The sequence below is a fragment of the Oceanimonas sp. CAM02 genome, from assembly GCF_032842915.1.
GTDB lineage: Bacteria > Pseudomonadota > Gammaproteobacteria > Enterobacterales > Aeromonadaceae > Oceanimonas > Oceanimonas smirnovii.
The window spans coordinates 1-57,671 of sequence record NZ_JAWJBK010000012.1; the positions used below are offsets into that span (position 1 = coordinate 1).

General features: G+C 55.5%; 52 protein-coding genes (1 of these 52 running past the window's edge). 44 read left to right on the plus strand and 8 right to left on the minus strand.

Going from position 1 to position 57,671, the window contains the following annotated elements; genetic code table 11:
• Positions 1-249: 249 nt before the first annotated feature.
• Positions 250-2,946, minus strand: coding sequence for a two-component sensor histidine kinase BarA (barA, locus tag R0I78_RS02970; protein ID WP_317074261.1), 2,697 nt, complete (start codon positions 2,944-2,946; stop codon positions 250-252).
• An 80-nt stretch (positions 2,947-3,026) separates the two neighbouring features.
• Between barA and rlmD the strand changes: the two genes are divergently transcribed.
• From rlmD to R0I78_RS02995, 5 genes are all read left to right on the plus strand, one after another.
• Positions 3,027-4,340, plus strand: coding sequence for a 23S rRNA (uracil(1939)-C(5))-methyltransferase RlmD (rlmD, locus tag R0I78_RS02975; RefSeq protein WP_317074262.1), 1,314 nt, complete (start codon positions 3,027-3,029; stop codon positions 4,338-4,340).
• Positions 4,341-4,348: 8 nt separating this feature from the next.
• A complete protein-coding gene (gene relA / locus R0I78_RS02980) occupies positions 4,349-6,562 on the plus strand; it encodes a GTP diphosphokinase (RefSeq protein ID WP_019936072.1) in 2,214 nt (737 codons plus the stop codon).
• A 20-nt stretch (positions 6,563-6,582) separates the two neighbouring features.
• Positions 6,583-7,386 carry a nucleoside triphosphate pyrophosphohydrolase gene (gene mazG / locus R0I78_RS02985; protein WP_019936071.1) on the plus strand — a complete coding sequence of 268 codons (804 nt, stop codon included), beginning with the start codon at positions 6,583-6,585 and terminating at the stop codon, positions 7,384-7,386.
• A gap of 53 nt (positions 7,387-7,439) precedes the next feature.
• Positions 7,440-8,102: a tetratricopeptide repeat protein gene (locus tag R0I78_RS02990; RefSeq protein WP_019936070.1), complete on the plus strand. Its 663-nt coding sequence runs from the start codon at positions 7,440-7,442 to the stop codon at positions 8,100-8,102.
• An 83-nt stretch (positions 8,103-8,185) separates the two neighbouring features.
• Entirely contained in the window at positions 8,186-8,644 is a 459-nt protein-coding gene (locus R0I78_RS02995) for an Rrf2 family transcriptional regulator (protein WP_019936069.1), read from the plus strand.
• Between the two features lie 7 nt (positions 8,645-8,651).
• Here R0I78_RS02995 and R0I78_RS03000 read toward each other — a convergent pair whose 3' ends face one another.
• Entirely contained in the window at positions 8,652-9,926 is a 1,275-nt protein-coding gene (locus R0I78_RS03000; protein ID WP_317074263.1) for an HlyC/CorC family transporter, read from the minus strand.
• A 56-nt stretch (positions 9,927-9,982) separates the two neighbouring features.
• A complete protein-coding gene (locus R0I78_RS03005) occupies positions 9,983-10,774 on the minus strand; it encodes an inner membrane protein YpjD (protein ID WP_317074264.1) in 792 nt (263 codons plus the stop codon).
• A 145-nt stretch (positions 10,775-10,919) separates the two neighbouring features.
• On the opposite strand from R0I78_RS03005, the gene ffh reads away from it, so the two are divergent.
• The 6 genes from ffh (at position 10,920) to R0I78_RS03035 (ending at position 15,730) form a co-directional block, all read left to right on the plus strand.
• Positions 10,920-12,305 carry a signal recognition particle protein gene (ffh, locus tag R0I78_RS03010; RefSeq protein WP_317074265.1) on the plus strand — a complete coding sequence of 462 codons (1,386 nt, stop codon included), beginning with the start codon at positions 10,920-10,922 and terminating at the stop codon, positions 12,303-12,305.
• Between the two features lie 165 nt (positions 12,306-12,470).
• Positions 12,471-12,722, plus strand: a complete 252-nt coding sequence (rpsP, locus tag R0I78_RS03015) for a 30S ribosomal protein S16 (protein ID WP_019936065.1) — start codon at positions 12,471-12,473, stop codon at positions 12,720-12,722.
• Between the two features lie 23 nt (positions 12,723-12,745).
• Complete coding sequence (gene rimM, locus R0I78_RS03020; protein WP_019936064.1) at positions 12,746-13,267, plus strand: ribosome maturation factor RimM; 522 nt, start codon at positions 12,746-12,748, stop codon at positions 13,265-13,267.
• Positions 13,268-13,294: 27 nt separating this feature from the next.
• Positions 13,295-14,041, plus strand: coding sequence for a tRNA (guanosine(37)-N1)-methyltransferase TrmD (gene trmD / locus R0I78_RS03025; protein WP_026344954.1), 747 nt, complete (start codon positions 13,295-13,297; stop codon positions 14,039-14,041).
• A gap of 32 nt (positions 14,042-14,073) precedes the next feature.
• Positions 14,074-14,427 (plus strand): 50S ribosomal protein L19, encoded by a 354-nt coding sequence (rplS, locus tag R0I78_RS03030; RefSeq protein ID WP_019936062.1) that lies wholly within the window; start codon positions 14,074-14,076, stop codon positions 14,425-14,427.
• A gap of 136 nt (positions 14,428-14,563) precedes the next feature.
• Positions 14,564-15,730, plus strand: coding sequence for an MFS transporter (locus R0I78_RS03035; protein WP_317074266.1), 1,167 nt, complete (start codon positions 14,564-14,566; stop codon positions 15,728-15,730).
• Positions 15,731-16,039: 309 nt separating this feature from the next.
• Here the strand turns inward: R0I78_RS03035 and mutH are convergent, their stop codons facing one another.
• A complete protein-coding gene (gene mutH, locus R0I78_RS03040) occupies positions 16,040-16,717 on the minus strand; it encodes a DNA mismatch repair endonuclease MutH (protein ID WP_317074267.1) in 678 nt (225 codons plus the stop codon).
• 613 nt (positions 16,718-17,330) lie between these two features.
• Here mutH and rppH point away from each other — a divergent pair.
• The 7 genes from rppH to R0I78_RS03075 all read left to right on the plus strand — a co-directional run bounded on the left by rppH (position 17,331) and on the right by R0I78_RS03075 (position 24,742).
• Positions 17,331-17,888 carry an RNA pyrophosphohydrolase gene (gene rppH, locus R0I78_RS03045; RefSeq protein ID WP_026344952.1) on the plus strand — a complete coding sequence of 186 codons (558 nt, stop codon included), beginning with the start codon at positions 17,331-17,333 and terminating at the stop codon, positions 17,886-17,888.
• Positions 17,889-17,903: 15 nt separating this feature from the next.
• The gene (ptsP, locus tag R0I78_RS03050) at positions 17,904-20,162 is read left to right on the plus strand and encodes a phosphoenolpyruvate--protein phosphotransferase (protein WP_317074269.1); all 2,259 of its coding nucleotides are present in this window, start codon (positions 17,904-17,906) and stop codon (positions 20,160-20,162) included.
• Between the two features lie 239 nt (positions 20,163-20,401).
• Entirely contained in the window at positions 20,402-21,220 is an 819-nt protein-coding gene (gene lgt, locus R0I78_RS03055; protein ID WP_019936057.1) for a prolipoprotein diacylglyceryl transferase, read from the plus strand.
• On the plus strand, positions 21,217-22,011 hold the full coding sequence (thyA, locus tag R0I78_RS03060; RefSeq protein ID WP_317074270.1) for a thymidylate synthase: 795 nt from the start codon (positions 21,217-21,219) through the stop codon (positions 22,009-22,011). The genes lgt and thyA overlap by 4 nt, the downstream gene beginning before the upstream one ends.
• A gap of 176 nt (positions 22,012-22,187) precedes the next feature.
• The gene (nhaA, locus tag R0I78_RS03065; RefSeq protein WP_019936055.1) at positions 22,188-23,387 is read left to right on the plus strand and encodes a Na+/H+ antiporter NhaA; all 1,200 of its coding nucleotides are present in this window, start codon (positions 22,188-22,190) and stop codon (positions 23,385-23,387) included.
• Positions 23,388-23,475: 88 nt separating this feature from the next.
• Positions 23,476-24,420 (plus strand): transcriptional activator NhaR, encoded by a 945-nt coding sequence (gene nhaR, locus R0I78_RS03070; protein WP_317074271.1) that lies wholly within the window; start codon positions 23,476-23,478, stop codon positions 24,418-24,420.
• 28 nt (positions 24,421-24,448) lie between these two features.
• Entirely contained in the window at positions 24,449-24,742 is a 294-nt protein-coding gene (locus R0I78_RS03075) for an ArsR/SmtB family transcription factor (RefSeq protein ID WP_019936053.1), read from the plus strand.
• A gap of 64 nt (positions 24,743-24,806) precedes the next feature.
• Here R0I78_RS03075 and rpsT read toward each other — a convergent pair whose 3' ends face one another.
• Positions 24,807-25,067: a 30S ribosomal protein S20 gene (rpsT, locus tag R0I78_RS03080; RefSeq protein WP_014291441.1), complete on the minus strand. Its 261-nt coding sequence runs from the start codon at positions 25,065-25,067 to the stop codon at positions 24,807-24,809.
• A 196-nt stretch (positions 25,068-25,263) separates the two neighbouring features.
• On the opposite strand from rpsT, the gene murJ reads away from it, so the two are divergent.
• The 7 genes from murJ (at position 25,264) to ltrA (ending at position 34,609) form a co-directional block, all read left to right on the plus strand.
• Positions 25,264-26,826 carry a murein biosynthesis integral membrane protein MurJ gene (gene murJ / locus R0I78_RS03085; protein ID WP_317074272.1) on the plus strand — a complete coding sequence of 521 codons (1,563 nt, stop codon included), beginning with the start codon at positions 25,264-25,266 and terminating at the stop codon, positions 26,824-26,826.
• Between the two features lie 92 nt (positions 26,827-26,918).
• Positions 26,919-27,866 carry a bifunctional riboflavin kinase/FAD synthetase gene (gene ribF, locus R0I78_RS03090; RefSeq protein ID WP_019936051.1) on the plus strand — a complete coding sequence of 316 codons (948 nt, stop codon included), beginning with the start codon at positions 26,919-26,921 and terminating at the stop codon, positions 27,864-27,866.
• A 5-nt stretch (positions 27,867-27,871) separates the two neighbouring features.
• A complete protein-coding gene (gene ileS, locus R0I78_RS03095; protein ID WP_317074273.1) occupies positions 27,872-30,697 on the plus strand; it encodes an isoleucine--tRNA ligase in 2,826 nt (941 codons plus the stop codon).
• The gene (lspA, locus tag R0I78_RS03100; RefSeq protein ID WP_317074274.1) at positions 30,697-31,188 is read left to right on the plus strand and encodes a signal peptidase II; all 492 of its coding nucleotides are present in this window, start codon (positions 30,697-30,699) and stop codon (positions 31,186-31,188) included. Before ileS ends, lspA begins: the two co-directional genes overlap by 1 nt.
• Positions 31,181-31,627 (plus strand): FKBP-type peptidyl-prolyl cis-trans isomerase, encoded by a 447-nt coding sequence (gene fkpB, locus R0I78_RS03105; protein WP_019936048.1) that lies wholly within the window; start codon positions 31,181-31,183, stop codon positions 31,625-31,627. The genes lspA and fkpB overlap by 8 nt, the downstream gene beginning before the upstream one ends.
• 2 nt (positions 31,628-31,629) lie before the next feature.
• Positions 31,630-32,571: a 4-hydroxy-3-methylbut-2-enyl diphosphate reductase gene (ispH, locus tag R0I78_RS03110; RefSeq protein ID WP_317074276.1), complete on the plus strand. Its 942-nt coding sequence runs from the start codon at positions 31,630-31,632 to the stop codon at positions 32,569-32,571.
• A gap of 772 nt (positions 32,572-33,343) precedes the next feature.
• A complete protein-coding gene (gene ltrA / locus R0I78_RS03115; protein WP_317074277.1) occupies positions 33,344-34,609 on the plus strand; it encodes a group II intron reverse transcriptase/maturase in 1,266 nt (421 codons plus the stop codon).
• An 82-nt stretch (positions 34,610-34,691) separates the two neighbouring features.
• Here the strand turns inward: ltrA and R0I78_RS03120 are convergent, their stop codons facing one another.
• Positions 34,692-35,075, minus strand: a complete 384-nt coding sequence (locus R0I78_RS03120) for a type IV pilin protein (protein ID WP_317074278.1) — start codon at positions 35,073-35,075, stop codon at positions 34,692-34,694.
• An 81-nt stretch (positions 35,076-35,156) separates the two neighbouring features.
• Between R0I78_RS03120 and R0I78_RS03125 the strand changes: the two genes are divergently transcribed.
• The 14 genes from R0I78_RS03125 to R0I78_RS03190 all read left to right on the plus strand — a co-directional run bounded on the left by R0I78_RS03125 (position 35,157) and on the right by R0I78_RS03190 (position 48,225).
• Positions 35,157-35,651: a GspH/FimT family pseudopilin gene (locus R0I78_RS03125; RefSeq protein WP_317074279.1), complete on the plus strand. Its 495-nt coding sequence runs from the start codon at positions 35,157-35,159 to the stop codon at positions 35,649-35,651.
• A complete protein-coding gene (locus R0I78_RS03130; protein WP_317074280.1) occupies positions 35,639-36,310 on the plus strand; it encodes a prepilin-type N-terminal cleavage/methylation domain-containing protein in 672 nt (223 codons plus the stop codon). Before R0I78_RS03125 ends, R0I78_RS03130 begins: the two co-directional genes overlap by 13 nt.
• A complete protein-coding gene (locus R0I78_RS03135) occupies positions 36,297-37,421 on the plus strand; it encodes a pilus assembly PilX N-terminal domain-containing protein (protein ID WP_317074281.1) in 1,125 nt (374 codons plus the stop codon). Before R0I78_RS03130 ends, R0I78_RS03135 begins: the two co-directional genes overlap by 14 nt.
• 11 nt (positions 37,422-37,432) lie before the next feature.
• Complete coding sequence (locus R0I78_RS03140) at positions 37,433-39,010, plus strand: type II secretion system protein (RefSeq protein WP_317074282.1); 1,578 nt, start codon at positions 37,433-37,435, stop codon at positions 39,008-39,010.
• A 75-nt stretch (positions 39,011-39,085) separates the two neighbouring features.
• Positions 39,086-40,705: an NAD+ synthase gene (locus R0I78_RS03145; protein WP_317074283.1), complete on the plus strand. Its 1,620-nt coding sequence runs from the start codon at positions 39,086-39,088 to the stop codon at positions 40,703-40,705.
• Between the two features lie 10 nt (positions 40,706-40,715).
• A complete protein-coding gene (gene glnB, locus R0I78_RS03150) occupies positions 40,716-41,054 on the plus strand; it encodes a nitrogen regulatory protein P-II (RefSeq protein ID WP_019936040.1) in 339 nt (112 codons plus the stop codon).
• Positions 41,055-41,192: 138 nt separating this feature from the next.
• Complete coding sequence (gene luxS, locus R0I78_RS03155) at positions 41,193-41,702, plus strand: S-ribosylhomocysteine lyase (protein WP_019936039.1); 510 nt, start codon at positions 41,193-41,195, stop codon at positions 41,700-41,702.
• Positions 41,703-41,832: 130 nt separating this feature from the next.
• Positions 41,833-44,169, plus strand: a complete 2,337-nt coding sequence (gene rnr, locus R0I78_RS03160; RefSeq protein ID WP_317074284.1) for a ribonuclease R — start codon at positions 41,833-41,835, stop codon at positions 44,167-44,169.
• Positions 44,170-44,273: 104 nt separating this feature from the next.
• Positions 44,274-45,008: a 23S rRNA (guanosine(2251)-2'-O)-methyltransferase RlmB gene (gene rlmB, locus R0I78_RS03165; protein WP_317074285.1), complete on the plus strand. Its 735-nt coding sequence runs from the start codon at positions 44,274-44,276 to the stop codon at positions 45,006-45,008.
• Between the two features lie 10 nt (positions 45,009-45,018).
• On the plus strand, positions 45,019-45,882 hold the full coding sequence (locus R0I78_RS03170) for a DMT family transporter (protein ID WP_019936036.1): 864 nt from the start codon (positions 45,019-45,021) through the stop codon (positions 45,880-45,882).
• A 392-nt stretch (positions 45,883-46,274) separates the two neighbouring features.
• Positions 46,275-46,646 carry a 30S ribosomal protein S6 gene (gene rpsF, locus R0I78_RS03175; protein ID WP_019936035.1) on the plus strand — a complete coding sequence of 124 codons (372 nt, stop codon included), beginning with the start codon at positions 46,275-46,277 and terminating at the stop codon, positions 46,644-46,646.
• Positions 46,647-46,673: 27 nt separating this feature from the next.
• Entirely contained in the window at positions 46,674-46,901 is a 228-nt protein-coding gene (gene rpsR / locus R0I78_RS03180; protein ID WP_014291460.1) for a 30S ribosomal protein S18, read from the plus strand.
• Between the two features lie 40 nt (positions 46,902-46,941).
• Entirely contained in the window at positions 46,942-47,391 is a 450-nt protein-coding gene (gene rplI / locus R0I78_RS03185) for a 50S ribosomal protein L9 (RefSeq protein ID WP_107850821.1), read from the plus strand.
• 96 nt (positions 47,392-47,487) lie between these two features.
• Positions 47,488-48,225: a ferredoxin--NADP reductase gene (locus tag R0I78_RS03190; protein ID WP_317074286.1), complete on the plus strand. Its 738-nt coding sequence runs from the start codon at positions 47,488-47,490 to the stop codon at positions 48,223-48,225.
• A gap of 15 nt (positions 48,226-48,240) precedes the next feature.
• Here R0I78_RS03190 and R0I78_RS03195 read toward each other — a convergent pair whose 3' ends face one another.
• Entirely contained in the window at positions 48,241-48,408 is a 168-nt protein-coding gene (locus tag R0I78_RS03195) for a hypothetical protein (protein WP_156816528.1), read from the minus strand.
• 139 nt (positions 48,409-48,547) lie between these two features.
• On the opposite strand from R0I78_RS03195, the gene R0I78_RS03200 reads away from it, so the two are divergent.
• From R0I78_RS03200 to R0I78_RS03220, 5 genes are read left to right on the plus strand one after another with little or no spacing between them, the layout of a single operon-like run.
• Complete coding sequence (locus R0I78_RS03200) at positions 48,548-49,480, plus strand: NADP-dependent oxidoreductase (protein WP_317074287.1); 933 nt, start codon at positions 48,548-48,550, stop codon at positions 49,478-49,480.
• A gap of 30 nt (positions 49,481-49,510) precedes the next feature.
• On the plus strand, positions 49,511-52,315 hold the full coding sequence (locus tag R0I78_RS03205; protein ID WP_317074288.1) for a pitrilysin family protein: 2,805 nt from the start codon (positions 49,511-49,513) through the stop codon (positions 52,313-52,315).
• Positions 52,316-52,369: 54 nt separating this feature from the next.
• Positions 52,370-53,953: a glutamate--cysteine ligase gene (gene gshA, locus R0I78_RS03210; protein WP_317074289.1), complete on the plus strand. Its 1,584-nt coding sequence runs from the start codon at positions 52,370-52,372 to the stop codon at positions 53,951-53,953.
• A complete protein-coding gene (locus R0I78_RS03215; RefSeq protein ID WP_317074290.1) occupies positions 53,950-54,714 on the plus strand; it encodes a helical backbone metal receptor in 765 nt (254 codons plus the stop codon). Before gshA ends, R0I78_RS03215 begins: the two co-directional genes overlap by 4 nt.
• Positions 54,711-55,529: a hypothetical protein gene (locus R0I78_RS03220; protein WP_317074291.1), complete on the plus strand. Its 819-nt coding sequence runs from the start codon at positions 54,711-54,713 to the stop codon at positions 55,527-55,529. The genes R0I78_RS03215 and R0I78_RS03220 overlap by 4 nt, the downstream gene beginning before the upstream one ends.
• A 51-nt stretch (positions 55,530-55,580) precedes the next feature.
• Here the strand turns inward: R0I78_RS03220 and R0I78_RS03225 are convergent, their stop codons facing one another.
• Positions 55,581-57,671, minus strand: partial view of an autotransporter domain-containing protein gene (locus R0I78_RS03225; RefSeq protein WP_317074292.1) — the 3' portion only. The gene runs 882 nt beyond the window's last position; 2,091 of the gene's 2,973 nt are visible here — the last part of the coding sequence; its start codon lies off the right edge, out of view; its stop codon occupies positions 55,581-55,583.

Consider the following 57,671-nt stretch of genomic DNA (forward strand, 5'->3'; position numbering starts at 1 on the left):
GAAATGGCAGATGAAGTCCGGTATTATACGGACGAGTATTACCCGAAAGTGCGGCGCCACATGGCGCTGGGAGGAATAACTCCCAATGCCTACGCAGCTGCCGCTTAATTTAAGTGTCTACTTTATCGGGGCCACTCCACCGGACCATCAGGTATCCGGGTTTTTTGTAGGCGCCTTGTTCAGGAACACTCGGTACCCGCCAGGCAACACCTCTTACGGCTTATAGCTGACAGCTTACGGCTGCTGCTTTTATAAGAAAGCTTTCGCTTCTTCCCGCACCTGCTCAATCCGCTCTTCCAGCTCCAGTAATTCCGGCTCCAGATGATCGAGCGGTTGCTTGTCGAGCAGAGCCTGTTCCAGCCCGGCCAGCAATGACTGCAGCTGAGGCACACCGCAATAAAGGGTACCGCCGTGCAGCTTGTGCAGCGGTCCGTAGAGTGTTTCACTACTTAACTCACCGGCCAGAGCCGCACTCAGCACAGGTGAAAACTCATCCAGACTCTGCAGCAGCAAGCTCAGCATTTCTTTAGCCAGTGTTTCCCGCTCACCTGCTCTTTGCAGGGCCTGAGTCCAGTCGATAAGCCCGGTCGTTTTGGGCTGGCGGGCACAATGGCTGATAATGCGTGCAAGAATAGCTTCGTCAATCGGCTTGGCCAGATAATCATCCATGCCCTGACCCATAAGCCGGTCACGCTCGCCGGCAATGGCATGAGCAGTGACCGCCACTATGGGGGTGGTGGCATTGAGTCCGCCCTGACGGCGAATTTCCTGCGTGGCCTGAATACCGTCAAGCACCGGCATCTGAATATCCATAAAAATAATATCGTAGTGATTGGCCGTGGCCAGATTGAGTGCATCCTGGCCATTGCGGCCGGTATCCACCTGGCTGACCAGCTCACCCAGCATGGCACTGATAAGTTTGAGGTTGGCCGGGTTGTCGTCTACTGCCAGCACTCGCAGTGGTTGCTTGCTGGCGGGCGGAGGCAGGGCAATGGGGACCGACGGCTCCTCATTCTGGCTGCGTGGTCCGGCAAGAGCATGGGCCAGTTTCTGATAGTGCGCCGGTTTGCTCAGGCAGTGGCTGGCACCGGCGGCCAGCAAGGAGTCGCTCAAGGTTGGATCGGTAGAACTCAGCAAAATAACGGTCTGATTTTCAAAAGCCAGCTGGCGCTTCAGCTCCTGCTCCATCTGGCTGGGCAGAGCATGAGGTCCAAAGCCCAGCAGGGCGATATCAATGGGCTGATCAGCATCAGGCTCATACAATACCTGCATATCCCATTCCCGCAGCAGGGCACTGGTGGCCCGGCGACTGAAGCCGTCTTCTTCCTGATATAGCACCGTCTTGCCGGCCAGCTCCGCCAGCGGCAAAGGCTCTGCCAGAGGCAGGGCAGCTTTATTCAGCTCCAGGGTAAAGCTGAATACCGAGCCGGTGCCGGGCTCGGAATACAGCTCGATGTCACCGGCCATTTGATGTACCAGCTTTTGGGTAATTACCAGTCCAAGGCCGGTCCCGCCATAGCGGCGGGAAATACTGGAGTCGGCCTGATTAAACGCCTGAAACAGCTGGCGGCGCTGGTTGTCGGAAATGCCGATGCCGGTATCCTGTACATGAATGCACAGGCCGGTGCGCTCGGGCTGGCCAGCGGGGCGGGCGTCTACGCGAATATCCACGTTACCCTGCTCGGTAAATTTAATGGCGTTGCCCACCAGGTTGTTGAGCACCTGCTGCAGCCTGAGCGGATCACCCACCAGGCTGTCGTGCACAGCGGCATCAATGCGCAAAGACAACTCTAGCCCCTTGTCATGAGCACTGGGTGCCAGCAGCACCATGACTTCCTGCAGCGTGTCACGCAGAGAAAACGGAATTTGCTCCATTTTCAGTTTGCCTGCTTCCAGCTTGGAAAAATCAAGAATGTCATTAATGATGCCAAGCAGGTTTTGCGCGGAGCGCTCTATGGTCTTGAGGTAATCGAGCTGACTGGCGGTGAGTTTGGTTTTTTGCAGCTGGCGGGCAAAGCCGATCACGCCGTTCAGCGGTGTGCGCAGCTCGTGGGACATGTTGGCCAGAAACTCGGTTTTAACCCGGGCCGCTTCCTGAGCCCGCTTTTTGGCCATATCCAGCTCTATGTTCTGTATTTCTATCTGCTCCAGGGTTTCGCGCAGATCTGACGTGGCCTGATCAATGTTTTGCTGCATTTCATCATGATATTCCGACAGCGACTTGGCCATGGCGTTGATGCCGTTTTTGAGCATTTCCAGCTCACCGGTAAACTCGCCGCTGACCCGGGTATCGAGCCGGCCTTCCCGAATTTTGTATACCGCACTTACCATGTCGGTAATAGGCTGAGACACCCCCTTGATCAACCGTACGCCGAACAGGGCGCTGACACACACACCCAGCAGTACGATCAGGCCGGCAAAAAAGGTATCGCGATAATGCAGCAGCATGGCTGAATCATCGGTCAGCTGCATGGCTACATAGCCCAGAGGGTGAGTGGCTGATTCGTCCCACAGAGCATCGGCGCGGGTGGCGTCGGTCAGCACCGGAGTGCGTAAAATAATACCGTCTTCACGGCTGTCCACATTGGTGGTGGAGGGAATCACCATGCCGTCCGGCAGCCGCAATAATTTATAGTCTTTATGGTAATTGGAGGTAACCAGCAATTTGCCGTCGGCATCAAACAGCGCGATGGACGTCACCAGGGGCGTATTATTACGGTGAATATTGCTGAGCAGCCGGTTGAGTGCCTCGCGGTTGCGAGCCGTCAGGGCCAGTTCACTGGCCAGCGCCAGCGGCTCAATCACGTTGACCCCTTCCTGGATCAGGGCATCTTCCAGCTGCTGATAGCGGTTTACGGAAAAGTACCCCGCCAGCAAAATGCCGATAATCAGGGTGGGAATAATGGTAAAGGCCAGTACCCGGGCTCGCAGGCCATATTTGGTCATAATCGGCTTATGTGGGAGAATATGCGTTTAAAAGACAGTAGTCTCATGATGACATAGCCGGTTCGAGGGCTCCACGTTTTATGGTTCAGTTCTTCAAAGTCAAAAAGCCTTCAGCACCGGCCAAAGCGCCTCTGGATATTCATATTCTTGAGCTTAACGGCCATGGTATGGGCGTGGCCCGTCATCAGGGCAAACCCCTGTTTGTGGCCGGCGTTCTGCCCGGGGAACAGGTGCGGGTACAACTGACCACGCAAACCAGTCGTTATGCCACTGCCACGCTGCAAAAGGTACTTAGCGCCTCACCGGATCGGGTAAAACCTTTCTGTGCACATATTAACGACTGCGGTGGCTGTAATTTGCAGCAGCTGCCTTCCAAAGGACAGCGCCGGTTAAAGCAAAAAGCAGTATTAAGCCTGTTCAGTCGTCACGGCATTGATGATCTGCCCGCTATCGAGTGGTTATATGGTGCAGAACAGGGTTATCGCCGGGCAGCCCGGCTGGCCATTCGCCGCCAGGGTAAGGGCGTGGCACTGGGGTTTCGTCAGCCTCAGTCTCATGATCTGGCAGAAATCGCTCATTGTGGTGTACTCACTCCCTTGCTGTCGGAGCTGATTGCGCCGCTGCGGCAGTTACTTAACCGTCTGCGCGCGGTAAAACAACTGGGGCACCTGGAGCTTTACCATGCGGCCGAGGGGGTGGCGCTGCTGCTGCGGCACAAGGGCGCATTGCCGGCGGCAGATCTGGATATACTGCTGACCTTTGCCCAGCAGCGTAACCTGGCGCTGTTTTTACAGGACGATGCTGGCCGGCGGCCTTTACATGTGCCGTTTCCGCTTTATTATCAGTTGGATAATCTGAAACTTGCATTCACACCCGGTGATTTTATTCAGATCCATGATGAGCTGAACAGTCGCATGGTGCAGCAGGCGATAAACTGGCTGGCTCCCGAGCCCGGCACGCCGGTGTTGGATTTATTTTGCGGTATTGGTAATTTCAGTCTGCCCCTGGCTGCTGCCGGTCATCCGGTGACGGGCGTGGAAGGCGTAATGGAAATGGTGGAACAAGCCAGAGGCAATGCTGAAGATAATCAGCTGGCGCAGGCGCGCTTTTACCGCGCCGATCTGGCTGCCGACTTTACGCAGGAGCCCTGGGCCAGGGAAGGGTTTTCCCAGGTGCTGCTTGATCCCGGGCGGGCGGGGGCAGAACAGGTGATGCCCTACCTGGTGGCGCTGGCCCCTGAGCGGTTACTGTATGTATCGTGCAACCCCGTTACCCTGGCCCGGGACAGTGAAGTCTTACTGGCCGGAGGCTATCGCCTGAGCCGGCTGGGGCTTATCGACATGTTTCCCCACACGCCCCATTGTGAAGCAATGGCGCTGTTTGAACTGACTTAAGGACGCTTATGGTTGCCGTGCGCGAAACTCATCTCAAGTCGAGCTTCTGCCTGCAGGAGTGGGCCGATGGCCTTCCGGTAGACGTTAATGAGCGGGCACGGCTGAAAGCCATTTATGAGTATTGCCGGCAGTTGGACATCAGCCCTGACGGCAGTGCTCGTCTGCTGGCACAGGGTGTGGAAATGGTCGGTATTCTGCTGACCTTGAGTATGGATGCCGACACCCTCAAATCGGCTTTGCTATACCCGTTTCTCGAATATAAGGCGCTGACCCCCGAACAAGTTCAGGAAGATTTCGGCGATAACATCTGCCGCCTGCTGCAGGGGGTGGCCGATATGGAAGCCATTCGTTCGCTGCAGCACGTGCACGGCGACAAGGGTAATGAGGCTCAGGCCGACAAGGTGCGGCGCATGCTGCTGGCCATGGTGGAAGATGTGCGCGCCGTGGTGATCAAGCTGGCGGAGCGCATCACCTGCCTGCGTGAGGTGAAGCGCGCCGATGAGGAAACCCGGGTGCTGGTAGCCAAGGAAATTGCCAACATCTACGCGCCGCTGGCCAATCGGCTGGGTATTGGTCAGCTTAAGTGGGAGCTGGAAGATCTGTCATTTCGCTATCTGCACCCGGATACCTACAAGCGCATTGCTAAGTTGCTGGATGAGAAGCGGCTGGCCCGGGAAGCCTATATCAGTGACTTTGTCGCCGGCCTCAAGACAGCACTGAATGACGCCGGGGTTGAAGCCGAGGTGTATGGCCGGCCCAAGCATATCTACAGTATCTGGCGCAAAATGCAGAAGAAGAGCCTCGACTTTGACGAGCTGTTTGATGTGCGCGCGGTGCGGGTGGTCACTCACAGATTACAGGACTGCTACGCCGCCCTGGGCATAGTGCATACCCAGTGGCGGCATATTCCCCGGGAATTTGACGACTATGTTGCCAATCCCAAGCCCAATGGTTATCAGTCCATTCATACCGTGGTGATTGGGCCTGAAGGCAAAACCGTGGAAATTCAGATCCGCACCGAGCAGATGCATCAGGATGCCGAGCTGGGGGTGGCCGCACACTGGAAATATAAAGAAGGTCCGGGCAGCGGCAAGCAGGGCGGCTATGAAGAAAAAATTGCCTGGCTGAGAAAACTGCTGGCCTGGCAGGAAGACATGGCGGAAAGCGGCTCTCTGGTGGATGAGCTGCGCAGTCAGGTGTTTGAAGACAGAGTCTATGTGTTTACGCCCAAAGGAGATGTGGTGGATATGCCCGCCGGGGCCACGCCGCTGGACTTTGCCTACTATGTGCACAGTCAGGTCGGGCACCGTTGTATCGGAGCCAAAATCGACGGACGCATAGTGCCCTTTACCTATCAGCTGCAAACCGGCGATCAGGTGGAGATCATCACTCAGAAGCAGCCGAACCCCAGCCGGGACTGGATGAATCCCAATCAGGGCTTTTTGCGTACCTCCCGTGCCCGTTCCAAGGTCGCCACCTGGTTCAAGAAGCAGGACAGGGACAAGAACATCATTGCTGGTCGCGAGCTGCTCGACAAGGAGCTGGAGCGGCTGGGTATGGGCTTTGCCAGCCTGGATAAAAAGACCCTGGAGCGCTTTAATGTGACCAGCCTGGATGATCTGCTGGCCGGCATTGGCGGCGGTGATCTGCGCATCAATCAGCTGCTCAACTACCTGCAGAGCCAGCATAAAAAGCCCACCAGCGAAGAGCAGGATCAGCAGGTGTTGCGGGAGCTGGAGCAAAAAGCACTTAAAAAACCGCAAGACACCAAACCTAAAGGCCATATAGTGGTGCAGGGAGTGGGTAATCTGCTGACCAATATTGCCCGCTGCTGTCAGCCCATTCCCGGGGACGAAATCACTGGTTTTATTACTCAGGGGCGGGGTATTTCCATTCACAGGGCCGACTGTGAGCAGCTCAAGGAGCTGGCACTGCAGCACCCCGAGCGGGTAGTGGATGCGGTGTGGGGAGAAGACAATGGTGGCGGTTATCAGCTGACGCTGCGGGTGGTGGCCAATGACCGCTCCGGCCTGCTGCGAGACATCACTACCATACTGGCCAATGAAAAAATTAATGTACGGGGAGTGAACAGCCGCATTAACCGCAAGCAGCAGACCGCCACCATCGACATGGATCTGGATGTTTTTAACATTGATACCCTGAGCCGTACTCTGGCTCGTATCAGTCAGCTGCCTGATGTGCTGGAAGCCCGCCGGCTGTAAATCAACTACGGAACTCAAGCATGACACAGCAACACTATTCTCTGGACGATCTGCTGGGCATTATGGCTGCTCTGCGGGATCCGCAGCGGGGCTGCCCCTGGGATCTGAAACAGGACTTTGCCAGCATAGTGCCTCACACCCTGGAAGAGGCCTATGAGGTGGCCGACACCATTGCCCGTGAGGCCTGGAATGAACTGCCCGGTGAACTGGGAGATCTGCTGTTTCAGGTGGTGTTCTACTCCCGTCTGGGAGAGGAACAGTCTCGTTTTGATTTTAACGATGTGGTGCAGGCCATCAGCGCCAAGCTGGTCAGCCGTCACCCCCATGTGTTTGGCGACAAACAACTCAATGACGAAGCCGCCATTAAAGCCAACTGGGAAGCCACCAAGGCCGAAGAGCGTAAAGCGAGAGACGCTGCCGCCACGAGCGCTCTGGATGATATTCCCCTGGCCCTGCCGGCGCTGAGCCGGGCCAACAAGATGCAAAAGCGCTGTGCTGCCGTGGGCTTTGACTGGAATGAGCTGTCTCCTGTGGTCGACAAAATTCGCGAAGAGCTGGATGAAGTCATGGAAGAAATAAACCAGCCTGAGCGCGATGACGACCGCATTGCCGATGAGCTGGGCGACCTGCTGTTTGCTACTGTTAATCTGGTACGTCACCTTAAGCAGGAGCCGGAAAGTGTGTTGCGCCGGGCCAATAGCAAGTTCGAGCGCCGCTTTCGGGCAGTGGAGCAAATGCTGACGGAGCGGGGCAAAAACTGCCAAAGCAGCTCGCTGGCAGAAATGGATGACTGCTGGAGACGGGTTAAACAGCAGGAAGGCTGAACTCAATATTCAGCGGTGCTGGCCGATAACCAAGGCAGTTGAGGAGATGCTCCATGAATTATTTTCCCTTATTGCTTTTATGTGCAGCGCTGCCTTTATGGGCCGCGGAGACGCCTGCCGGTGCCGGCCAGACGGATGTTGCCAGAGTGCTTGACGGTTTGAAAGCCGTGCCCTTGTACGAAGAAGACGAGCTGATCCTCCTGATTAATAACAACCAGCATCTGCAGCGGGTGCGGGATCGGGACGAGTGTCAGCTGGTGCAGGATATTGAAGCCCGGGCCGAGGTGCTGCGGCTGCCTTCTTATCAGTTTTTGTGGGGCGATATGCTGGCCTGGGGTGTTTGTGTGCCTGCGGAACCGCGCCGTGGTCTGCAAATGATGTGGTCAGCGGCCCGCCAGGGCATGCCGGCGGCACTGGAGCAACTGGGGCGTTATTATTATACCGGCACCCTGGTGCAGCAGAACCGGGAACGAGCCGCCCCCTTGATGCAGGAAGCAGCCAGTCTGGGCTTTGAAAAAGCGCAGTTCACCTGGGCTGCCTGGCTGCTGGAAGGGGCGGGCAGCCCGCTCGATTATCCCCAGGCCTATCTCTGGCTTAAGCAAATTGTCACTGACGACAAGAGCAAATATCAGCAGGCCGAGCGTCTGACTCAAGGACTGGCCAAACGCATGCCGGCCCAGAAGGTAAAAGAGCTGAATCATCAGCTGCTTTATTAAACGGGCTGACATTTAATGTCAGTTTTTATCCTGAATGTGTATCATGTGCATATGTTCGCCCCCATTATCAGGACATTACTAGCATGAAGCTGACGACCTATACCGACTTTGGCCTGCGGGCCCTGATGTATCTTGCTACTCTGCCAGAGGGAGAGCTGACCAGTGTGGCCAGAGTGTCGGCTTTGTATGATGTGTCCCGTAATCATATGGTCAAAGTTATTAACCAGCTGGCCCGGGAAGGGTATATTTATGCCCTGCGTGGCAAGAACGGCGGCATTCGGCTGGCCCGGGAACCCGGGCATATCAATATCGGACGAGTAATCCGGCTGCTGGAAAATAATCTCAGTGGCATAGACTGTGGCCGTCCGGCCTGTCATCTGGTGCCTGCCTGCCGGTTAAGAAGCGCGCTGGCCGAGGCCATGGAGGCGTTTTTGCAGGTGATGGAACAATATACTCTGGCTGATCTGATCAGCAACCGCGATGAACTGCTGCCTATTTTCAGCCACCTTGAATCAGAAAGCCTGCGCCGCAGCGCAGGCTGAACGCTGTTTAACGCCCCTGTAAATAATACTGGGGCTGTACCCGTACCTGCTTGATCACGTTATTTTCTACTTCCAGAATTTCTATCGGATAGCCCGCCACCCGCAGGCCGATATTGGCCTCTGGAATGTCTTCCAGATATTCCAGAATCAATCCGTTGAGTGATCGGGGGCCATCGGTCGGCAGATCCCAGCCCAGCTCCTTGTTCAGATCCCTGATGCTGGCGGTGCCTTCAATCAGATAGGAGCCGTCGTCCTGAGGCTGAATTTCATCACTCAGAGTCGGGCTGATCGTAGTGGTAAAGTCACCGACAATTTCTTCCAGAATATCATCCAGGGTGATCAGACCCTGAATATCGCCGTATTCATCCACAATCAGGCCGATGCGCTCCTTGTTGCGTTGAAACTTGAGCAGCTGCACGTTGAGCGGCGTGGCCTCGGGAATAAAGTAAAGCTCCCGGGCGGCGCGCATCAGGCTGGGTTTGCACAGCTCTTCTTTAGCCAGCAGGCGCAGCGCGTCACGAGCATGAATAAAGCCCAGCGCATCGTCGATATTATCCCGGTACAGCAGCACCTTGGTATGGGGGCTTTGCAGCAGACGGCGGTTAATGCTTTTCCAGTCCTGGGTGATGTCGATGCCGTAAATTTCATTACGCGGCACCATGATATCGTCCACGGTCACCTTTTCCAGATCCAGAATGGACACCAGCATGTCCTGGTGGCGACGAGGAATAAGACCGCCGGCTTCGTTCACTATGGTGCGTAATTCTTCAGAGCTGATGGCAGTGTCCTCGCCCCCCTTGGGGTTGATGCGAAACAGCGCCAGCAGACCGTTGGAGATGGCGTTGATGGCCCATACCGCGGGGTAGAGCAACACCATCAGTGGCCGCAGAATAATGGAAGCAGGAAAGGCGACCTTTTCCGGATAGAGTGCGGCCAGAGTCTTGGGAGTCACTTCCGAGAAAATCAGTACTGCCAGGGTCAGACCTATGGTGGCTACCGCCACACCGTAATCACCAAACAGCCGAATGGCCAGCAGAGTGGCAATGGCTGAAGCCAGAATATTGACCAGGTTGTTGCCAATCAGGATCAGGCCTATTAACCGGTCAGGGCGGGACAGCAGTTTCTCAACCCGGGTAGCGGCCTTATGGCGATTTTGTACCAGATGTCGCAACCGGTAGCGATTGAGCGACATCATGCCGGTCTCTGAGCTGGAGAAAAAGGCGGAAACAAACAGTAGTGTAATCAGGATGCCGGTTAAGGCACCCGTCGATATGTCGTCCAAACAGACCGTCCTGTGTAAAAAACCTGATCAATTTCTACGAGTTTGCCGAAAGTCTGTCAAGAACCGAGCAATACTTCCCGAACAAAGCGACTGCCAAAATAAGCCATGGTCAGCAGCAAACTGCCGGCCACACTGGTCCAGATAACCTTGCGGCCACGCCAGCCAAGCCGGTGATGACCCCACAGCAGCCCCACATAAACACACCAGGCAATGATGGTGAGCACGGCCTTGTGTACTTTGCCCGGGCTGAACATTTCCTGCAGAAAAAACAGGCCGCTGGAAATGGACAGCGTCAGTACCACCACACCGGCAAAAATCAGCCGGAACAGATAGCGCTCCAGCGTCATCAGCGGCGGCATGGCAGGCAGATTGGTCAGCTTGTGTTTTTTCAGCCGATTATCAAGAAAGCCCAGCAGAATGGCCAGCAGGCAGGCAATGGCCAGCAGCGAATAGGACATCAGGCCCAGGGTAATGTGCACCAGCACTTCGGGGCGGGTTTCCAGATACATGGTGTAGCTGCCCGGTAACAGAATATCTGCCACCAGCAGCAAACAGGCAAAGCTGTACACCACCGGCATCAGCAGCCATACATTGAAGCGGGTGACCAGCACCGACATCAGGCCGGCCACAATCAGACTGACCAGAGACGCCACATTAAGCATGCTGAGGTTCTGCCCCGGCACCAGTATTACTGTGTCTATCAGCCAGGCACCATGCAGCAGCAGGGCAAAAACGGCAGCCAGCAGGCCGTAACGACGGCTTTTGTTGTGTGGGGTAAACAGGTTATGCACACAGGCAAAGGCCGCCAACAGGTAAAATGCCATCGCCAGAACAGCAAGCAATTCCATAATGAATGTCAGCCATTTATCGGAAATATAAAAAGAAAAGTCAGTATACCCTCAAGCGCTTGCCCATCGCCAGCCGGGTTCGCTTAAGTTCGGGGCCTAACTTGGTTATACTGGTCGCAATTTTCGCCATTAGCGGACGCAGTTCATGTTTGAGAATCTCACAGAAAGGCTGTCGCGCACGCTGAAGAACATCAGCGGCCGCGGACGCCTCACCGAAGAAAATATCAAGGAAACCCTGCGCGAAGTGCGCATGGCTCTGCTGGAAGCCGACGTGGCCTTGCCGGTAGTGCGCGAATTCGTCAACCGGGTAAAAGAGCGGGCAGTTGGCCAGGAAGTGTCCAAGTCGCTGAGTCCGGGCCAGGCTTTTATCAAAATTGTGAATGCCGAGCTGGTCTCTGTGATGGGCGAAGCCAATGAGGCGCTGGACCTGGCGATAACACCGCCGGCGGTAGTACTGATGGCCGGTCTGCAGGGGGCGGGTAAAACCACCTCTGTGGGCAAGCTGGCCAAATACCTGAAAGAGCGCGAGAAGAAAAAAGTGCTGGTGGTCAGTGCCGACGTCTATCGTCCGGCCGCAATCAAGCAGCTCGAGACCCTGGCCGCCGACCTCGACGTGGAATGCTTTCCCAGTGATATCAGTCAGAAGCCGGTAGACATTGGCCGCAACGCAGTAGATTACGCCCGCAAGAAGTTCTTTGATGTGGTGCTGGTGGATACCGCCGGTCGTTTGCATGTCGACGAAGACATGATGACCGAAATTCAGCAGCTGCACGGTGCCATTAATCCGGTAGAAACCCTGTTCGTGGTGGATGCTATGACCGGTCAGGATGCGGCCAACACCGCCAAGGCCTTCAGTGAAGCGCTGCCGCTGACCGGTGTTATTCTCACCAAGGCCGATGGTGATGCCCGGGGCGGTGCCGCCCTGTCTGTGCGCCATATTACCGGCAAGCCCATCAAGTTTATCGGTATGGGTGAAAAGGTGGATGCGCTTGAGCCTTTCCATCCAGACAGAGTGGCTTCGCGCATTCTGGGTATGGGCGATATGTTGTCTCTGATCGATCAGATGGAGCGGTCGGTCGACAAGAGCAAAGCCGCCGAGATGGCGAAGAAGCTCAAAAAGGGCAAGGGTTTTGATCTGGAAGACTTTCGTGATCAACTGGTGCAGATGCGCAGCATGGGCGGCATGATGAGCCTGATGGACAAGCTGCCGGGCATGAGCCAGCTGCCCGACAACGTCAAGGATCAGGTGAACGACAAGCTGACCGTACGCATGGAAGCCATTATCAACTCCATGACTCCCAAGGAACGCCGTCGTCCCGAACTGATTAAGGGCAGCCGCAAGCGCCGCATTGCTTTGGGATCCGGCACTGACGTGCAGGAAGTGAACAAGCTGCTCAAGCAGTTCACCCAAATGCAGAAAATGATGAAAAAAATGTCTGGCAAAGGCGGCATGCGCAAAATGATGAGCCAGATGCAGGGCATGATGGGGCCGGGCGGCCTGGGTGGCGGCGGTCGCCGCGGCCCGTTCTGAACCGGTACTGAATTTGCCGCCGGGTTTCACCGGTGGCATTACGTGGTTGCGCAGTTCCCTTTTGGTTGCATTCTCGCCTGTTCAGAGTACAATTGCGCGGCTTATTTTAAGCTGAGGTTCGCACTGTTGGCGAACCTTGTTCGTTTCAAGTGAATAGAGGACGATATGGTAACCATTCGTTTACAACGTGGTGGCGCGAAAAAGCGTCCGTTCTACCAGGTAGTAGTTGCAGACAGCCGCTACGCTCGCGATGGTCGTTTCATCGAGAAAGTAGGCTTCTTCAACCCGCTTGCTGCCGGCCAGGCTGAAAAGCTGCGTCTGGACATCGAGCGCATCAACCACTGGGTAGGTCAGGGTGCAAGCCTGTCCGAGCGCGTGGCCAAGCTGGTCAAAGACGCTTCCAAAGCCGCTGCCTAAGTCGGTCGGGCGAGGAGGGAAAGGTGAGTGAACCTATCGTAGTAGGCCGCCTGGGTGCTGTTTACGGCATTAAAGGCTGGTTGAAAATCAACTCCTTTACCGAACAGCCCGATGGCATTTTCGATTATCAGCCCTGGCTGATAAAAGATGGCAAAGGCTGGCGTGAAATTCAGGTCACCGGATGGAAACGCCACAATCAGAGTCTGATTTGCAAGCTGGCCGATATTGACCAGCGTGAAGAGGCTCAGGCACTGACCGGTGCCGACATTGCAGTCAGCGCCGAGGCATTGCCCTCGTTGCCGGCGGATGAATTTTACTGGCGCGATCTGGTTGGCTGTCGAGTGAGCAATACACGGGGTTACGACCTGGGTGTGGTGTCTCAGTTGATGGAAACCGGCTCCAATGACGTGCTGGTGGTCAAAGCCAATGCCAATGATGCATTTGGCCAACGGGAACGGTTAATTCCGTTTCTGGAACAACAGGTGATCAAGTCTGTGAATATTGCGGACCGAATCATTGAAGTAGAGTGGGATCCGGATTTTTAATCCCGGTCGTCCTGCGCGGAGAGAATCATGTGGATAGGGGTTGTCAGCCTCTTCCCGGAGATGTTCCGGGCAGTCAGTGACTACGGGGTGACCGGTAGGGCCGTGAAAGACGGTCTGCTGACATTTGAAAGCTGGAATCCGCGGGATTTCACCCGGGACAAACACCGCACTGTCGATGACAGACCCTACGGGGGCGGACCGGGCATGCTGATGATGGTGCAACCATTGCGCGACGCCATAGCGGCGGCGCGGGCAGCAGCGGGCGAGGGGGCAAAGGTCATTTACCTGTCACCCCAGGGCCGCAAGCTGGATCAGCAGGGCGTATGCGAACTGGCGCAACAGGATAAACTGATCCTGGTGGCCGGACGCTATGAAGGTGTGGACGAGCGCGTTATCGAAGCCGATATCGATGAAGAATGGTCGGTGGGTGATTACGTACTCAGTGGGGGCGAATTGCCGGCCATGGTGCTGATTGATGCGGTGGCCCGAATGGTGCCCGGCGTATTGGGCGACATGGCCAGTGCGGAACAGGACTCCTTCAGTGAAGGGTTACTGGATCATCCTCACTACACGCGTCCCGAGCAGCTGGAAGGAATGGCCGTTCCTGACGTCTTGCTCAGTGGCAACCACGCAGACATAGCACGCTGGAGAATGCAGCAGGCACTGGGCCGAACCTGGTTGAGAAGGCCGGAACTGCTAAATAACCTAGCTCTGACTGACGAGCAGGAACAGCTTCTTGCCCAATTTGTCCGCCAACAGCAGGACAAACAGTAGAGTTTTCAGTTTACCCTAGGTAAGGAAATATCATGAGCAACATCATCAAGCAGCTTGAAGAAGAACAACTGCGCAGCGACATCCCCGCTTTTGTACCGGGTGACACCGTGCGCGTACAGGTACGTGTAGTTGAAGGCGGTAAAGAGCGTCTTCAGGCTTACGAAGGCGTTGTTATCGCCAAGCGTAACCGTGGTCTGCACTCTTCTTTCACCGTGCGCAAGATCTCCAGCGGTGAAGGCGTTGAGCGTACCTTCCAGACTCACAGCCCGCTGATCGGCAGCGTGGAAGTGAAGCGTCGTGGCGCCGTGCGTCGTGCCAAGCTTTACTACCTGCGCGACCGCTCCGGCAAGTCCGCTCGTATCAAAGAGCGTCTCGCCACCAAATAAGCCGAACCGGCTGTCGAAAAAGGCCCGCATAAGCGGGCCTTTTGTGTTTCTGGCTCCTGGTCTTTGCCCTCCTTTTGGTTTCAGGCAAGACGGAGTATGATGCTTTACTTGTTTCTAATGTAACCAAGGATGTGTGATGCCGTTTACCGTATGGGGCCTGGCGGTGGCCCAGGCGCTGCTGATGTCGGGCAATATTTTGCTGGTGTCGGTGTCGGCGCTGATTGGCCAGCAGCTGGCGGACGCCCCATGGCAAATTACTCTGCCGGTAGCCTGTCAGTTTGCCGGTCTGATTGTGGCCACCATGCCGGCGGCGCATCTGATGCAGCGGCTGGGCCGAAAAGCTGGCTTTATGCTGGGTAATCTGTTTGGCCTGCTGGGGGCCTGGGTGGCATTACAAGGGTTGACAGGCGAGAGCCTGAGTCTGTTTGCCTGCGGAACCTTTCTCACTGGTATCGCCATTGGTGTGGGTCAGCAGTACCGCTTTGCCGCGCTGGAAGCCTGCGATTCCGGCCAGCATGCCAGAGCCATCAGCCTGGTGATGGCCGGCGGTATACTGGCGGCGGTGATTGGCCCCAATCTGGCTATCTGGTCTCAGGACTGGCACGCCGCCAGCCCCTATGCCGGTGCCTTTTATGGTCTGCTTGGGCTTTATGTAGTGGCACTGCTGCTGATCCTGCTGCTGCCGCTGCCAGCGGCAGCTCCGGTGCAGCCGGGGGAACGTATGCGCTCCTATGGTGACCTGCTTCGTCAGCCGCTGCTGTTGGCAGCGGTGGCTTCCGGCATGATCGGCTACGGCATTATGGTGTTGCTGATGACGGCTACGCCGCTGTCGATGGAGCACCACAGCCATGATTTTCCAGATACTGCCATGGTGATCCAGTGGCATGTGCTGGGCATGTTTGTACCGTCCTTTTTTACCGGTGGTCTGATTCGCCGCTTTGGCACCCGTGTTGTGATCCTCTGGGGCTGTGCCGCCCTGCTGTTGAGTGTGGCGGTGAATTTATCCGGCACCGGCTTCTGGCACTACTGGTGGGGCATGCTGCTGCTGGGGGTGGGCTGGAACTTTACCTTCATCGGGGCCACGCATCTGCTGACCTTCAGTTATCAGCCGGCAGAAAAAGCCAGAGTACAGGGCATGAACGAGTTTCTGGTGTTTACCGCTGCTGCTTTTGGCAGCCTGTTTGCCGGCCAGGGCGTGACCCTGCTGGGCTGGACCGGCCTGAACCTGTTTGCCCTGCCCTGGATCCTGCTGGTATTTGCCCTGATCTGGCGGCTTAATACTCGTGAGCCGGTGGCGGCCTGATTTTGCCTGGCCGTGCAGTCGCGTCGGCCAAAGGGCACTGTTTCCGCGGCACGCCGTGAATACCTCCCTGTAGGCTCCGTCGCGCCATCCCTGGCGCGAAGGGCCGCTGAAACAGATACCCTTTGTCCTCCTGACTCGCCACCGCGTAGCCGGATGCTCTTTCAACAGGCAATGCCGGAGTCAGCAGAAGCAGCAGCAGGGATTGCCGAAGCCGACCGTCAAATATCATGGATGACATTTGCCGAGCGTTACATGGAAGTACTTGAAGCGTGTCGGTGTAGGTAACCCTGTTGCTGCTTCTTACACGGCTCACAGCATAAAATGCCGGGCCAGCAGAGCGGCGGTGAAACTGGTTTTCAGATAAAAACCCCGGGGGCGGGTTTGAATGTAATTGCCGTCGGGGCCAATGGCATCGGTAAGGGCACGGCCGTTGGCGGCCTTGGGCCTGAGCTGCAGGGCCTGGCCATGGCGTGCGGTAATTTCCTGCACTCGGCCGAGGCTTATCAGCTCCATGATTTCTTCCCAGTCCTGGCGCAATAACCATTCTTCTTCTTCATTCGGCGTCCATAACAGTGGCTGGCCAATCAGCCGTTCGCCGGGGGGCATATCTCGTTCACCGATCACCGGAATCCATAACACCCTGGACAGCTTGTTGCGCACATTGCTGGTTTCCCAGCTGAGGCCAGCAATATTCAGCAACGGTGCAACGCACACAAAGGTGGTTTCCAGAGGCCGGGCGGCCGCGTCAAGCGGTATGGTCTTGAGCTCCACCCCGAGTTCGGGAAAGTCCTGTTCAGGTTTGGAGCCGGCACTGGCACCCAGGCTTAACTCCAGCAGCTGGCCAATCCAGCCTTTGTCCCGGCGCAGGTTGTCCGGCACCGGCTGGTTCAGATTATGAGCCAGAGCAGCCAGCGGAAGACCGGCCAGCTCCTGAGCATGCTCCAGCAATTGTGAGACGCTTTCAGGGCGCAAGATAGGGTTGTTCAAAAATCAATCACCTTGGTTTGTACTTGTTTCTGCCTGTGGTGACAGGCAGCAGACCGATCTTATACGGGTTTTACTCAGGTATGAACATACCGTTACACAAGCTTATCCACAGAAAAACTGGATAAGTGATATTCTGCTTCTTTCCGGACGTCATTTTGCTGCTGAGGCCAACAAAATGTGATGAGAGCGCTGCATGATCCGGCGGATCATTCACTAGTTTTGTGGATAACCCCAAAGTGGTTATTTATTGACCTGCGTTAGTTATCAACATGATTGATCCTGCAGGATCGCCTGATCAAAGATCCAGCCTGATCCATATGAGTGATATTAAGATATTGTTTTTTATATTATTTTTTTATTGTTTATGAAGTTGATCACAAAAGGCAACGCTTACAGCTCACCTGATTAAACTCGGCTATACCGTTTTTATCACAGTATTATTCACAGGTTCTGGGGGAAACCATTCGGCAAGTCAGGTTTTTTTGTTTATAACTGTTGACAAATTAAAGAGTTATTCAAGTCATGTCGTTATATGAATATGCAGGCTCGATTTGCCGGAAATGGGGGAATATGGAACAATCATTCCATGTTAGCTTTTTAGTCTGGTGATTGCGTGATAGATGGCGACGGATTTCGTCCCAATGTAGGCATAGTGATCTGCAATCGCAAAGGCCAGGTATTGTGGGCCAGACGCTATGGCCAGCATTCCTGGCAGTTTCCCCAGGGGGGAGTAGATGACGGTGAAAGCCCCGAACAGGCCATGTATCGGGAGCTGTACGAAGAGATAGGGCTTAAGCCCGAGCACGTTACCCTGTTGGCGGTGACGCGTCACTGGCTCAAGTACAAGCTGCCAAAACGCCTGGTTCGGTGGGACAGTAACCCTGTCTGCATTGGGCAGAAGCAGAAATGGTTTCTGCTGCGATTGGACCCGGAACAGGAACCACATATTGAGTTTGGTTGCCACGGGCATCCTGAGTTTGATGACTGGCGCTGGGTAAGCTATTGGTATCCGGTACGTCAGGTGGTGTCTTTTAAACGGGAAGTTTACCGGCGGGTGCTGCGGGAATTTGCGCCTATTGTCATGGCTGAGCAAAGTCGTAACCACCATGATCAGGGTCGTTACCGGTCGGAACAGGGACGCCAGCGGGACAGGCGCAGACGACACAGATAATCAAAAGGAGCGGCAGTGTTAAAGGAACTGAGGGAAATTGTCCAGCGGGTCACCGCCAGCTCCGATTTGAACGAAGCCATGGCGGAGCTGGCCCAGCAGACCCGTCAGGCTATGCTGGCCGACTGCTGCTCTATTTATCTGCGCCGGGAACAGGACGCCTTCTATCTGCTGGCAGCCACTGACGGTCTGGCACCCCAGGCCGTGGGTCGTGCCCGTATTCCTCTCGGAGAAGGTATAGTGGGCCTGGTGGGTGAAAAAGAAGAGCTGATCAACCTGGCAGATGCCCGCCTTCATCCTCGCTTCAAATACCTGCCTGAAGCCCGCGAAGACAAATTCCGCTCCTTTCTGGGTGCTCCCATTATTCATCAGCGTAAAACCCTGGGTGTGCTGGTGGTTCAGCAAAAACAGGTACGCCTGTTTGAAGAAGGAGAAGAGTCCTTTCTGGTGACGCTGGCGGCTCAGCTGGCTACCGTGATTGCCCATGCCGAAGCCAAGGGCAACCTTAAGTCACGCAACTGGCGGGGGATGCTTAAAGGACTGGCGGGATCGCCCGGGGTGGCCATCGGCAAGGCCTGGGTCTGGCGGCCCAGAGTTGAGTTGCACAAGGTGCAGCTGCGCCGGGCGGATGATCTACCAATGCAACACCAGCGCCTCGATAAGGTACTGCAGCAGGTAGAAGAAGAGCTGGACAGCATGGCACTGCGCTTTCAGGAGTCTTCGTCTGCCGAGTCCATCGCCGTTTTTGAGGTGTATCAGTATATTCTCAAGGATCCGGTATTCATTGGCCTGATTCGGGATGAAATAGAGCAAGGCTGGACTGCCGGCAGCGCGGTCAAACGCGTGTGCGAACAGCAAATTGCCCAGTTTGGTGACATGGCAGACCTGTATCTGCGTGAGCGTGCCGCCGATATTCGGGATTTGGGCCAGCGGCTGCTGACCCGGCTGATCCACGAAGATGAAGGCCCCCTCAGCCTGAGCGAGCCCATGGTGCTGGTAGCGGATGAGATCAGTGCCACCCTGATCGCTGAAATACCCCGTAATAAGCTCAAGGCCATAGTGTCAGCAAAGGGGTCCATTAACTCACATGCCGCTATTCTGGCCCGGGCTATGGGGATACCGGCAGTGATGGGTATTGATCATTCCTTTGAGCTGCTGGAAGAGCGGTTGATGGTAGTGGATGGTTACACTGGTGAATTGCTGGTGGAACCACCGGTATCGGTATTGAAAGAATACCACCGCATGATTGCCGAAGAAGCCCAGATGGATGAACTTTTTGCCACTGTGCGGTCCGAAGCATCCATTACGCGGGATGAGGTAAAAATCTCTCTCTTGCTGAATGCCGGCCTTAGTGCTGACGCTGATATCGCCATGAACGATACTGCTGACGGTGTCGGTCTGTTCCGTACCGAAATTCCTTTTATGATGCGCGACCGGTTTCCGTCTGAGCTGGAGCAGGTGCACAGTTATCGCCGGGTGCTCACCAGTTATGTGGGCAAACCGGTGTGCATGCGTACTCTGGACGTGGGCGGAGACAAGCAGCTGCCCTATTTTCCCATTGTGGAAGAAAACCCGTTTCTGGGCTGGCGTGGCATTCGTCTGACTCTGGATCACCCCGAGATCTTTCTGGTGCAGCTCAAGGCCATGCTCAGGGCCAGCATAGGGCTGGATAACTTATCCATTATGCTGCCCATGGTGGCCAGTCTGGAAGAAGTGCGGGTGGCCCGGCGGCTGCTGGACCGGGCCTGGCGCGAGGTATCGGCAGAAACCGCCGATGAACAGGGTATTATTCGTTATCCCAGTCTGGGGGTCATGATAGAGGTGCCTTCGCTGTTGTATCAGCTCACCGAGCTGGCCCCGCTGGTAGACTTCTGGTCGGTGGGCACCAATGATCTGACACAATATTTACTGGCGGTGGATCGTAACAATGGCCGGGTTGCAGATATTTATGACTCGCTGCACCCGGCGGTGCTCAGAGCGCTGCAGCAGATCATCGACACCGCCCGCCAGCATGCCCGGCCGGTGTCCATTTGTGGTGAGCTGGCCGGGGATCCCATTGGCGTGCTGGTGCTGATGGCCATGGGCTACCGCCGCTTCAGCATGAACAACAGCAATATCATGCGCATTAAATACATAGTGCGTCAGTCGCGCATTGATGAGCTGCAGAAACTGCTGCAGGAAGCACTCAGCCACCGCCATACCGGTGCTTTCAAGGGCATCTTCGGCCGCTACCTGGAAGAGCGCGGCCTCGGTGGCCTGCTGCGCTCGGGGTTGTAGCGGTTCGCAGAGCGAAGCAGCAGCGCGGTTGCGCTGCGCCGACACGCTACAAGTACCTCCATGTAACGCTCGAAAATGCCATCCATGGCATTTAATGGTCGGCTCCGGCAATCCCCGCTTCTGCTTCGTCAGCCCCTGATGGTGAAGCAGTGCTTTTGGCATGACGAAATGCACAGGTCCACAGACACTCATCACGGTTTGCCTTACAATACCCGCTTTCCATTTTTCGGGGTAAGCGCATGTCTGATTCTCATTGGGTGTTTCCCGGTTTCGATCCCATTGCCATAGAGCTGGGGCCGTTGGCGGTGCACTGGTATGGCCTTATGTACCTGCTGGGGTTTGTATTTGCCTGGTGGCTGGGCAACCGGCGGGCGGCACAACCGGGCTCGGAATGGACCAAAGATCAGGTATCCGATGTGCTTTTCTACGGCTTTCTCGGTGTGATAGTGGGGGGCCGCCTGGGTTATGTGCTCTTCTATCAGTTCGACACCTTTCTGGCCGATCCGGTTTATCTTATCAAAATCTGGTCCGGTGGCATGTCATTTCATGGCGGCCTGGTGGGCGTGCTTACTGCGTTCTGGCTGTTTGGCCGCAAGCACAATAAAACCTTCTTTGCCGTGGCCGACTTTATCGCGCCACTCATTCCCTTTGGCCTGGGAGCCGGACGGCTGGGCAACTTTATTAACGGCGAACTCTGGGGAAGAGTGACCGATGTGCCCTGGGGCATTATTTTTCCGGCAGCGGGCATGCTGCCGCGACATCCGTCCCAGCTGTATCAGTTTGCCCTGGAAGGGGTGGTGCTGCTGATTATTCTGAATCTGGCCTGGCGTGCCCGACCGCCCCGGGGCGTGATTTCCGGGCTGTTTTTGCTGTGCTACGGCTCGTTCCGCTTTTTGGTAGAGTTTGTACGCCAGCCCGATGCTCAGCTGGGATTGTATCTCGACTTTTTCAGTATGGGTCAGTTGTTGTCGTTGCCAATGATGATTGGCGGCGCCTTGATGTTATGGGCGGCCTGTCGTCGTCCCCACTGGTTTGGTAACGGAGCAAAAACCGCATGAAAGCCTATCTCGAGCTGATGCAGCATATTCTGGATCATGGTGAGCACAAAGAAGACAGAACCGGCACCGGTACCCTGTCGGTATTTGGCCATCAGATGCGTTTTAATCTGGCCGAGGGTTTTCCGCTGGTCACCACCAAAAAATGCCATCTCAGATCCATTATTCATGAGCTGCTGTGGTTTCTGAACGGTGATACCAACATCGCTTACCTTAAGGAAAACGGTGTCAGCATCTGGGATGAATGGGCTGATGAAAACGGCAGTCTGGGGCCGGTATACGGCAAACAATGGCGCAGCTGGGAAACCGCCGACGGCCGGGTTATTGACCAGATCAGCCAGGCTCTGGAAACCATTAAAACCAATCCTGACAGCCGCCGCATTATCGTTTCTGCCTGGAACGTGGGTGAGCTGGATAAAATGGCGCTGTCGCCCTGTCATGCACTGTTCCAGTTCTATGTGGCCAATGGCAAATTATCCTGCCAGCTGTATCAGCGTAGCTGTGATGTGTTTCTGGGGCTGCCGTTCAATATTGCCAGCTATGCGCTGCTGACCATGATGATGGCCCAGCAGGCAGATCTTGAGCCGGGTGATTTTGTATGGAGCGGCGGTGACGTGCACCTTTACAGCAATCACCTGGAGCAAGCCCGGCTGCAGCTGAGCCGTGAGCCCAGAGCATTGCCCGTTATGCGACTGGCGCGCCGCCCGGATTCACTGTTTGATTATGTATATGAGGATTTTATTCTGGAAGACTACCAGCCTCACCCACATATCAAAGCACCGGTTGCCATTTGACAGATATTTGTTTGTAAATAAAGCTATACTTTAGTTTAACATTTCATTTTCATCGGGATTTACAAAACGTTTTGCACTTTGTTTCGGTATTCCCGAGGCATTAATCAGAAACAACCGATTATAACCTCTGTAACAAGCTGATTACACTCGGGCGATTCTTTGAGAAGGAGCTCGTTATGTCTCATGTGCTTAAACGCTTTCTGGCCATGGAGTCGGCCGGAGGTATTCTGTTAATTATTGCGGCCCTGATCGCCATGCTGATGGCCAATACCGGCTTGTCTGGTATGTATCAGGGCTTTCTTAATATGCCCATTCAGCTGCGCATCAGTGATCTCAACCTCGATAAACCCCTGCTGCTGTGGGTGAACGACGGCATGATGGCGGTATTCTTTCTGCTGGTCGGCCTTGAAGTGAAGCGGGAAATGGTGGAAGGCGCGCTGTCCACTCGTGAAAAAGCCATGTTCCCGGCTCTGGCGGCCATTGGCGGCATGGTGTTTCCGGCACTGTGGTTTATGTTGTTCAATCTGGGCGAGCCTGCCAACCAGAGCGGCTGGGCCATTCCGGCGGCCACTGACATTGCTTTTGCTCTTGGGGTGATGGCGCTGCTGGGCAAGCGGGTGCCGCTGACTCTGAAGATCTTTTTGCTGGCGCTGGCGATCATCGATGATCTGGGTGCCATCATTATTATTGCTCTGTTCTACAACCACGGCGTCGACTTTACCGCCATGGCGGTCGGTCTGCTGGGTATTATCGGTCTGGTCTGGCTTAACCGGGCCCGGGTCAGTAATCTGGTGCCCTATTTGCTGCTGGGCTGGATCCTGTGGGTAGCCGTGCTCAAGTCGGGCGTGCATGCCACCCTGGCCGGCGTGATCCTTGGGTTTCTTATTCCGCTTTATGGCCAGCGGTTCTCGCCGTCCAAACAGCTGGAGCACTTTCTTCATCCCTGGTGTGCCTTTGTGATCTTGCCGTTGTTTGCTTTTGTTAATGCGGGCGTATCACTGGAAGGTTTGTCGCTTGCCGATCTGACGTCGGCGTTACCGCTGGGCGTGATGGCTGGCCTGCTGCTGGGTAAACCCATGGGTATCTTTTTGGTCAGCTGGCTGTCGGTGCGGCTGGGTTATGCCCAGTTACCGGCGGGCGTGTGTTTTAAACAGATTTTTGCGGTGTCGGTGCTGTGTGGCATTGGCTTTACCATGTCTATCTTTATTTCTTCGCTGGCCTTTGCGGATCAGGTTCAGCTGGCCAATCTGTCGCGCCTGGGTATTCTGATGGGCTCGACACTGGCGGCGATCAGCGGATATGTGATGCTGAGGCGGGTGCTGCCAAAAAAGGAGCCGCTGAAGCGTAAGGTTCCGGCACACACACAACTGGTGTAACCATCACCTTTACCGATGATGAACCGGCCGGGTATAAAAAACCGGCCGGTTTCTTTATGATGGGGCATTGCATGGCGGAGACGACATATTGTCACACCTGAATTACAACCATCTTTACTATTTCTGGATGACACAGAAAAAAGGCTCGGTGACCAAGGCCGCGGAAGCCCTGTTTCTGACGCCTCAAACCGTAACCGGACAGATCCGTCAGCTGGAAGAACGGCTGGGAGGCAAGCTGTTCAAGCGAAAAGGCCGGCAACTGGAAGCCAGCGAGTTGGGACAACTGGTGTTTCAGTATGCAGATCGCATGTTCAGCCTGTCTTATGAAATGCTGGATATTGTGAATTACCGCAAAGAAGATCACCTGGTGTTTGAGGTGGGTATTGCTGATGCCTTGTCCAAGCGACTGGCCAGCCGGGTGCTGCTGTCGGTGATCCCCAATGACGGCTCCATTCATCTGCGCTGCTACGAGTCTACCCACGAGATGCTGCTGGAGCAGTTGAGTGAGCACAAGCTGGATATGATACTGTCCGACTGCCCGGTCGATTCGGCCCAGCATGCGGGCCTGCTGTCGAAAAAGCTGGGAGAGTGCGATATCGGCTTTTACTGCCGCGAGCCCTTGCCGGTCAAACTTTTTCCTGCCTGTCTTGAAGAGCGCAAATTGCTGATCCCGGGCCGGCGTACCGCCATGGGCCGTCAGCTGCGTCACTGGCTGGAGGTGCAGGGGCTTAAACCCCAGATCCTGGGAGAGTTTGACGATGCCGCCCTGATGAAAGCCTTTGGCTTTTTTAATCAGGGGATCTTTGTGGCTCCGGCCATCTATCGTGATGCCATTTTGCAGTATCAGCCGGTGATTGAGATAGGCAGGGCCACCGAGCTGAAAGAAGAATATTATGTGATTTTTGCCGAGCGCATGATTCAGCACCCGGCGGTGAAGCGGTTGTGCGAGAGCGACTTTAGTTCGCTGTTCTCCGGCAAGGACGATTTTTCGGCGGTAACACCGCCCGCTACTTTTGATGATGAATTCAGTTGAGAGCTCAAACGTGAATGCGACCCAAGAAATGAATATCAAGGACATGGAAGCCAACGCGGCTCAGGCGGTCAAGCTGCTTAAGGCGCTGGCCAACGAGCGCAGGCTGTTCATTTTGTGTCACTTACTCGACAAGGAGCTGTCGGTAGGAGAGATGAACCAGTTTCTGGGGTTAAGCCAGTCGGCGCTGTCTCAGCATCTGGCTATTTTGCGTAATGACGATCTGGTGAGCACCCGTAAGGAAGCGCAAACCGTGTATTACTCGCTGAAAAGCGAGGAAGTGCGGGAAATGATTGCCCTGCTGCACCGGCTCTATTGCCGGTAGGCCTGATTAACAGGCAATAAAAAACCGGCATAAAGCCGGTTTTTTCGATGCCAGAATAAAACGCTTACAGCGCTTTGATCTGGGCATTCAGACGGCTCTTGTGACGAGCAGCCTTGTTCTTATGGATCAGACCTTTGGTGGCCATGCGGTCCAGCAGAGGCTGAGCTGCGTCAAACGCTTTCTGGGCGTTGGCCTTGTCACCGGTAGCAATGGCGGCAATAACTTTTTTCACGTAGGTGCGAACCATGGAACGACGGCTGGCGTTGTGCTTGCGACGCTTCTCAGCCTGAATAGCGCGTTTCTTAGCAGACTTGATGTTAGCCAAGGTAAAACTCCTGAATCTGTCTTAGCGAGTGCTCATAAAAGGCCGAGGAATATGCCTTTTTCACCGCAGTTTGTCAATTGATTTGTGCAAATAAACACCGCCCTGTGGTGTGGCACAGGGCAGGGGGTTAAACTATCCGCCGAATTCTAGCAGTATTCACCTGCGTTCAGCAATTTCTTACCGCGAGGTTTTCATTTTGAGCAAGGCGCTGTTGCGGTCAGGCATGATTGTTTCTGCCATGACGTTGGTTTCTCGCGTGCTGGGGCTGGCCCGGGATGTGGTGATTGCTAACCTGATGGGAGCGGGTGCTTCTGCCGATGTGTTCTTTTTTGCCAACCGTATTCCTAATTTTTTGCGCCGGTTGTTTGCCGAGGGGGCTTTTAATCAGGCTTTTGTGCCGGTCATGACCGAGTACAAGCAGACCAGAAGCTTTAAAGACACTCAGGATCTGCTGGCGGCGGTATCGGGTACCCTGGGGCTGATTGTCACTCTGGTGACCCTGGCGGGCATGTTGGGCTCAGGGGTGGTGACTGCCCTGTTTGGGGCCGGCTGGTTTGTGGAATGGCTGAACGATGGCCCTGAGGCGCATAAGTTTGAGCTGGCGTCCCTGCTGCTCAAGATCACCTTTCCCTACCTGTGGTTTATCAGTTTTACTGCCATGGCCGGAGCTATTCTCAACACCTTCGGCAGGTTTGCAGTGTCGTCCTTTACCCCTGTGTTTCTGAATGTCTGCATTATCGCTGCGGCGTTGTGGCTGTCGCCAAGGCTGGCACAGCCGGAAATCGGCCTGGCGGTGGGGGTGTTTGCCGGCGGTCTGGTGCAGTTTTTGTTTCAGTTTCCGTTTCTGGCCAGGCTTAAATTGCTGGTGCGTCCGCGCTGGGCATGGCATCACCCCGGCGTGGTGAAGATTCGAACCCTGATGATACCGGCACTGTTCGGTGTGTCGGTGAGTCAGGTGAACCTGCTGTTCGACACCATGCTGGCCTCGTTTCTGGCGACCGGCTCCATCAGTTACCTGTATTATTCAGACCGGCTGCTGGAGTTTCCTCTGGGGCTGTTCGGTATTGCCATTGCCACCGTGATTCTGCCGGCCCTGTCCAGCCGCCATGTGGATGAGGCCAGAGACAGTTTTGCCGCCACCATGGACTGGGGTGTGCGCATGATACTGCTGATGGGCTTTCCTGCCATGGTAGGGCTGATTGTACTGAGTGAGCCCATGCTCAGGGTGCTGTTCATGCGCGGCGAGTTTGGCATGGCAGAAGTGGCGGCAGCGGGCAAGAGCCTGGTGGCTTATGGCCTGGGGTTGCAGGCCTTTATGCTGATCAAGGTACTGGCACCAGGCTACTATGCCCGCCAGGATACCAAAACTCCGGTGCGCTTCGGCATTATTGCCATGGTGGCCAATATGGTATTTAACGCCGTACTGATTTTTCCCCTGGGCTATGTGGGGCTGGCGCTGGCTACTGCCATGTCGGGCGTGCTGAATGCCGGCTTGCTGGGCTGGGGGCTGCATCAGCGTGGTGTATACAGCCCGGGTAAAACCACGCTGATGTTTTTACTTCGAGTGATTGTGGCCAGCGCTGGTATGGCGGGACTGCTGATATATCTGTCTCCGTCGCTGGCAGTATGGGCTGACTGGAGTCTGTGGCACAGTGGGCTGTACTTGCTGGGCTATATTGCGGCGGGTGCCCTGTGTTACGGTGTGCTGCTGCTGCTGTTTGGAGTGCGCCCCCGGCACTTTCGCAGTATCAGCTTGTGAGGAATGAGGGCAGGCTCCGCTTAACAAGGGCTGATCCTGATCGCCGGCTGAGTTATAATCCGCCGATTTGTAGGGGCCGAGCAGCAGGACTTATGGAGCTAATTCGCGGCATTCACAATATTAAACCCTGGCATCGGGGATGCGTGCTGTCCATCGGTAACTTTGATGGCGTTCACCTGGGGCACCAGGCCGTGTTGCGTGGGCTGGTGATGCAGGCGCGGCGTTTGAAGGTGCCTGCCTGCGTGATGGTGTTTGAGCCGCAGCCGCAGGAGTTGTTTGCCGGACGCAATGCTCCGCCCCGATTAACCAGACTGAGAGAAAAATATGCCCGGCTGGCCGAACTGGGCATAGATCGCCTGCTGTGTGTGCGCTTTACGCCAGCCTTTGCGGCACAGAGTCCCGATGATTTTATTCGTGGTCTGCTGGTTGACAAACTGGGCATACGCTTCCTGGTAGTAGGTGATGATTTTCGTTTTGGCCGCAACCGGGGCGGGGACTTTACCCTGCTCACCCAGGCCGGTCGTGCCTTTGATTTTGATGTGGTCAGCACACAAAGCTGGCGCATGGAAAATCGACGGGTCAGCAGCACCCTGATCCGCAAGGCGCTGGCAGAAGATCGGCTGCAGGACGCTGAACGTATGCTGGGCCAGCCCTTTAGTTTGTGTGGCCGGGTGGCTCATGGTGCCAAGCTGGGCCGTACTATCGGTTTTCCTACCGCTAATGTAGCGCTCAAGCGCCGGGTGATTCCGGTGTCGGGCGTGTATGCAGTGCGTCTGAGTGTGGACGGCCGGGAATATGCCGGTGTGGCTAATATCGGCCATAAACCCACAGTCAACGGCACCAAAGCCCTGTTGGAAGTGCACCTGTTTGATTTTGAGGGCGATCTCTATGGCAGACAGGTGAGCGTGGCTTTGTGTCACAAGCTGAGAAATGAACAAAAATTCGCTTCCTTTGCGCTGTTGAAGGAGCAGATTCAACGCGATGCCGTCAATGCCCGGGCCTGGTTCGGCCTGACGGTATCAGAACCGAACGGAATGTAGGATCAATGAGCGACTATAAACACACCCTGAATTTGCCCGAAACAGAGTTTCCCATGCGCGGCAACCTGGCCAAACGCGAGCCGGAGATGCTGCAGCGCTGGTTTGATGAAGATCTCTATGGTGCCGTGCGTCGTGCCAAGGCCGGCAAGAAGCCCTTTATTCTTCATGATGGCCCTCCCTACGCCAACGGCAACATTCATATTGGTCACTCGGTCAACAAGATCCTGAAAGACATTATCGTCAAGTCCAAGGGCCTGCTGGGTTACGACTCGCCCTACATTCCCGGCTGGGACTGCCACGGCCTGCCCATTGAGCTGAAAGTGGAAGGCAAGGTCGGCAAGCCCGGTGTCAAAGTGTCTGCCGCCGAGTTCCGCGAAGCCTGCCGTGCCTACGCCAAAGAACAAGTGGAAGGGCAGAAGGCTGACTTTATCCGTCTGGGGGTACTCGGTGACTGGGACAATCCTTACCTGACCATGAACTTTGATACCGAGGCCAACATCATTCGAGCCCTCGGCAAAATTATCGACAAAGGTCATCTGCACAAGGGCTCCAAGCCGGTGCACTGGTGTACCGACTGTGGCTCGGCGCTGGCCGAGGCCGAAGTCGAGTACGAAGACAAGCGTTCACCAGCTATTGATGTCCGCTTCAGGGCCGCTGACGAGGCTGCTGTGGTTGCCAGTTTTGACTGTGCCGAAGGACATGCCGGTCAGGGTCCCGTTTCTGTGGTGATCTGGACCACCACGCCCTGGACTTTGCCCGCCAACCGGGCGGTGGCGCTGCATGCCGAGCTGAGCTATGCCCTGGTGCAGGTGGAAGGTGATCAGCCCGAGCGGCTGATTCTGGCGGCAGATCTGGTCAAGGACGTGATGGACAGAGCCGGCATCACTCACTATCACAATCTAGGTTATTGTCAGGGTGCCGGGCTTGAGCTGAAGCGTTTTCAGCATCCCTTCTACGACTTTGATGTACCTGCCATTTTGGGCGACCACGTCACCATCGACTCCGGTACCGGTGCCGTACATACGGCTCCTGGCCATGGTCAGGAAGACTTCGCGGTAGGTCAGCACTACGGTCTGGAAGTGGCTAACCCGGTGGGCGGCAATGGTGTGTACCTGCCCGATACTGAGCTGTTTGCCGGCCAGCATGTCTTCAAGGCCAACGACGCTGTAGTTGAGGTGCTCAAGGAGCGTGGCGCGCTGCTGCACCATGAAGCTTATATGCACTCTTATCCGCATTGCTGGCGGCACAAGACGCCCATTATTTTCCGTGCCACCCCCCAGTGGTTTATCAGTATGGATCAGGCCGGTCTGCGCGGTCAGGCACTGAGTGAAATTGAAAAAGTGCAGTGGGTACCCGAGTGGGGCCAAAGCCGTATTCAGTCCATGGTGGAAAACCGTCCTGACTGGTGTATTTCCCGTCAGCGTACCTGGGGTGTGCCCATTGCCCTGTTTGTGCATAAAGACACTCAGGAGCTGCATCCCCGCGCCACTGAGCTGATGGAGGAAGTAGCCAAGCGGGTGGAGAAAGCCGGCATTCAGGCCTGGTGGGATCTGGACCCCGCCGAGCTGCTGGGTGAGGAAGCCGACCAGTACGACAAGGTGCTCGACACCCTGGATGTATGGTTCGACTCCGGCTCTACTCACTCTTCCGTTGTGGACGTACGTTCCGAGTTTCAGGGGCATCCTGCCGACATGTATCTGGAAGGCTCGGATCAGCACCGTGGCTGGTTTATGTCATCACTGATGATCTCCACTGCTATGAAGGGCCATGCGCCTTACCGTCAGGTCTTGACTCACGGCTTTACCGTGGACGGCCAGGGCCGCAAAATGTCCAAGTCCATCGGCAACGTGGTCAGCCCCCAGGAAGTAATGAACAAGCTGGGTGCCGACATTCTGCGCCTGTGGGTAGCCAGCACCGATTACTCCGGTGAGATGACGGTATCCGATGAAATTCTCAAGCGCAGCGCCGATGCCTACCGCCGTATTCGTAATACTGCCCGCTTCCTGCTGGCCAACCTGAACGGCTTCAATCCGGAAACCGACATGGTGGCACCGGAAGACATGGTGGTGATTGACCGCTGGGCAGTGGGGCGTGCTCAGGCCATTCAGCAGGAGATCACTCAGGCCTATGACGAGTACAACTTCCATCTGGTGACGCAAAAACTGATGCAGTTCTGCTCTATCGAGATGGGCTCTTTCTATCTGGACGTAATCAAGGATCGCCAGTATACCGCCAAGGCTGACAGCCAGGCGCGCCGTTCCTGCCAGACCGCCCTGTACCACATTGTGGAGGCCCTGGTCCGCTGGATGGCGCCTGTCATGAGTTTTACCGCCGACGAGATCTGGGCCCTGCTGCCCGGCAAGCGTGAGCGCTTTGTGTTTACCGAAGAGTTCTATGACGGTCTGTTTGGCCTGGCAGAAGGTGAACAGATGAATGATGCCTACTGGGCTGAGCTGCTCAAAGTGCGTCAGGCGGTGAACAAGGCGCTGGAAAGTGCCCGCAGCAACAAGGTGATTGGTGGAGCCCTGGAGGCCGACATCACTCTTTATGCCGATGAATCCCTGGCTGCCAAGCTGGCGCAACTGGGCGATGAGCTGCGCTTTGTGATGCTGACTTCAAACGTCACTATTGCCGCACTTGGCGAGGCCGCCGATGCGACCGATACCGAGCTGGCCGGCCTCAAAGTGAGTGTGGCCAGGAGTGAAGCCGACAAGTGCGGTCGTTGCTGGCATCATGTGGATGATGTAGGTACCCATGAAGGTCATGACGGCATCTGTGGCCGTTGCGTATCGAACGTGGCCGGAGACGGCGAAGTCCGCCGGTTTGCCTGATGCGTGCGCTCACTGATACTGGTCTGCGCTGGTGGTGGCTGGCCATTGTGACCATAGTGCTGGATCAGATAACCAAATGGCTGACCGTCAACTATCTGGATTATGGCTACCCGGGGGTGGAGATCGCCCCCTTCTTCAATCTGGTACATGTTTATAATCCGGGAGCGGCGTTCAGCTTTCTCGCTGATCAGGGCGGCTGGCAACGCTGGTTTTTCGCCGGCCTTGCCTTTGCTGTGACAGTGCTGCTCAGTGTCTGGATGTACAAGGCACCGCGTACCGCCCGCTGGATGCCGGTGGCTTATGCGCTGATTATTGGCGGTGCCATCGGCAACGTGATTGATCGCTTATTGCTTGGGCATGTGGTTGATTTTCTTGATTTTTATTTGGGTAACTGGCACTGGCCAGCATTTAACCTGGCCGACAGCTTCATTTTTATTGGTGCCGCCATGATCATCATCGACAGTTTTAAAAAGGAAGCCCCCAATGAGTAATGTAATTGGTCCCAACAGCGAAGTGCTGTTTCACTTTACCATCAAGCTGGAGGATGGCTCTGTGGCTGACAGCACTCAGCTGCAGGGCAAGCCGGCCAAACTGCAGATGGGCGATGGCAGCCTGACCGACAACTTTGAAGCCTGCCTGCTGGGCCTTGAAACCGGCGCGAAAAAAGTATTTGAGTTAACGCCCAACGACGCCTTTGGTGAAGTGAACCCAAATAATATTCACTATATGGAGCGCAGCCGTTTTAGTGCTGATCTGGAGCTGGAAGAAGGCGCTATTCTGTCGTTTACTCAGCCCAATGGTGCTGAAATTCCCGGTATTATTCGCGGCGTGGCCGGCGACTCGGTCACCGTAGACTTTAATCACCCTCTGGCCGGTCATAATGTCACCTTTGAGGTGGAGATCCTGGCCGTAGACGAAAACGGAGCCTGATCATGGAAATCCTGCTCGCCAACCCCCGAGGCTTCTGTGCCGGCGTGGACAGGGCCATCAGTATAGTGCAGAGCGCCCTGGAAAAATTTGGTGCGCCCATTTATGTGCGTCACGAAGTGGTGCATAACCGCTATGTGGTGAACAAGCTTAAAGATGCGGGTGCCGTGTTTGTGGACGAGCTGGATCAGGTGCCAGACGGCAATATTGTGATTTTCTCTGCCCATGGTGTGTCCAAGGCGGTGAGGGAAGAGGCCAAACGGCGTGGACTCAAGGTGTTTGACGCTACCTGTCCGCTGGTAACCAAGGTGCATATGGAAGTGCACAGAGCCAGCCGCAGAGGTATTGAGACTATTCTAATTGGCCATGCGGGCCATCCGGAAGTGGAAGGCACAATGGGTCAGTATGAAAGTACTGAAGGCGGCATGTATCTGGTGGAAAATCCGGACGATGTGGCCAGCCTTGAGGTCAAGCATCCCGATAATCTGACCTTTGTCACTCAAACCACCCTGAGTGTGGATGAAACCTCCGATGTGATAGACGCACTGCGGGCGCGCTTTCCCACAATTGAGGGGCCGCGCAAGGATGACATCTGCTACGCCACTCAGAACCGGCAGGATGCGGTGCGGGAGCTGGCTGCCAAGGTGGATCTGATGCTGGTAGTAGGATCGCGCAACTCATCCAACTCCAACCGGCTGCGGGAGCTGGCAGAAAAGATGGGTACCCGGGCCCATCTGATCGACTGTGTTGAGATGATAGCGCCGGCCTGGCTGGATGGTGCCGAGCGCATTGGTGTGACTGCCGGTGCCTCGGCCCCGGAAGTGCTGGTGCAGGAAGTGATTTCTCACCTGCAGTCGCTGGGCGGAAAAACCGTCACCGAGCACCCCGGGCGGGAAGAAAATATTGTGTTTGAAGTGCCCGCCGAGCTCAAAATCAAACAGGTGTAACCGAACCGCCCTCAGGGGCGGTTTTTTGTTTGCCCAGCGAAGCTGGCAAACCCGTCAGGTTGAAAGAAACCTGAATCACCCTGACTGAGGGGAAGATAATCCGAATGGCAAGGGCGCTGCGGGCCAACGGCAGGGTCTGAAGGAAGCCATAGGAAGTCAGAGGCACACAACGCAAGTGAACCTGATTCGGCGCGGCAGGTGGGTAAGCGTGCAAAATAACGCAAAGCCCGATACTCAGTCAGATCTGTTGCGTGTTTGAGGGTGGCGTCTCTGGCAGGGAGCCAGTGCAGTAACTGGGGAAGCCTGACACCAGCTCCGGCGGCAAGCCGGAAGCACAGACTCAAGGTGAGAGCCAAGATCTGTGTTGGTGCGAGGTGGCAGATGAATCCGTAGTAGTGAGTAAGGCCCGGCCTGAGAAGCCCAGTAATGGTGTGGAGGACAAAACCGGGCTGACCATCAGCACAGCGTCTGATGGAGCAGCGACGAGCCAAAAGCCGTCGGTGTTGCGAAGGGAGGAAGCCTACTTTAAGTCTGTGATGAGCAGATGTTTTTTTTTCAGTGGTACACAAGCCGACTTGCTATCGGGGTATTCCGGACCGGTTCACTGCGGAAGCAGTGCACTGGAACGAGAAACCGTACACGGGAGTAGCTCCGGCTCACTTTAGTACATTGCCATTGCGCCAGAAGGCTAAACAGCCGAGCGAAATACACCGGCACTGCAAGAAGACATCCTGTCCCCACGCAGCACACAACCCGAGGAAAGCGAGTGCGAGTGTATTACAGCCTGTACGGCCAATTGCTCAATAAGCAGCGGCTGTACAACGGATTCAGAAAGGTGTGGAAAGCGAAAGGCGCGGCCGGAATAGATGGGCAGAGCCTGAGTGACTTCGCCCGGGATCTGAGTAAACACCTCGAACAACTGCTTTCTGAACTCAAAACCAGGCAATATCGGCCACAACCGGTCAGACGGGTGGAAATCCCGAAAGATGGGGGAGGCGTGAGATTGCTGGGGATCCCGACAGTTCGGGACCGAGTGGTCCAGCAAACCCTGAACGATCTGCTGTCCCCCATCTTCGAGGAGCAGTTCCACCCATCCAGCTATGGATATCGACCGCATCGAAGTTGTCATGATGCCATCAACAAAGCCACGCTGTTCATCCGTCGTTACGGGCTACAGCATGTGGTGGACATGGATCTGTCGAAGTGCTTTGACACGCTCGATCACGAGCACATCGTGCAGAGCATCCGACAACGGGTCACCGATGGCAGCGTGCTGGAGCTGATCAAACAGTTCCTGAAAAGCGGGGTGATGGCAGACGGGCATTGGCAGCCGACAGAAACAGGCAGTCCGCAAGGGGGCGTGATCAGCCCACTGATAGCGAACATCTATCTGGACGCGTTTGATCAGGAAATGCGCCAACGCGGCCACCGGATAGTGCGCTATGCGGACGACATACTGATCTTCTGTCGCAGTCGTGCCGGCGCGGAAAACGCACTAAGGCAAGCGACGAAAATACTGGAGAACGAGCTGAAGCTGACCGTTAACCCGACCAAATCCCACATTGCGCACAGCGATGACGGGGTGAAGTTTCTGAGTGTCGAAATCGGGAGTCGATATACCCGTATTCAAGCCAGGAAACTGACCGGGTTCATGGCGAAGCTGAAGCAGCAGACCAGGCGCAACGGCGGCAAGCCGTTGTGTCAGGTCATCAAGGCACTGAATCCGCTGCTGAGAGGGTTCAGTCACTACTTCGGTATTGCCAATGCGCACAGGGACTTCAAGCGAATCGCGGCATGGTTAAGGCGCAGACTGCGCAGCATCCAGCTCAAGCTGTGGAAGGAGCCGTCACGGTTGCACCGCCGGCTGAAACAGCTGGGGTACAAACCGCCGTTCCGGTACATCCGCATGGCGAGCTGGCGAAATGCGCGGAGCCCATTAGCCAGCTATGCGATGCCAAACCGCTGGTTCCAGGAACTGGGTCTGGTCAATCTTGAAGATGTCAGGACAGGGTATGTGTTCAGCCCGCAGGCTGAATAAAAGCAGGCATGAGCCGTATACGAGGTCCGTACGTACGGTTCTGTGAGAGGGATGAGGCGGTAACGCCTCACCCTACTCGTTATTACCAGCAGACAGCCGGCGTTTTGTCGCCGCTGCGTGCCAGGGTCAGTGTTGAGCAGCTGGTGCCGCCTTCCTTGTCATTCTGCTGGCTTTTCCTGGCGGTGGCAGTGAGGGTATAGCTGTTATCTGCAACAGTTGCACTGAAGTCATAGTGATTGGTACTGGCCGGGCTTTTCAGGTCCGCGACCGAGCTTGTATAACCGGGGTTGGAGATACGCCAGTCTTCCTGGGCCAGCTGCATGCTATAAAGGGTTTGAATGGCCTCTGTTCGCCTGGCTTTTTGCATATAGCCCGAGTAGGCCGGATAGGCCACAGCAGTGATAATGGCCAGAATGGCCACCGTGATTAACAACTCCACCAGCGTAAACCCCAAATACCTTTGCATGAAGGCTTCCTTGTTTAAAGTCTGGCCCTGTCTCAAGCTTACTTCAGTTTAGACATTGCCTGAGATTAGGAGGCCGAGGCGGTGAACAACGAAAAGCAACGTGGCCTGACCCTGATTGAATTGTTGGTGGGCCTGGTGGTGATGACAGTGCTGACCAGCCTGGCAGTGCCTGGCTTTCAGAGTCTGCGCGAGCAATACACGGTGCGCAGCGCCGGCATGGCGGTGTATGCCGACCTGCAACTGGCCCGCAGCGAGGCGATTAAGCGCAATCGGGAAGTGACGGTGTGTTTTACCAACTCAGGCACTGCAGACTGGAGTTATGCACTACACGATTCGCCGGATTGCTCCGGGGATATTATCGAAACAGTCAGTAGCCAGAGCTACCCGTATATGATGCTGACTGCTTCCTATTCCTCCGGTCGGCTGACTTTTGGCCCAAGGCGAAGCAGTCTCTCCAGTGGTAATGTACAGCTTTCTAACGGCCACCATATGATGAAGCTTGTTACTTCCAATACCGGCCGGATAAGAACCTGCGCTGTTGATGGCCTGATAGGGGTGCCTTCATGCTCTTCGTGATTAAGCGTCAGCAGGGCATGAGCCTGGTAGAAATGCTGGTGTCGCTAGTGGCTGGTTTGCTGGTGGTGGCCGGAGCCCTGTCATTATTTTCTGCGGTGATTGTGTCCGGTAATACCACGCTAATGCTGTCGCGGCTGAATCAGGATGTGCAGGCGGTCACCGATATTATGGTGCGGGATATTAAGCGGGCGGGATATCACCCCAGTGCCGCTCAGGGCATGAATGGCGATGCCTCTTCGGCATCCGCTGCGGAAGCAATAGTGTTTTCTACTACCGATGACTTATATGCCTCCAATGGCAGCACTCCGGACTGCATTCGTATCAAATACTGGGACGATGGAGAGGTGGTGAAGGCTTACCGTTATGACGCCGCTGACAAAGAACTACAGTGCCGAAGTACGAGCAGCGGAGGAAAGTGTGATGCTTCCAATGATAAAACCACTAACATCTCTACCTTATGCAATAACAACAGTTATTGGCTCAGGTTTATGTCCGAGCAGGAAATCTCGATTGATGATGTGCGCTTTGAACTGGTACCGGGCAGCAGTGCCGCCGGCATGCGCAGCATACGACTTACTCTGAGTGCATCTCATATTAGCCGGCCGGCATTGTCGGTGACTTTGCAGCGGGAGGTAAAGTTAAGAAATGATGGCTACTAACTCTCAAAAAGGCTTTGCTACTCTCACCATCACGCTGGTACTGGTGTCTATGCTGGTGGCTGTTTCTGTATTTGTGGGTAAGGTACTGATTTCCGACAAGCGCATTACGCTGAATGAAATTGAATACCGCATCGCTCAGGCAGCAGCGGAAAAAGGCATTGCCGAGGCCATGGCAAGGCTTAAGGTAGATCCTCTGGCTACCAGCCTTTCAGGAACGTTAAGCTCCTCGGCGGCGACAGCGAGTTATACCGTCACCATGGAAAAGGGAGTACCCATTCCCGGTATCTGGCAACTGAAGTCGGTGGCGATATTGCCCAATGGAAGTGAAGCCACCGTGAGTGTACAGGTGGCAGAAAGAGCCCTTCTCGATGAAGAAAATCTAAAGCGTGCAGCTCCTTTTATGCTGTCGGGTAACCTGCCCGCGAATGGCAATATCACAATCGTTGCGAATCCTAACGGAGGCGGGCCAGGTGTTCCTGTATCTGTCTGGTCAAAAGAGGCTACAACCTTGAGTGGAAATGCCAAAACTTGCAGTCTGCAGGCATATCAGGATGGTTGTAATAGCGACACTGCATACAGCACAAAAAATAAAAAATGGTTAGATATTGTTGATAATGACACGAATAACTTCCCGGATAATTTGGTTGAATATATTTTTAATGTTTCTGATAACGCTGCTGGTTGGGCATATCTTGAGTCAAGTGCAACGGCAGTTTTAAACACTTGCAGTAAAATGGCTATTAAAGATGGTGGTTTTTACATTATCCAAGGAGTTTCAGACTGTTCGGTTAGTGCGAACTTAGGTGCTACGTCTCCTGTTGTTATTGTACTGAAAGACAGTGATTTAACTATTAGTGGTAATTATAGTGTCTATGGTGTTGTATTTGCCTATGACTCTCATGCTGGAGTTGGTTCAAAATTTAGCGTTAAAGTGAATGGTGGTGCTAGGTTATATGGCATTTTAATTTCAAATTATGAAGATATCGAGCTGCCTACAGGGAGTTATGATGCAATCTATGATCAGGATGTTATTGTAAGATTGGCGGATGCTGATGCTGGCAGTCCTTTTGTAAATTTGAATGTTATTTCCGGCAGCTGGAAGGACTGGTAACAGGAGGCATCATGCAACGGCAAGACGGATTTGGGTTGATTGAAGTGGTGCTTGCCTTTGTGATTGTGGCAGCCACCGCCAGCACTTTGCTGCAACTGAATAAAACCTATCTGGAATACAGCAGAGACGGTCGTAGCCGGGAAGTGGCTATGCGCCTGGCGGAATCCAAACTGGATGAGCTGCGTCGTTTTCAGAATCGGATCGGCTTTATTGCAATCACTAACGGCACTGATAGTGTCAACCTGAATAATATTGAGTATGAACGTACCTGGGCCGTGACTGATTATGCCTGGAACAATGCCTGGGTTACGCCATCGCCGAGTGAGCAAGAGACAATAAAAAAGCAGGTTACCGTTATCATTAACTGGAACGACGGTGGTGAAGCGCTGAGTTTTGCTCTGGAATCGGAAGTTTCATCAAATATCTCAGCCATCAGCGGCCCCTTTGGTACTGCCCTCGGAATGGACAGTGCAGGCAAGAGCAGGGTCGAAGTTGAGCATACTCCTGGTGCGTTGCCTGATGTCGTCCCTATCGATTTGGGAGGGGGCTTGAAGCAGGAAACCAGCAAGCCGTTGATCACGGTCGCCAAGAATGACTCCACCAGTGTCAGAGTGAGTGAAAAAACCACTATCTATGATGCATCAAATAATAAGGTGCAGGAACAAGAGTTGGAAACGGTGTCCTGCAATTGTAAGCTGAGTGGTACCGCTTCACCTCAACAGCCAGCACAGCGAACTTTGCTTGGTAACTTTTCATACTGGAAAAAAGGTGAGGAATCCCCTTCACAGATAAATACAGGTGTTCCTAAAAATAAAGATCAGGATGATTTTTGTGACCTGTGCTGTAAGAATCATTTTGATGTCCCAAATGGTGGCTTCATTCACTGGTACGATGCTATCAAGGCTAAAAATAATGCTCATACACATACGTCAACCTATAAAGAGGCCTGTCGTCTGGTGCGACTTGATGGCTATTTTTTCGTGGCCAGTGACTGGAATCTGGTCACCTTTGACATCTTTCCAAAAGGTTTTTTTATTAATAATAAAGCCAAGTATCAGGAGTATTTTAAGAAGGTAGTAATTGAGTATGTTCGAGCTCAGATAAAGGATGGGGCGAATTATAATGTGGCTGGTTATACGCTACCTGTTGATCTTGGTAGCTTCCATAAATACCTGGGAGAAGATAATGAAATCAGTGTGGTGCCATCAACCAACACTGAGCTGGAGGCAAAAGGTATCTACGTGGATATTATCTCTCCCGAGTATCGTGAGTCTTTGTTATCCCGGATGGAAGATGGTGAGGATACCTCGCTTGACAAATTGCTGGCGAGTGATTTCTTTCAGTTTCTTCCTTGGGAGCCACCAAAGGATTTAAGTGATAGGGTGGCTTGGCATGTTGATAGTGAGGATGTTGCCAGCATTAATATACGAGGAGAGTTGCAAGCTGGTGGCGAAGGAGAGACAACAGTCACAGCCAGTATCCTCCGCAGCAACAGTGGCCTTACCACTAACACCCCCATATCCCCTTTTGAGGAAGACAATGACTGGATCACAGCCGAGCTGACTGTCGAGGTGACAGCGGCTCCTTGAGTACTGAGAAACCTGACAATCCGGCCGTCTTTCATTACTATGGCAGCTATTGCTTTTTTACCTGACAGACAGATCATGCCCTCACATCTTACTCTGGCGCTGGCCCAGCTTAATCCGACCGTCGGTGCCATTGAACACAACACGCAACTAATGCTGACCGCCGCCGCCAATGCCGCTGAGCAGGGCGCGGATCTGGTGCTGTTTCCCGAGCTGGCGGTGACCGGCTACCCGCCCGAAGATTTGCTGTATCGCGACGATCTGCATCGGCGGGTTGCCAGCGTCCTGAACGAACTGGCCGCCGCCAGCCAGAACATCGCCCTGGTGGTGGGTCATCCCTGGCGCGAAGAGGGCAAGTTGTATAACGCTGCTTCTTTCTATTATCAGGGCAAACTACAAGGCCGTTATTTCAAGCAGTTGCTGCCCAACTACGGTGTGTTTGATGAGCTGCGTTATTTCACTGCCGGTAGCGAATCCTGCGTGATTGAGTTCAAGGATCACAAACTGGGCCTGCTGATCTGTGAAGATGTATGGGAGCCGGCCCCCATGGCGGCAGCAAAAGCCGCCGGCGCCGGGCTGGTGCTCAGCCTGAATGCCTCGCCCTATCACAAGGGCAAGGCCTGGATCCGCAAAGAGCTGCTGGCCCAGCGCAGCCGTGATAACCAGCTGCCACTGGTGTATCTCAATCAGGTGGGCGGCCAGGACGAGCTGGTGTTTGACGGCCGCTCCAAGATATTCAACGCCGAAGGCGAACTCACCCAGAGCCTGCCGGCCTTTGCCGACGCACTGACGTTGATGAAGTTTGAGCAGGGCGCGCCTGTGCCGGGTGATATTCAGCCAGCCCTTGATCCCCTGGCTGAAATTTATCAGGCGCTGGTGCTGGCCACCCGGGATTACGTGAATAAAAATGGCTTTAACGGTGCCGTGCTGGGCCTGTCCGGCGGTATCGACTCGGCCCTGACCCTGGCCATTGCCGCCGATGCGCTGGGCAAGGACAAAGTACAGGCGGTGATGATGCCGTTTCGTTATACCGCCTCCATCAGCGTGGAAGATGCCAGAGAGGAAGCAGAGCGTCTTGGCGTGGAGTTCGATATCGTCTCCATCGAGCCCATGTTCGACGCTTTTATGGGCCAGCTGGCACCTATGTTTGAGGGCACAGAGCGCGACACCACGGAAGAAAACCTGCAGGCCCGTGCTCGCGGTGTGCTGTTGATGGCCATTTCCAACAAGCGCCGCCGGCTGGTGCTGACCACCGGCAACAAGAGTGAAGTGGCGGTGGGTTACTGCACCCTCTACGGTGACATGGTGGGCGGTTTTGCCCCCATCAAGGACGTGCCCAAAACCCTGGTGTTTGAACTGTGCCGCTACCGTAATACGCTTGGCTATGTGATCCCTCAGCGGGTTATTGACCGGCCGCCGTCGGCTGAGCTGGCACCGGATCAGCTCGACCAGGACAGCCTGCCGCCCTATGATGTGCTCGACGCCATTCTGGAAGGCTACGTAGAGCAGGATAAGTCCCTGGCTGAATTACTGGCTGCCGGTTTTGATGAAGCCGATGTACGCAGGGTGATCAAACTGGTCGACATCAATGAATACAAGCGCCGCCAGAGCGCCGTGGGGCCACGCATTACCGCCCGCAACTTTGGCAAGGACAGGCGTTACCCCATTACTTCGGGATTTGGCAAAACAAACTGGTAAGGAGCCACCGATGAAAAAAATTGAAGCCATTATCAAGCCCTTCAAGCTCGACGATGTGCGCGAAGCCCTGGCCGAGCGCGGCATTACCGGCATGACGGTATCTGAAGTCAAAGGGTTTGGTCGTCAGAAGGGCCATACCGAGCTGTATCGGGGTGCCGAGTACATGGTGGATTTCCTGCCCAAGGTCAAGCTGGAGCTAGTGGTGCAGGACGAGCTGGTGGAGTCCTGCATCGAGGCCATTGAAAGCACCGCCCGCACCGGCAAAATAGGCGACGGCAAGATTTTTGTGCTCGATGTGGGCCAGGTGATCCGCATTCGCACCGGCGAGCAAAACGAAGAAGCGGTGTGATGTTGAGGGACTGGGGAATAGGGATTAGTGACTGTAACTATCCAATCCCCATTCCCTGCTCCCCATTCCCCGGTTTCAACCGCCCGGTTTTTTTGCCACAATGATTGATTGATTGAATTTGAATTGAGGACGTATTCCATGCCACTGCTGGACAGTTTTACCGTAGATCATACCCGTATGGAGGCGCCTGCGGTTCGTGTTGCCAAAACCATGGCGACTCCCAACAAAGACACCATTACTGTCTTTGATCTGCGTTTTTGTCTGCCCAACCAGGAAATTCTTTCTGAAAAGGGCATTCATACCCTGGAGCACCTGTTTGCCGGCTTTATGCGTAACCACCTTAACGGCGACAATGTGGAGATTATCGATATTTCTCCCATGGGCTGCCGTACCGGTTTCTACATGAGTCTGGTGGGCGCGCCCGACGAGCAGCGGGTTGCTGCCGCCTGGAAAGCCGCCATGGAAGACGTGCTCAAGGTAGAAAATCAGTCCGAGATCCCGGAACTTAATGAATATCAGTGCGGCACCTATGTGATGCACTCGCTGGACGAGGCCAAGGCCATCGCCCGTAATATTATCGAGCGGGGCATTGGTGTAAACAGCAACCAGAACCTGGCGCTGCCGGAAGAAATGCTGAAAACCCTGTAAATAACGGCGGCTTCCCCGGTGACTGATGTCCGGTTAATGCGAGCACTGGCTTAACCGGACGTACTGTCACTTGTTATTCTTATTCTGTTGATATACATCCTTCTATCACAGTGCTCAAACGGACCTTCTTATGTCAGAACACCAAGATCCTTTCCAACAACGGGAAGCCGAAAAATACGAAAACCCGATTCCCAGTCGGGAGTTTATTCTTGAGCACCTGAAACAGCGCAAGACACCGGCTAACCGGGATGAAATTTTTGCCGAGCTGAATCTGGCCGGTGAAGAGCAGGAAGAAGCTCTGCGCCGCCGTCTGCGTGCCATGGAACGCGATGGCCAGCTGGTGTTTACCCGTAATAAATGTTACGCCCTGCCCGACAAGCTGAACCTGATTAAAGGCCAGGTCATCGGCCACCGCGACGGCTTTGGTTTTGTGCGTCCGGAAGACGGCGGCGATGATCTGTTCCTCGCCCAGCGTGAAATGGACGCCGTGATGCACGGTGACTATGTGCTGGTGCAGCCCTTGCGCTTTGACTCCCGTGGCCGCCGTGAGGCGCGGCTGGTTCGTGTACTTGAGTCCCGCAGCCTGGACGTGGTGGGTCGCTATTTTGTTGAGAACGGTGTCAGCTATGTAGTACCCGACGACAGCCGCATTGCCCAGGATATCCTTATTCCGCAGGGTGAGACCATGGGTGCACGGATGGGCCAGGTGGTGGTGATCACTATTACCCAGCGTCCTACCAAGCGCATGACCGGTATTGGCAAGGTCATTGAAGTGCTGGGTGAAACCATGGACCCGGGCATGGAAATTGAAATTGCCCTGCGCACTCACGGCATTCCTCATGTGTGGCCGGAAGAGGTGAAGCAACAGGTCGCCAAACTGAGCGAAGAAGTGCCGGAAGAAGCCAAGGTGGGCCGTAAGGATTTACGCGATCTGCCGCTGGTCACCATAGACGGCGAAGATGCCCGCGACTTTGACGATGCGGTGCACTGTCAGCCCAAGCGCTCCGGCGGCTGGCGGCTGTGGGTAGCCATTGCCGATGTATCCTACTATGTGCGCCCCAACACGGCGCTGGATGCGGAAGCCTATCAGCGCGGCAACTCGGTTTACTTCCCCGAGCAGGTGATTCCCATGCTGCCCGAGGTATTATCCAACGGTTTATGTTCACTCAACCCTCAGGTAGACCGGCTGTGCATGGTGGCAGAAATGACCATATCCGCTACCGGAAAACTGTCTGGCTTCAAGTTCTATGAAGCGGTGATGAACTCCCATGCCCGCCTGACCTATACCAAAGTGGCTGCCATTCTGGAAGGAGATGAGGCCCTGCGTGAGCGTTACGCGCCGCTGGTGCCGCATCTGGAAGAGCTGAACCGCATGTTCCATGCGATGAAGGAAGCCCGCCATCAGCGTGGTGCCGTGGAGTTTGAAAGCGAAGAAACCCGCTTTGTGTTTAATCCGCAGCGTAAGATTGAACGCATTGTGCCGGTGGTGCGCAACGACGCGCACAAGATCATCGAAGAGTGCATGATCATGGCCAACGTGGCTGCCGCCCGCTTTATTGAAAAGCAGGAAGCGCACGCGCTGTTCCGGGTGCATGATAAGCCGGGTGAAGAAAAACTCACCGGCTTCCGCAGCTTTTTGGGCGAGCTGGGCCTGGAGCTGAAAGGCGGCCTTGAGCCGGAGCCGGCGGATTACGCCCTGCTTGCCGAGCAGATAAAAGACAGGCCCGATGCGGAGCTTATTCAGACCATGCTGCTGCGCTCCATGAAGCAGGCGGTATATCAGGCCGAGAATAACGGTCACTTTGGTCTGGCACTGAAGTCTTACGCTCACTTTACTTCACCCATTCGCCGTTATCCGGATTTGATCCTGCACCGCGCTATCAAGGCTCAGCTGGCAAAAATGCATGGCGGCGGCGGCAGCAAGACCGGCGGCGTGCCTTACCAGTATGATCAGGTGGCCCCCATGGGTGAGCACTGCTCACTGACAGAGCGCCGTGCCGATGACGCCACCCGTGATGTAGCCGACTGGCTCAAGTGTGAATACATGCTGGACCATGTAGGCAACGAGTTTGGCGGTACCATTGCCAACGTCACCGGCTTTGGCTTCTTTGTGCGCCTGGATGAGTTTCATATTGATGGTCTGGTACATATTTCCAGCCTGCAGAATGACTACTACCAGTTTGATCCTGCCCGCCAGCAGCTGATTGGTGAAAACTTCCGTCGCCGCTACCGTTTGGGTGACAAGATTCGGGTTAAGGTCATGGCCGTCAATCTGGATGAGCGCAAGATTGACTTTGAGCTGGTGGAAGACGCACCGCAAGGCGAAGGCAAAACCGGCAAGGGTGCCAAAAACCTCAAGTCGCGTCAGCGTGCCAAGCCCACTGGCGGCAAGGGCGGTGACAAGGGTGAACAAGGCGAGAAAAGCGGCAAGTCCCGCTCTCGTAACCGCAGCCGCAAGCGCCGCTGATTAAGTTTTGGGAATAGGGATTAGGGAACAGGGACTGGTTAATACCTGAGCCCATCCCCTATTCCCCATTCCCTAATCCCCAATCCCCAATCCCGAGAACAAACATGAGTAGTGAACTGATCTTCGGCATTCATGCCCTGAACGCCGCCCTGGAAAATCATCCTGAAAACATACTGGAAGTCTGGCTGCTCAAGGGCCGGGAAGACGCCCGTCTGCAAGAGGTTCAAAACCAATTGCACCAACTGGGTGTGCGCGCCCAGCTGGCCAATCGTCAGACGCTGGATAACAAGGCAGGCGGTGCTCAGCATCAGGGAGTGGTGGCCCGGATCAAGGCATTGCCGGCATTAAACGAGTCGGATCTGGATGCGCTGCTGGCGCGTACCGAGACGCCACTGTTGCTGGTGCTGGACGGCGTCACCGACCCCCATAACCTGGGGGCCTGCCTGCGCACCGCCGATGCTGCCGGTGTGCATGGAGTGATAGTGCCCAAAGACAAGTCTGCCGGCCTGACCCCGGTAGCGCGCAAGGTGGCCTGTGGCGCTGCCGAGGTAGTGCCGCTGTTTCAGGTGACCAACCTGTCGCGCACCCTGCGGGCCCTGCAAGACAAGGGTATCTGGGTGGTGGGCACCGCCGGTGAGGCGGATCACGGCATTTATCAGGCCAAATTTACCGGGCCATTGGCATTGGTGATGGGGGCCGAGGGGAAGGGCATGCGCCGTCTGACCCGGGAGCACTGCGACGAGTTGGTCAACATTCCCATGGCCGGCTCCGTTTCCAGCCTGAATGTGTCGGTAGCCACCGGTGTCTGCCTGTTTGAAATGGTGCGTCAGCGCGGGTAATGGAATTGACATGCAACAGCTAGTGGGCCGTATGCGGGCTGACACTCAGCTGCTGGCGATCTTATTGCTGGTACTCGGCAACCTGATGATCTCGTTTGGCGACGTGCTGGTTAAACTCATGGGCCAGAGCCAGATCACCCCTTACCAGTATGTATTTCTGCGCTTTACCATGACGTCGTTATTGCTGCTGCCGTTCTGGTGGCGGCTGGCACCGGAGCGCAGAGGCTGGGGCCAATGGAAAATTCATTGCCTGCGTGGCCACTTGCTGCTGATGGGCTCTTCCTGTGTATTTATCAGTCTGGTGTACTTGCCGCTGGCCACCGCCAATGCGGTATTTTATGCCGCACCCCTGCTGACGTTGCCACTGGCAGCATTGATAAGCCGGGAATCGGTGCGCCCGGCCACCTATGCGGTCAGCCTGCTGGGCTTTGGCGGCATTCTGGTGGTGCTCAACCCGGCCGAATGGCACTGGGCTGGTTGGGTGGCGTTGCTCACCGCGCTGTCGATGGCCGCTTCCAATGTGCTGGTGCGCCGTCTGCCCACAGGGCGCTCTGTGCTGGCCACCCTGTTTATGACCCAGGCGCTGTCCATTCCCGTCAGTCTGGTGCTGGCATTGCCCGGCTGGCAGCCGATTCCGGCTGATGTGTGGTGGCTGCTGATTGGCTCCACCCTGGTGGGCATTATTTATCAGGGCATCTGCATCATGGCCTACGCCATGGCCGATGCCAGCAAAATTGCCGCCAGTGAATACTCAGGGCTGATTTTCGTCACCCTGATGGGCATGGCGCTGTTTAGTGAGTTCCCTGACTGGAACGTGTATCTGGGCGCGCTTATCGTTATTGCCGCCATCGGGCTGCAACGCCGTTTACGCTAGCGCGTAGCTGTAAGCGGCCAGCTGTAAGCCGTAAGAAAAACAAGTTGTTTGTTAGCTGATGCCTGGATCTGTGGCACTGCATTGCCGAATGATTTTTGCGGTGGTAGCTGGCGGGTCAGACAACGGTGATGTTTGATATGGAAGGCCATGGCTGTTGATGCAGAGCAGCCAGATGATTTGCGCCGCATAAATGGGCACCTACAGATTACCCAATATCAGCCTGCAGACCACTCGGGCGACTTACAGCTTATAGCTGATAGCTTAAAGCTTTCTTTTCCGTTGGTTATGTCTTAAACTACGCCGCCTTGAAATCAGTCATTAAAACCCAAGTTCCTTGCCTCCGCTGGTGTGACTGAGCCCGCGCAGAGGCTATAACCCGTAAGGAGCAATCCATGCGTCATTACGAAATCGTATTTATGGTTCACCCTGACCAGAGTGAACAGGTTCCCGGCATGATCGAGCGCTACACCGGCGCCATCACTACTGCCGGTGGTCAAATCCACCGTCTGGAAGACTGGGGCCGTCGTCAGCTGGCTTACCCGATCAACAAACTGCATAAAGCTCACTACGTTCTGATGAACGTTGAGTCTGACCAGGCTGTGATCGACGAGCTGGAAACCAACTTCCGCTACAACGACGCCGTGCTGCGCAACATGATCATGCGCACCAAGCAAGCCGTTACCGAGCCTTCCGAAATGGCCAAGGCCAAGGAAGAGCGTCAGCCCCGTCGCGACGATGCTCGCGCCGAAGCCGCTGCCGAGTAATTCACGTTTTAGTAGAGGAAGAGAATCATGGCACGTTATTTCCGTCGTCGTAAGTTCTGCCGTTTCACCGCTGACGGTGTTACCGAGATCGATTACAAAGACATCGCTACCCTGAAGAACTACATCACCGAGTCCGGTAAAATCGTACCGAGCCGCATCACCGGCACCCGCGCTAAATATCAGCGCCAGCTGGCCCGTGCGATCAAACGCGCTCGTTACCTGGCCCTGCTGCCTTACACCGATCTGCACAAGTAAGCAGCGGCCTAACTCGTACCTGTAAAGAGGAAAGGTAATCATGCAAGTAATTCTGCTGGATAAAATCGCCAAGCTGGGCGGCCTGGGTGACCAGGTAACCGTAAAGTCCGGTTATGCCCGTAACTTCCTGCTGCCTCAGGGCAAAGCAGTACTGGCGACCAAAGACAACGTAGCAGCGTTTGAAGCTCGCCGCGCCGAGCTGGAAGCCAAACTGGCCGATCAGCTGGCTGCTGCCCAGGCCCGTGCTGATCAACTGGCTGCTCTGGAAGCCGTTGTTATCGAGTCCAAGTCTGGCGACGAAGGCAAGCTGTTCGGCTCCATCGGTGCCCGTGACGTGGCCGATGCCATCACTGCTGCCGGTGTTGAAGTAGCCAAGAGCGAAGTTCGTCTGTACGACGGCGTTCTGCGTAACGTAGGTGAATACGAAATCGGTGTTCAGCTGCACGCTGATGTTAAAGCGACTGTTACCATTCAGGTGGTAGCTGCCTGAGTTAAGGCACCGCTTTGAAAAAACCCGCGCTTGTCGCGGGTTTTTTATTGCCCGCGTTCCGGCTAAAGTGGAAGAAACACTGAGGGAGGGCGCACTATGGCAGACTGGATCACAGCGCGGGTCAAAGCCCGTAAAACCTGGTCGAATAATCTTTTTTCACTGGTGCTGGATGCTGATGTGGCAACGTTCAAGGCCGGTCAGTTCACCAAACTGGCTCTGCACACAGACGATAAAAAAGTGGCCCGGGCCTACTCCTATGTCAATGCCCCGGGGCAGGACCCCGAGTTTTATGTGATCACCATTCCTGAAGGGCAGCTTACACCCTGGCTGGCCAATCTTGAGGTGGGTGACGAACTGCTGGTGCAGCATAGTGCCGCCGGTTTTCTTACCCTGGATGAAGTGCCCCCTGGCCGTGACCTGTGGCTGATGGCCACCGGCACCGGGGTGGGGCCCTTTGTTTCCATGCTGGCGGAAGGCAGCTGCTGGCAGCAGTTCGAGAACATTGTGCTGGTGCATGGCGTGCGTTTTGCCGACGAGCTGGGTTATCGGCGACAGATAGCAGAGCTCACTGAAGGGCGCAGTCAGTTTCAGTATATTCCTTTTGTTTCCCGCGAAGACACCGGCGGCACCCAGACCGGCCGCATTACTCATGCCATCAGTGATGGCAGTCTGGAGCGAAAGGCCGGCCTCCCATTCACTCCAGAGCACAGCCGGGTGATGCTTTGCGGCAACCCGCAAATGGTGCGTGACACTCTTACTGAACTAAAAAACAAAGGCCTGCAGAAACACCTGCGCCGTAAACCCGGTCAGATCCTGATGGAAAACTACTGGTGAAAACAAAGCTGTGTGTTAGCGGGTGAGCACCATCATCAGACTGAGGAAGGCCGCCAGACCCCAGCCCAGGCCCATTATCCAGTAAAACCCTTTGGCCCCTTTTTTGATGGGAATGTGGTGGTACAGCAAAAAGAAAAACCACAGCAGCGCTGGAATAAGCGGTAGCAAAAACAATCGGGTCATGGCCATTCCTCTGGGGTTGTCGTCTATGCTTCATTGCACTGTAGCAAGACCGAGGCGGCACGCCAACCAGCCTTCAGGCCTGAACAAAGCCGTGCTATGGTGCTGCTCACATGAGCCTCACATGGAAAAGGAGTCCGATATGAAACAGCTTGTCATTACTGCCTTTGGCGGCCCGGAAAAACTGCAACTGACCGAAGCCGACCATCCGCCGCTGGCATCCAAGCAAATGCGTCTTAAAATGCATTACGCCGGCGTTAACCCGGTGGACGCCAAAACCCGAGCCGGGCTGGGCTGGGGAGCTGAAGCCATCAAAGACAGCTTGCCCTGGTCACCGGGTTTTGAAGTGGCCGGAGAAGTACTGGAAGTCGGTTCGGAGGTATGTCGCTTTATGCCCGGAGACCGAGCATTCGGGCTGGTAAGAGGCGGAGCCTACAGCGAAGAACTGGTAGTGAATTGCGATGAAATGATGCCGCTGCCTGATGAAGTCTCTTACGAAATGGCCGGTGGCCTTGCGCTGGCCGGCACTACCGCCTGGCAGGGACTGATGGTTCATAGTGGCCTGCAACAGGGCGAGCGGGTGCTGATTTCCGCCGCTGCAGGTGGTGTGGGGCACCTGGCGGTACAGCTGGCGAAAGCGGAAGGTGCCACTGTGGTGGCGCTGACCTCAACGGCCAATCAGGACTTTGTGACAGGGCTGGGTGCCGACGAAGTGGTGGATTATCACGATCATGCGGCTGTGGCCAGCATAGCGCCGGTGGATCTGTTTCTTGATCTGGTGGGGGGAACTTCTGGTGAAACACTTTTGTCTCAGGTGAAACCAAATGGCCGTGTGGTGACGGTGCCCACCATTACTGCCGATCAGGTCATTGCTGCCGCCCAAAAGAAAGGTATTCGTGCCACTGGCATGCTCAAGGAGAATGATAATGAGCAGCTGGCCATGCTGGCCGATGCGGTAGCAGAAGGGCGGCTAACAGTGGAAGTAAGCCAGGTCTTTGAGCTGGCCGACGGGGCTGACGCCCACCGCCAGATAGAAACCGGTCATACCCGTGGCAAGGTGCTGCTGCGGGGCTGACCGGCATTGTTGTAAACATAAGGAAACTTCATGAAGTATTGGTCGTTGTTACTCTTGTTGTGCCCGCTGGCCGCTCAGGCAGCCCCCACGCTGATAAAAACAGTGGAGCAAGGTCAGGATGAGCTGGTGATCCCCTACCAGCAGTACCGGCTGGATAATGGTCTGACGGTGATCCTCAACCCCGACAAGTCCGATCCCCTGGCTCATGTGGAAGTGACCTACCATGTCGGATCCGCGCGGGAAGAGCCGGATCAAACCGGCTTTGCGCATTTTTTTGAGCACATGATGTTTCAGGGATCCAAGCATGTGGGAGATCAGCAGCATTTTCGCCTGATCAATGAAGCCGGCGGCACCATGAACGGCACCACCAATCAGGACAGAACCAATTACTTTCAGACCGTGCCCGCCAATCATCTGGAGAAGGTGCTCTGGCTGGAAGCCGATCGCATGGGCTTTCTGCTGGAGGCGGTGAGCCAGCGCAAATTTGAAATTCAGCGCGATACCGTCAAGAACGAGCGGGCCCAGCGCATTGATAACCAGCCCTATGGCCTGGTGGGCGAGCGCATGGATGAGCTGCTCTACCCCCGCGATCACCCCTACAGCTGGCCGACCATCGGCTATGTGGAAGATCTGGACAGAGTTGACGTCAACGATCTCAAGGCTTTCTTTCTGCGCTGGTATGGCCCCAATAACGCCACCCTGGTGATCTCCGGTGATTTCGACACCGGGCAGACGCTGGCGTGGATAGAAAAATACTTTGGTCCCATTCCTGCCGGCCCCGAGGTCAAGCGGGCCGAGCCGGCCCCGGCAAAACTGGAACGCAACCGTCATCAGACCCTGGAAGACTCACGCATTCGCATGCCCATGCTGTATGTGTCTTACCCTACCGTCTGGCTGGGTAACAAAGACGAAGCGGCGCTGGATGTGCTGGCCAATGTGCTGGGTGGCAGCAAGAGTTCGCTGCTCTATCAGGAACTGGTAGAAACCGGCAAGGCGGTGTCGGCAGGAGCGGGGCACTACTGCTCCGAGCTGGCCTGTACCTTCAGCATCTGGGCCTACGCCAACCCGTCGAAAAACGGCGATCTGACTCCGCTCAAGGCCGATGTGGAGCGCATTATCAACAGCGTGGTGGAGCGCGGCATTCAGCCCGAGGACGTATCCAAGGCAGTGACCGAGTTGCGCGCTGATCTTATTCTTGGCCTCGACAGCGCCAGGGGCAAGGCCCGTCAGCTGTCACTGGGGCAGGTGCTGCAGGACGATCCCCTGTATGCCATCAATGCCTGGCGACAACTGGCCGGCACCACGCCCGATGAAGTCACCGCTGCCTATCAGCGCTATCTCAAAAATCAGCCTCACGCTCTGTTGAGTGTGGTGCCTGCGGGCAAGACCGAGTGGCAGGCCGCGGAGCCGGATTATGTCACGCCCGAGCGGGAGCTGCCCGAGCGGCAGCATATTGACGAGCTGCCCCTGCGCACCGTGCAGGACGACTTTGACCGCAGTGTGATACCCGATGCCGGCGAGCCGGTGAGTGTGGCTGTGCCACCGCTGTGGCAGGAAACCATTGGCGACAATATTCAGCTTCTGGGCACGGTAAACGATGAAATTCCGGCTGTGTCGCTGATCTTTGCCCTTCCCGGCGGCCAGCGCGCCGAAGCCGAGGGCGAAGCAGGGCTGGCGGCTCTGACTGCTGCCATGATGGATCAGGGGACCGAGCGGCTCAGTAATGGTGACTTCAGCGAGGCGCTGGAGCGGCTGGGGGCCAGTGTGAATGTGCGCAGTGGTTTTTATACCAACCTGATAGAAGTGACCAGCCTGACTGACCAGCTGCCTGCGACTCTTGAGCTGGTGAAAGAGCTGCTGTTCCATCCGGGTTTTCGTCAGGCAGATTTCGACAAGGTAAAAGCGCGTATGCTGGAGTCCATGGCCCAGAGTCGTAATCAGCCGTCCTGGCTGGCACAGCAAGGGTTTAATGAGCTGATGTATGGCAACAGCCGGCTGGGTCTGCCCGACGAGGGCCTGCCGGAAAATCTGGAAAGCTTTACGCTGGAGCAGGTAAAAGCCTTTTATCAGCGCTACTACAACCCCAAAAACGGCCATGTGATTATTGCCGGCGACCTGTCTGCCGAGCAGGCAAAAACGCAGCTTGGCTTTTTGACCCAATGGCAAGGGGATGCTCCGGCGTTGCCGGCAATTGACGTGCCGGAACAGGCCGCCGAGCCGGGTATTTATGTTATTGATATGCCCGGGGCGGTTCAGTCCGTATTGCGGGCAGGCCGCCGGGCGTTGCCGGTGGATGCTACTGGCCCCTACTTTTATGGCCAGCTGATGAACTATAACCTGGGTGGCAACTTCAACAGCCGTATTAACCAGAACCTGCGGGAAGACAAGGGCTATACCTATGGTGCCTATTCCTACTTCAGCGGCAACCGGGAAGCGGGCGCCTTTGTGGTATCGGCAGATGTACGCGGTGATGCCACCGCCGGTGCCATTACCGAAGTTCTGCAGGAAATGCAGCAATTTGCTGCTAAAGGACCCACGGCGGAAGAGCTGGCCTATCTAAAGAGCAGTTACTCCCAGCAGGATGCCCTCAGTTATGAAACCTTGGGCAAGAAAGCCGGTTTTCTGCTGAACCTGGCCATGCTGGAGCTGTCGCCGGATTACCTCAGCCAGCAGCAGCAAATTGTGTCTGAAGTAGATGCCGCTACCCTGACCGAACAGGCCAAAAAGTGGCTGGATCCTGAGAAAATGGTTATTGTCGTTGCCGGTGACAAGACAAAACTTGAAAAATCACTGGCAGAACTCAATCTTCCCATGCACGATTTAATCATTGAATAACGAGGCCAAGCCTCCCGCGGTGCTAACAAGCACCGCGGCCAAGAGCGAACCATAATGACCAAAACAACCGCTTCCCTGCAGCAGCGCCTTCGGGCATTTCAGCGTTCCGACAAACTGCCTTCCATCAAGGGCATTCGTCGCGGCATAGAGCGTGAAAGTCTGCGTATTACTCCCGACGGCCAGCTGGCGCATACCCCCCATCCCAGTGCATTGGGCTCGGCCCTGAGCCATGCTCATATCACCACTGATTTTTCCGAGTCACTGATGGAGTTCATTACGCCGGTATCTGACTCGGTAGAAACCTTGCTGGCTCAGCTCAGTGATATTCATCGTTATACGGTGCGTCACCTGGATGGCGAACAGCTCTGGCCGCTGAGCATGCCCTGTTTGCTGAAAAGAGATCAACATATTCCCCTGGCGCAATATGGCAGTTCCAATGTGGGCCGCATGAAAACCCTCTACCGGCAGGGGCTGCATCATCGTTATGGCAGCAGCATGCAGGTGATCTCGGGAGTACACTTTAACTTCTCCATGCCCGACAGCTTCTGGGTAGACTGGCACGAGCTGGAAGGTAACGGCAGTTATCTGCAGGATTTTGTTTCTGAAGCCTACCTGGGGTTGATTCGTAATTTCTACCGCTTTGGCTGGCTTATTCCTTATCTGTTTGGTGCCTCGCCGGCATTGTGTGGCTCCTTTCTGCAGGGCCGGGAGCATAAACTGCCCTTTGAGCGGCTGGGCAAGGGCACCCTATATCTGCCTTATGCCACTTCATTGCGCATGTCGGATCTGGGCTACACCAACAATGCTCAGGCCGGACTGAATATTTCCCTGAACAGCCTGGATGAATATGTTGCCAGCCTGCGCCGGGCCATTGGCACCCATGCGCCGGAATTTGCCCGCATCGGCGTGAAAGTGGATGGCGAATACCGTCAGCTCAACGACAATGTGCTGCAAATCGAAAACGAGCTGTACGCGCCTATCCGGCCCAAGCGCACCGCCGAAAGCGGCGAAAAACCGTCAGAAGCGCTGGAAGCGAGAGGCGTGGAATACATTGAAGTGCGCTCGGTGGATGTAAATCCCTTCTCGCCGGTGGGCATAGCGCCTGAGCAGATCCGTTTTCTCGATACCTTCCTGCTCTGGTGTCTGCTCACGCCCTCGGCACCGCTGGAAGAAGACGAAATTGCCCTTAACCGGCGCAATTTCAACAAGGTGGTGATGGAAGGGCGCAAGCCCGGCCTTATGCTGGAGCAGTTTAACCAGGACGACATCACCATAAAGGAACTGGGCGAGCATTACTTTGCCGAGCTGGCAGACGTGGCGGCACTGCTTGACGCCTGCTGTGGCAGGGGCTGTTACGGCAAGGCTCACCAGCAGCAACTGGCGGCCATGCGCGATCCCGGGCTGACCCTGTCGGCAAAAGTGCTGAGCGAGCTGAAACAACGCAACACTGACATTTTGCCCTTTGGCATGGAGCTGTCACGTCGCTACGGCGAACATTTTGCCGGCGTGACCCCCCGTTACTGGGATGACAACTACTTTGATGAAGAAGGGGCCCGCTCCATTGCCCGCCAGCGCAAGCAGGAAGAGTCCGACTCGGTCAGTTTTGATGACTTTCTTAAGGCCTATTTTGGCCAATGAGTGCTGCCAGTCCGTTAAGAGTGGTCTGTCTGGTGCCCTCCTGGACCGAAACCCTGATTGAAGCCGGTGTAAATGTAGTGGGGCGTACCCGCTACTGTGTGCATCCGGCCGACCGCGTCAGCACCATACCTGTTGTAGGCGGTACCAAAGACGTGAACTGGGAAAAGGTAGCGGCGCAGACGCCGGACATGGTGGTGTTCGACCAGGAAGAAAACACTCAGGCCATGGCCGACAGTTGTCCTTACCCCTGGGTAGCCACGAATGTGACCTCGGTACAGGCCATGCCGGCGGCGCTGGAGCAGCTGGCAAAGGCGCTGAATTGTGACGCGCTTTTGCATATGGCCGAGCGTTATCGTGCCGCGCTGGCCGCACCTGTCAGCCGCTCAGGCCGTCAGCTGCCCTTGCTGTCCGATAAACATAACAGCAGTCTGTCGGTACTCAATGATGACCGGCCGCTGCTTTACCTTATCTGGCGTAAGCCATATATGACGGTGGGCACAGATACCTTTATTCACTCCCTGTTTACTCACCTGGGACTCCCGCTGATAACCCCCGGCGAACGTTATCCCGAGGTGGATGAAAACTGGCTGGTGCAGCACAAGCCCGTGCTGCTCTGTGCCAGCGAGCCCTATCCCTTTGCCGGCAAGCTGAACGCAGTAAAAGACGAGCTGCAGCTCGACGCTTTGCTTATCGACGGCGAACCCCTGTGCTGGTACGGCATTCGCAGCCTGCGGTTTCTGGAGTCGTTGCAATCATCATGAACAAGAAAAAAAACCTTCACGGGCTGGCACTGGCACTTGCGCTGGCCGGTTGCACGGCACCTGCCGATGACCAGCGTAGTGAAAATGCTGGGCGTATAGCCGGGCAGGGCAGCTTGGTCTCCATGCCGGTTTCCACCACCTTGCCGGTTCGCGTCTGGGGGCGGCTGGCCACTGAAGAGCCAGTGCGTATTTATATTGAAGGGGATGGCGCGGCCTGGCGTAACAGCCGGCAGCCGTCCATAGATCCCACCCCTCATAATCCGGTGGCGCTGAAACTGGCGGCGGCAGACAGTCACGGCTCAGTGCTGTATCTGGGCCGGCCCTGCCAGTATGACGCCAACCCGGCCAGAGGCTGCCATTTTAGTGAGTGGACCGAGCGCCGCTTTGCTCATGTGGCCGAGCTGGAGCAGGCCATTCAACAGCTTGTATCTGCCGAGCGCAAACTGATCCTGGTGGGCTTTTCCGGTGGTGCCAATATGGCGGTGCAACTGGCGGCAAGACTGCCCAATGTGATCGGGCTGGTAACGGTGGCGGGCAACCTGGATACAGCGGCCTTTACCGGCTATCACAGACTGCGGGATGAAGCCTTTGGCCACAATGCAGCCCTGCTGAAGGGGCTGAGTACATTGCCCCAGCTGCATTACACCGGCACTGACGATGTCGAGATCCCCCCTGAACTGACTTACCTGCAACTTGCCCTCGTGACCAACAAGCGCTGCCTGCGAGTGAGAGAGTTGCCGGGCGTGGGCCACGGCGGCCCCTGGCATATCGACTGGCCGGCGTTTGCCGCCTTGCAGCAGCGCTGCCGGCCATAAACAAAAAAGGCGAGCCGAAGCTCGCCTTGAAACACAGGGATATTATCGAGCTCAGAAGTCCCAGCGGAACTTGAGGGCACCGGTGTTGGCGTCGAAGCCGTCACCATTCCAGTTGTAGTTGTACTCGGCGCTAACGGTGAGGTTGTCACCGCGCATTATCTCTACACCCACACCGGCCACATAGCGGTTTTCTTCGGGCTTGCGACCGGAAACAGTAAAGGTTTCCGCCGGTGCGGCCGCAAAGGCCACTGTGCTGCTCTGAGCTTCGGACTCAAAGTCATGGAAGGCACCCAGCATCAGGCTGGGCGTTACCATGGCATGGCTCAATTGATAGTCTTTGCTCAGCTCTGTGGTCAGGCCCAGCTCCAGACGATCAAAGTCCTGTTCACCAATGGTAAGGGCGGCGGGAGAGCCGGTTTCGGTATACCCATCCACCGACAGGCGGGCCGCTTCCAGCGACAGGGTGGGAACAAAGCGGGTGGCATGCGCCGGCTCAAACTGGTAACCGGCCCCTACGCGGGCACCATACAGTTTGCTGTCGTAATTGGCGTTGGCACCAATGTTACGGCTGCTGTCGTTATCACCCCAGGCATAGTAAACCTGTCCGTCCAGCAGGAGCTGACCGATGGCCTGAGCACCATAGGCGGTGGCCATGTGGTAATCGGAGTCGGTACGGCTGCTGGCAGTCTTGCTCTCGCTACGGACAAAGCTGTAGGCCGTACCCAGCACCAGGCCGCTGCTCAGCTCGGTGTCGGCACCCAGCACAAAGCCGCGGCTGTCGGCATCATAAGCTTCACCATGGCGATTATCCTGCTTGCCATTGGACACCAGTCCTTGAATCCAGAGACCACTGTTGGTGAAAGCATCCCCGGAGGCCAGGCCACGAGCACGAACGGACACCTGAGCGCCGGCCTGACTGCTGGCATTCATGGCAGCGGCTACGCTGGCACCGGAAGTATCGGGCAGGTATTGAGCAACCGCTTCAGCCAGATCCTCTGTATTTGAGGTGCTTCGCTGGATCATTTGCTTCAGCTGTTGAACGGCGGGGGTTTCAGGCAGTTGTTCCAGTTTGTCAAACACCCGGGCCACTTGCTGGATCTGCTGAGTCTTGCGGGTACTGACGGTAGCCGGTTTATTGTTGAGCTCTTCCTGAATGCCTGCAGAGTAGGACGTGCGGTCAAAGGTCAGTACCAGATTGCCATTGGCGTTACGTTCAACCTCGGCCACAGTAACCAGATCGGAGCTCACCACATAGTCAACATTGGTGTCGGTCAGGGTGCCGTTGGCCCTGAGCAGTTCCACTTTGGTACCACTCTGCACATACAGATCGCCCTTGCTCAGGTCGATCAACACCCGGCTGCCTGGCTGAAGATCGATATTATCAGCGGTCAGGCTGGTTTCTTGATGCAGGTCCATGGCCAGGGTTGAACCGGCAGTCTGCATATAGTCACCGGCAATGGTGCGGTTGCCTTCCACATAGAAGGTACCACCGTGGTTTGCCACGTTGCCGGTGATCTGACCACCGGTGTAGTTGGTGCGGGTAACACTGTTCATGCGCAGAGCAGTATCGCCATTTAGCTCGCCGGCCAATTGGTTAATGGTCAGACTGCCGGTCACACTGTCACCAATATAAATGCCATAACTCGGATATTCAGGAGCAGAGGAAGGATCAGCCTTGATAGTACCGACGTTGTTGATGGCACCGTTGACCTGGGTTGAGTTCAGGCTGATGGCCATATGGCGACCATCGATGATACCACTGTTGTTGATATTACCGTTGAAGCTATTGTTGGTTCCGCCACTAGTATATGAGCCAATGCCATACAAACCAGCGATACGTCCACTGTTGTTTATATCGCCATTAAATACGCTACCCTGAGTTAGCAGAATGGCAGCATCACCATTGGCTTCCAGCAGGGAAGTATCCGTCAGCTTATTATCAAGCAGTGTTTCGAATTGTTCATCGGTGGCGTTACCGGTAGAGTCATCGTACCAGGTAACACCTTCGGCCACGATGATGCCTTCGTTTACAATGCCACCATTAATCTGACTGTTGTTGAAAGCGATGGCGACCTTGTTGCCAAGAATGATGGGTTGCGAGCCGGCAGGCTGATTATCTCCTGAATGCTCGTTTACGATGTA

Bases quoted from the DNA above. Each gene is read 5' to 3' on its own strand.
- barA (WP_317074261.1), bottom strand. From the start codon at position 2,946: ATGACCAAATATGGCCTGCGAGCCCGGGTACTGGCCTTTACCATTATT.
- rlmD (WP_317074262.1), top strand. From the start codon at position 3,027: ATGGTTCAGTTCTTCAAAGTCAAAAAGCCTTCAGCACCGGCCAAAGCG.
- relA (WP_019936072.1), top strand. From the start codon at position 4,349: ATGGTTGCCGTGCGCGAAACTCATCTCAAGTCGAGCTTCTGCCTGCAG.
- mazG (WP_019936071.1), top strand. From the start codon at position 6,583: ATGACACAGCAACACTATTCTCTGGACGATCTGCTGGGCATTATGGCT.
- R0I78_RS02990 (WP_019936070.1), top strand. From the start codon at position 7,440: ATGAATTATTTTCCCTTATTGCTTTTATGTGCAGCGCTGCCTTTATGG.
- R0I78_RS02995 (WP_019936069.1), top strand. From the start codon at position 8,186: ATGAAGCTGACGACCTATACCGACTTTGGCCTGCGGGCCCTGATGTAT.
- R0I78_RS03005 (WP_317074264.1), bottom strand. From the start codon at position 10,774: ATGGAATTGCTTGCTGTTCTGGCGATGGCATTTTACCTGTTGGCGGCC.
- ffh (WP_317074265.1), top strand. From the start codon at position 10,920: ATGTTTGAGAATCTCACAGAAAGGCTGTCGCGCACGCTGAAGAACATC.
- rpsP (WP_019936065.1), top strand. From the start codon at position 12,471: ATGGTAACCATTCGTTTACAACGTGGTGGCGCGAAAAAGCGTCCGTTC.
- trmD (WP_026344954.1), top strand. From the start codon at position 13,295: ATGTGGATAGGGGTTGTCAGCCTCTTCCCGGAGATGTTCCGGGCAGTC.
- rplS (WP_019936062.1), top strand. From the start codon at position 14,074: ATGAGCAACATCATCAAGCAGCTTGAAGAAGAACAACTGCGCAGCGAC.
- R0I78_RS03035 (WP_317074266.1), top strand. From the start codon at position 14,564: ATGCCGTTTACCGTATGGGGCCTGGCGGTGGCCCAGGCGCTGCTGATG.
- lgt (WP_019936057.1), top strand. From the start codon at position 20,402: ATGTCTGATTCTCATTGGGTGTTTCCCGGTTTCGATCCCATTGCCATA.
- thyA (WP_317074270.1), top strand. From the start codon at position 21,217: ATGAAAGCCTATCTCGAGCTGATGCAGCATATTCTGGATCATGGTGAG.
- nhaA (WP_019936055.1), top strand. From the start codon at position 22,188: ATGTCTCATGTGCTTAAACGCTTTCTGGCCATGGAGTCGGCCGGAGGT.
- R0I78_RS03075 (WP_019936053.1), top strand. From the start codon at position 24,449: ATGAATATCAAGGACATGGAAGCCAACGCGGCTCAGGCGGTCAAGCTG.
- ribF (WP_019936051.1), top strand. From the start codon at position 26,919: ATGGAGCTAATTCGCGGCATTCACAATATTAAACCCTGGCATCGGGGA.
- ileS (WP_317074273.1), top strand. From the start codon at position 27,872: ATGAGCGACTATAAACACACCCTGAATTTGCCCGAAACAGAGTTTCCC.
- lspA (WP_317074274.1), top strand. From the start codon at position 30,697: ATGCGTGCGCTCACTGATACTGGTCTGCGCTGGTGGTGGCTGGCCATT.
- fkpB (WP_019936048.1), top strand. From the start codon at position 31,181: ATGAGTAATGTAATTGGTCCCAACAGCGAAGTGCTGTTTCACTTTACC.
- ispH (WP_317074276.1), top strand. From the start codon at position 31,630: ATGGAAATCCTGCTCGCCAACCCCCGAGGCTTCTGTGCCGGCGTGGAC.
- R0I78_RS03120 (WP_317074278.1), bottom strand. From the start codon at position 35,075: ATGCAAAGGTATTTGGGGTTTACGCTGGTGGAGTTGTTAATCACGGTG.
- R0I78_RS03130 (WP_317074280.1), top strand. From the start codon at position 35,639: ATGCTCTTCGTGATTAAGCGTCAGCAGGGCATGAGCCTGGTAGAAATG.
- R0I78_RS03135 (WP_317074281.1), top strand. From the start codon at position 36,297: ATGATGGCTACTAACTCTCAAAAAGGCTTTGCTACTCTCACCATCACG.
- R0I78_RS03140 (WP_317074282.1), top strand. From the start codon at position 37,433: ATGCAACGGCAAGACGGATTTGGGTTGATTGAAGTGGTGCTTGCCTTT.
- R0I78_RS03145 (WP_317074283.1), top strand. From the start codon at position 39,086: ATGCCCTCACATCTTACTCTGGCGCTGGCCCAGCTTAATCCGACCGTC.
- glnB (WP_019936040.1), top strand. From the start codon at position 40,716: ATGAAAAAAATTGAAGCCATTATCAAGCCCTTCAAGCTCGACGATGTG.
- luxS (WP_019936039.1), top strand. From the start codon at position 41,193: ATGCCACTGCTGGACAGTTTTACCGTAGATCATACCCGTATGGAGGCG.
- rnr (WP_317074284.1), top strand. From the start codon at position 41,833: ATGTCAGAACACCAAGATCCTTTCCAACAACGGGAAGCCGAAAAATAC.
- rlmB (WP_317074285.1), top strand. From the start codon at position 44,274: ATGAGTAGTGAACTGATCTTCGGCATTCATGCCCTGAACGCCGCCCTG.
- R0I78_RS03170 (WP_019936036.1), top strand. From the start codon at position 45,019: ATGCAACAGCTAGTGGGCCGTATGCGGGCTGACACTCAGCTGCTGGCG.
- rpsF (WP_019936035.1), top strand. From the start codon at position 46,275: ATGCGTCATTACGAAATCGTATTTATGGTTCACCCTGACCAGAGTGAA.
- rpsR (WP_014291460.1), top strand. From the start codon at position 46,674: ATGGCACGTTATTTCCGTCGTCGTAAGTTCTGCCGTTTCACCGCTGAC.
- rplI (WP_107850821.1), top strand. From the start codon at position 46,942: ATGCAAGTAATTCTGCTGGATAAAATCGCCAAGCTGGGCGGCCTGGGT.
- R0I78_RS03190 (WP_317074286.1), top strand. From the start codon at position 47,488: ATGGCAGACTGGATCACAGCGCGGGTCAAAGCCCGTAAAACCTGGTCG.
- R0I78_RS03195 (WP_156816528.1), bottom strand. From the start codon at position 48,408: ATGACCCGATTGTTTTTGCTACCGCTTATTCCAGCGCTGCTGTGGTTT.
- R0I78_RS03200 (WP_317074287.1), top strand. From the start codon at position 48,548: ATGAAACAGCTTGTCATTACTGCCTTTGGCGGCCCGGAAAAACTGCAA.
- R0I78_RS03205 (WP_317074288.1), top strand. From the start codon at position 49,511: ATGAAGTATTGGTCGTTGTTACTCTTGTTGTGCCCGCTGGCCGCTCAG.
- gshA (WP_317074289.1), top strand. From the start codon at position 52,370: ATGACCAAAACAACCGCTTCCCTGCAGCAGCGCCTTCGGGCATTTCAG.
- R0I78_RS03215 (WP_317074290.1), top strand. From the start codon at position 53,950: ATGAGTGCTGCCAGTCCGTTAAGAGTGGTCTGTCTGGTGCCCTCCTGG.
- R0I78_RS03220 (WP_317074291.1), top strand. From the start codon at position 54,711: ATGAACAAGAAAAAAAACCTTCACGGGCTGGCACTGGCACTTGCGCTG.